This is a genomic window from Brevibacterium sp. (genome assembly GCF_031179145.1).
GTDB lineage: Bacteria > Actinomycetota > Actinomycetes > Actinomycetales > Brevibacteriaceae > Brevibacterium.
This window is the reverse complement of record NZ_JAPSIB010000010.1, coordinates 33,585-89,866: the sequence shown is the minus strand read 5'-3', so window position 1 is coordinate 89,866 and position 56,282 is coordinate 33,585. Positions and strand designations below refer to the sequence as shown.

The following is a 56,282-nucleotide window of genomic DNA, read 5'->3' as shown; positions in this document are numbered from 1 at the left end:
TGGTTCGCCGCGTTGTAGTAGCCGCCGAGCACACCGGACAGGGCGGTGCCGACTCCCGAGGAGAGGAAGAAGAAGGCGATCATCTGCGACTGGAACACCTTCGGGGCGACCTTCGTCGAAAAGGACAGGCCGACCGGCGAGATGAGGAGTTCGGCGAAGACGAACAGCATCATGATGAGCATGACCCACAGCAGCGGTGTCTGGTTGGCCCCGGCGGTGGCGAACGGCAGGAACAGCAGGTAGGCGATGCCGATGATGACGAGCGACAGGCCCGCCTTGACCGGTGTCGAGATCTGCCGCACTCCCAGCTTCATCCAGACCGTGGCGAAGACCGGGGCGAAGATGATGACGAACAGCGCCGGGATCAGCTGGATCCAGTTGATCGGGAACTCCCACCCGAGGATCGTGCGGTTGAGCTGAGTGTCTGAGTATGCCGTGAGCACACCGAAGACCTGCTGGTACAGCGACCAGAACACCACCGAGGTGACGAAGAACGGGATGAAGGCGAGCACCCGGGAGCGCTCCTCGGCGTTCGCCTGCGGGCTGGTCATCATGACGGCGAAATAGCAGGCGGCGGCACCGGCGGAGATTCCAGCTGTCCACCAGGCGAGGTTGTCGGGGTTGACCACGCCGGTCATCCACGCGATGACGACAATCACGACGACGAGGACGATGGCGGCGAAGAAGAGGACCAGCTTCGACTGCGGCAGCGGGTTGACCGGGTGGCGCGATTCCTCGGGCAGAGCCTTGCGCGCCGTGGCGTAGATGGCGAGGCCCAGGGCCATGCCGACGGCGGCGGCGCCGAAGCCGACGTGGAAGCCGATCTCCTTCTGCAGCAGTCCGGTGATCAGCGGCCCAAGCAGGGCACCGATGTTGACACCCATGTAGAAGATCGTGAAGCCGGAGTCCCGGCGCGGATCCTTCTCCTCGTAGAGCTCGCCGACGAGGGCCGAGGCGTTGGCCTTGAGACCTCCGGAACCCAGGGCCACGAGGATGAGGCCCCCGGCCACTCCCGCGTAACCGGGCACGAAGGCCAGGCAGATGTGGCCTGCCATGATGATGATCGCGGAGTAGAAGAGGACTCGCTCGGCGCCGGCCACCCGGTCGGCGATCCACGCTCCGAGGATGGTGGCGAGGAAGACAGCGCCGCCGTAGGCGCCGACGATGCCGATCGCGGTCGGCTGGGACATGCCCAGTCCGCCTTCCGAGACCTGGAAGTAGAGGTAGAGGGCAAGGATGCCGTTCATGCCGTAGTAGGAGAAGCGCTCCCACAATTCCAGGCTGAACAGTTGCATGAGCGGGAGGGGATGCCCGAAGAACCGGGTGTCGTTCCGCATTTCCTCGCTGGTTTTCGAGGTGCTTACAGACATATCGTGCTTTCCGTTGCGACGTGCGAACTCACCAACATTGACGCAGTTCACATTGACCAAGCGGTGATCCTACTCCCCAGTCAGCAGTGCAGTCACATGCGCACGAGGCTGGAACGCGCTGTCCCAATCGGTGGAATCTAGGTGTGAACCAGATCTCTTCTGCGAGCCCTGGCGCCGGCCAGGAGGTTGAGCAGACCGGCGACGACGACAAGGGCGGAAGCCGCCATCGGCACCATCATCGCCGCCTCCGTTCCCGCCTCCTCGGCGAGGATGCCGTTGACCGCCGAGGCCAGCGACTGGCCGACGATGATCGCGGAGCCGACCATCGACATCACGGTCGCCGATCGACCCCGCGGACTGCGATCGGCGGCCAGGCTGAACAGGGTGACCAGGGTCGGGCCGACCGCGCAGCCCATCAGCAGCAGCGCGATGACCGTGACGGGCATGCCACCTGCCACGGACATGAGGACCGCTCCGGCGAGCATCAGCGGCGCGAAGCACAGCCATCGTGCCCAGAGCGCGAAGCGCGGTGAGAAGAGAGCGACCGCGATCGCGAGCACGGCCGAGCCGATGCCCATGATCCCGTAGATCAGTCCCGCCTGCTCAGGATGGCCGAGGTCGTTCGTCAGGGAGGTCAGGGCGGTCAGCGTCGAACCGAATACCATGCCGATGCCGAGGACCCCGAGCACGATGACGAGGATCCCGAAGGTGAACAGGTCCGCAGCCGGCGCCTGGGCCGGACCGTCGGTGGTCGACGTCCGGCGCACCCGACCGGTGGGATGAAGGGCGAAGGAGGTGACGAAGATCAGGGTCATGACGACGGCGCCGAGGACCGGGGCAATGGGGTGGAAGGCTGTGGCGAGGAGGCCGACGAGGAATGGACCGAAGACGAACACGACTTCGTCTGCGGCTGACTCATAGGCCATGGTGCCGTTGAGGACCTTGGGCTGGCGGCGGCCGGGCAGTGCCGAGAGGATGATCTCGACGAGGCGTGAGCGCGACATGGGGGCAACCTGCGGTGCGGTGGCGCCGATTGCGAAGGCCGCTGCCAGAACCACCCAGTCGGCCAATGGCGAGTAGACGACCCACGCCATGAAGATGAGGGCGAGGCAGTTGAGAGCGCCGACGACGAGCAGGACCGGTCGCTGGCCCCAGCGGTCGGCGGCCGCTCCGATGAAGGACCCGAAGATCGCGGTGCCCAAACCGACCATGGCGGAGTTGATGCCGCCGAGGCTCAGTGAGCCTCGGCCGGCGACGACGAGGGTGAGCACTCCGATGACGACCATGGCATAGGGAAGCCTGGCCATGAACGCGATGGGGAAATAGCTGCGCCCGACGACGGAGAGCAGGGTTTCGGACTTGGTCACGGAGACCGGGAGGTTTGTGGTGCGGGTCATCTCAATCCAGTTTCTACCCGCGCTCATCCGCGGGATTCAGTGCCGCCGTGGTGACCTGGATCGAATCACTCGGAAGATGCACACTTCAAGCTTCTGCAGGTCCAACCCTACCGCCGACCAGCTCATTCCCAATTGCGACTCAGTGAGAACGCAGATCGATCTGAAACGATGCAGGCATGAATTTCCTCTCCCGAGTCGTCGTCAACGCCTGTGCGATCTGGGCCGCCTCATGGATCCTGCCCGGGGTCGCCATCGAAGGCAACCGCCTTGTCGAGGAGCAGACCGGGACCATCCCCGCGACCATCATCTCCTACCTGGTGGTCGGGCTGATCTTCGGTCTGGCGAACGCGTTCATCAAGCCGATCCTGTCCCTGATCTCGGCTCCCGTCACCTGCCTCACCCTGGGTCTGTTCTCGATCATCATCAACGCCGTCATGCTGGCGCTGACCAGCTGGCTGAGCGGCTTCACACCGTTTCGGTTCACGATCGATTCGTTCTTCTTCTCGGCGATCCTCGCAGCCGTGATCGTCTCCGTCGTCTCGGCGCTACTCGGATGGCTGGTGCCGGAGAAGGACACTGAACGCCTCTGACGGGGAATCTTCTCTACAGCATGTAGACTGTGGCCAACGTGTCCAACTGCACTCTCTCGATCGTCGGAGGAGAACATGTCCCATCCCGTCGCGAAGCGACCGAAGCCCTCATTGACGCCGGTTGACATCATCGTCTTCGTCGTCTCCCTCGCCCTGTTCGTGGTCGGCCTCTACCTGTTCGGATGGTCGTTCTCCGCTCCCGTGGGCACCGAGTTCTGGGTCTTCTGGGCCGGACTGCTCATCGCCAGCTTCGCGTTCCTCCTGCCGATGATCTACACCTGGACCAAGGACCCCCGTCCCTGATCCTCCCTGCACTGCAGAAGGGCCGATGCGAGTATTCGCATCGGCCCTTCTCTTTGTCTGCGCTCAGCGGTGCCGCGCCTCGCGCGGCAGACCGAGCCGCGTTCGCTCAGTCCCTGCCACGGCAGAACGCCATGATCGACGAGGCGCTCTCTTCGGGCCGCTCGTAGTGCACCAGGTGACCGACCCCGGCCAGTTCCACCAACGCGGGGTCGGGCAGCCGGGCGACGAAATCGCGGGTGGCTGCGATCGGTGCGATCGCGTCCCTGTCGCCGGCGATCACAAGGGTCGGCATCGACAGTGACCCGGCCACCTCGGTGACGGTGTGGCCGACCGAGACGTCGAAGGCCTGTGCCAGGGACGCGCGATCACTGAACGTGGAGAAGTAGCGGGCGTGCTGGTCGTGGATGTAACGGCGCAGACCGCGGTCCCGCGTCGTCGCCATCACTTCGCTCATCAGCCGCACGATCAGCGGGTTCGTCAGCAGCTGATGCCCCCAGGCTTCGGGCAGACGCGCGCCGAGAGCGTAGTAGAGACGTGTCAGCGCGGTCATCGCCTTCGCCGACCCCTCGAGCGCCGGGGAGGTGATCGGATTGATGAGGATGAGCTCCGGCACCTCCTCGCGTCGCCTGGCCACGGCGTGGGCGACGAGGATCGAGCCGAAGGAATGACCGGCGAGGATCGGCGGGACCTGCCAGCGGTCGGTCACCTCGGCGGCCAGCGCATCGAGGTGATCGCAGTAGCTCTCCAGGGTCAATCCCGCTGCCAGCGCCGCGCTGGCGCCGAACCCCGGCAGATCCGGCACGATGACGTCACGGCCGCGCACCGCCGCGGCGATGAGATCCATCCCGTGATGGTCGCCACGGAACCCGTGGATCATCAGGAGGGGACGGGGGTCCGGCGCCCCGGCATTGATCGGATCCGGCGAGTGGACCCAGATCGGACTGCGATGACCCGCCACCTCCAGATCCACTCGGCGAGCTCGTGACAGCGGCACCCTCAGAGCTGTCCGGTCGATCGCCGGGGCACGACCACGACGGGAACCGGCAGCACCCGCAGCAGCCGTCGGGCCCGGGCTCCGATGAAGACCTTGCCGCCGCGGCCGAGGCGGGAGGAGCCGATGAAGGCGAGTTCTCCCGGCTGCCAATCGACGCTCTCGGCCGCCTCCTCGATATCGGCACCGGCCTGGGACTTCACGGTGGCACGACCCGACTCGAACAGATCGGATGCACGCTTCGCGAGGACTGCTCCCCCGTACTCCTCGGCGAATTCGGTCACCTCGGCGACTTCGTCCTCGGCGAGGCCGTCATTCTCGATCAGAGACAGCAGTCGCAGATCCACACCGAGCGAATATGCCGACCTCACCGCCGAGCCGATGAGAGCAGCCGCGCCGGGACGTGCCCCGAAGAGGGTCGTGACCCGGGTGACCGGACCGATGTCCGACTTCCCGGCCGGCGCCAGCACGACGGGAACATGAGAGGACTGCAGCAGCGAGGACGCGACGGTGCCGATCCGGACCTGACGCATCAGGGACGCGGCACGGGCGCCGATGACGATCGCATCCGCCTCCTCCGCCTCGGCGACCTCGATCAGGCCCTTGGACTCGTTGGCACTGGCGTGGATGACGCCACGGGCACTGACGTCATCCGGAATCAGCGCCAGAGCTTCGTCGAGCCAGTCCTCGAGCTGCTGTCCCACGATGCCGCTGCCGTCGGCAGGGAACGCGTTCGCCGCATTGAACGTCGAGGTCTCCGGCCGCACGATCGTGACGATGAGCTCGACGTCGGCCGACCGCGCCAGCGAGATCGCCAAGGCGATGGCGTCGCGACCCCGATCGGTGGCGATGTATCCGACGATGAGTCGGCGACGGGTGGAGGCAGCAGCCTGTGACATTGTCTTCTCCCATTCGATCTGCGATTCTGATCGGAATTCTACGGGGTCAGCCGAACGCCCTCGAGTCACACACGGTCGGACCAAATGTGAGAATGCGGACGAATTGAGTTCACTTTCTTCTGAACAGAACTCCCGAAAACACCGTGGGCATGTTAGATTGTTCACGCAATCACGGATTCGCAGCCTGGAATTGCACTTGAGAAGTCCCCGAGCGCTGACGCCGCTCGACCACGATCCGCAATCACGAAGGGAGCCCGGCATGTTGTCAACACTGACGCCGAGAATCGACTGTTGCCCGATCGCTGCCCCTTCGATTGGCGGAAGAGGACTCGTCGGCTGACAATCAGCCGCACCATCAGTCTTTCTCCACCGATCGAGGCGCACGCCGATCGGTCGTCTGACACAGATCCCGCCGCACATCCCCACCGTTGTCACCGACTGCACATCCGGTGGTCGACTCCTCGCTGACTGCTCAGTCCGCATTCGGCATCGGGACGATTTCGGCGATTTCGCAGAACGACGACGTTCGCAGTATTCGCTTTCCGAACATCACCGCTCAACCCTGCGCGCTGATTTCCGTTGCGCCGCTTCGCGGTTAGAGCATTTCGACGGCCGGGGTTTCCCCCGCCCCGCATTAGCAGGTCTTCCCTGCCCGAAAACAATAAGGAAGAGCTTTGTCCACGACATTCCCATTCACCATCCCCCGCCGCCTCGCCCTGAGCACCGGCTTGAAGCTCATCGAGTGGGCCAGGCGGCCCGAAGCAACGGCCGACCCGATGACCGTCAGCGCGAACGTGAGGCGTCTGTCTGACCTCCGCCGTCTCGCGCATGCGGAAGCGACGGCGGAGCAGCGCGAACACGACGTCGATCGCTACCTCTCCGAGGTCCGACAGATCCTGTAGAGGTCTCGGCAGCGCAAGCATCGCACCGGCAGATCCTTCACGGTGGGAGGCCGATTCCGGACCCGTTCTCCTGGGTTCGGAACCGGCCTCAGCCCGCGTCTGCCGGCCCAGGTGGCTCAGCTGACCTCGCCGCCACGCTCAGCCGGCCTCGCCGGCAAGGCTCATGTCAACTCAGATGATGGACTTCCGCCATCCCATATACCGGAGTCTCCAGCCCCTCCCAACGCGCCTTGAGCTGGAGGGCCAGGTACAGAGAGTAGTGGCGGGACTGATGGAGGTTCCCGCCGTGGAACCACAGGTTCTCCTGCCGGGTCGGCTTCCACATATTGCGCTGCTCGCCTTCCCAGGGCCCGGGGTCCTTCGTGGTGTCCGAGCCCAGTCCCCAACACTTGCCGACTCTGTCGGCGACCTCCTGGCTGATGAGATCCGCGGCCCAGCCATTCATCGACCCATAGCCGGTGGCATAGACGATGAGATCCGCCTCCAGCTCGGTGCCGTCGGTCAGCACTACCGAATCCTCGGTCAGGTGGTCGACCTGTCCCTTGGCGAGCTTCACCTTGCCGTCGGCGACGAGTTCCGCGGCTCCGACGTCGATGTAGTAACCCGAGCCTCGGCGGAGGTACTTGAGGAAGAGGCCGGAGCCGTCGTCGCCGAAGTCCAGGTCGAATCCGGCGGCCTCGAGTCGGTCGTAGAAGTCCTTGTCGCGCTCTTTGATCTTCTCGTACAGCGGGATCTGGAATTCGTGCATGATCCGGTAGGGCAGGGAGGCGAAGATCAGATCAGCCTTCTCGGTGGTCACCCCCGCCTCCAGGGCGCGCTCCGAGTAGAGGTCGCCGAGTCCGATGTCCATGAGGGAGTCGCTCTTGACGATGTGGGTGCTGGAGCGCTGGACCATCGTCACGTCGGCTCCATGCTCGTAGAGGGCGCCGCAGATGTCGAAGGCGGAGTTGTTGCTGCCGATGACGACGACCTTCTTGCCTGCGTACGCATCAGGGCCGGGATGTTGGGAGGAGTGCTGCTGTTCGCCTCGGTACACGTCCTGGCCGGGGAACTTCGGCACGTTCGGCTTGCCCGACATCCCGGTCGCCAGAACCAACTGGGTCGGGTGGAGAGTGACTTCCTCACCGTCCCGGTCCAGCACGACCGTCCACTGACCGGTGGCGTCGTCGAACTGGGCGCTCCTCGCGGTCGTCGCCGACCAATACGGCACCTCCATGATCTTCGTGTAGGCCTCGAGCCAATCGGCGATCTTGTCCTTGGGGGCGAAGACGGGCCAGTTGTCGGGGAACTTCAGATAAGGCAGGTGGTCGTACCAGACGGGGTCGTGCAGGCACAGCGACTTGTACCGTGAGCGCCACTGGTCGCCGGGCCTGTTCCACCGGTCGATGACGAGTGCCGGCACGCCGAGCTGCCGCAGCCGGGCGCCGAGGGCGATTCCTCCCTGTCCCCCGCCGATGATGAGGGTGTAGGGCTGAACGTCGCGACCCCATGCCGCTTCTTCTTCGGCTCGCTTCTCCGACCAGGTCTTCCGGTTCGGGTCGACGCCGTGTTCGGCACCGGCGGGGCGCCGGTGGCCGCGGGGCTCTTCGTGACCGGTGAGTTCCTGCAGCGATGTCAGGAATGTCCACGCACGTGGGCCGTTCTCGTCGATGAGACGGACGAGCCCCTTGCCGGTGCCCAGAGCGGTGCGGAAGGTGAACCAGGCGGTCGTGGTGCCGTCGGTCGTCTCTGCCGGTTCGCTCAGCTCGAATCCTGCGGGGTCGGTTCCCTCCAGGGTGTTCTCGAGCAGGTCGCGGACTCCCTCCCGGTTCTCCACCGTGGTCAGGTTCCAGGAGAAGGAGACGAGATCGCGCCAGAAGCTGGTCGCTGCGAACAGCCCGGCGGCTGACTCGATGTCGCGTTCGCGCAGAGCGGTTTCGAATGCGCCCAGCCATCCCCTGGCGACCTCGTCGGGGCTCCCGCCCACGACGTCGACGTCCGTCCGGGTGTGTTCCTGTGTGGCAGTCATGTCACTCCTCTTCGTTGAGCTGTGTGATTCACACGTTACGAACACGCGAGGTGAGGCGACAGGGTTGCATCGGGTTGCATTGTGTCTGAGGTCACTTCTGACTGCCTATACTGATTGCCATGCCCGTCAGAGATCTGGCTGCGATGGCGAAGAGCCTCGCACGCATCCACGGTGCCGTGGTATCAGGACAGTCTCCGCCGACTGGTCCGCGGTCGGTAGTCGCTCGGTCCTGGAACAGAGCGATCGATCTCGGCATCGATCCGGACGGCAGAAACGCACGAGTGGTGTCCGGGCCCGCCGAGGTCGAGGCGAGGCGACGCTCGTGCAAGCTGCGACTCATCGTCGGCGAGCTCATCCAGACGCTGCTGCAGCTTCCCGACTCCTCGGATCTCATTCTCGTCATCACCGATGCCGAGGGCGTGATCCTGTGGCGCGACGGTGCCGTGACTGCCCGCAGGAAGGCCGATGGCCTCGGATTCGTCGAAGGCGCCCATTGGCGGGAGTCCGTCGTAGGGACGAACGCGATCGGCACCGCTCTGGCCGAAGAGGCTCCTGTTCAGCTGTTCTCCGCCGAGCACTTCGAGACCTCGCAGCACCCCTGGTTCTGCAGCGCCGTACCCGTCCACGATCCCGGTGACGGCTCACTGTTGGGCGTCGTCGACATCAGCGGCCCCGCCCTCGCGTTGCAGCCGACGGTGCAGGCCCTGGTCACGACAGCCGTTCGCCTCGCCGAGGCGCGCCTGCAGATTCATCACCAGGAGACTCTGATGAGACTGCGGTCCCGTTATGCGACGGTGCTCGCCGGCAGCTCGGGACCGGCGATGGTCGTCGACGACGACGGTTGGGTCGCTCTTGCCCACGGCGTGCTCGGCCGTGATCGGGTCGAGGCGCCGAGGTCCGACCGGGCGATCCATCTGCCTGGAGCGGGTCTGTGCCTGCCTGAGAGGATCGAGGGCGGATGGCTGCTTCGCCCTGACGGAGCAACCCAGATCACCGTGACGCTGATTCCCGGTTCCACTTCGGTCCAGGTCGACTCCGCAGACGGTGCTCTCATCGTTCCCCTCACACGTCGACATCGGCAGATCGTCGAGAAGATCACTCGGGCCGGGCAGCATGGGTTGACCGCGAAGGATCTGAGCCGGTTCCTCTACGGGGACGAGGACCACGTGACCACCGTACGGGCGGAGGTCTCACGACTCCGTCGCAGCCTCGGCGCGCTCCTGTCGACCCAACCGTACCGGTGGTCACCGGAGGTGACTGTCGTCGATGGAGATCATGCGGAGGCCGCTCGGGAGGGATGAGCCCGTGTGTCGAGCGTCACTGCATTCCGATTTGGTCCGAGCGTCGCTTCTGAGTAATATTGATCAGGCAAGCGGGGGTATGGCGCAGTTGGTAGCGCGTCTCCATGGCATGGAGAAGGTCAGGGGTTCGAATCCCCTTACCTCCACCGCGAGAAGGGCTCTGGTCGATGACCAGGGCCCTTCGCTCATTTGCGGTGGGGTCATTGTCATTGCGGTCACCGCGCTCACCTGCCCAGGGGGTCGATGATGCCACGCCTCCAGGCATCGATTCCGGCGTGAAAGATCTGCTCAATCTCTGCCACCCTGGGACGTTGGCTGCAGGAAAAGTGAAATCGGCAGGAAGAAATCCGATAGCCCCTCGCGCGAACAGGCGGAGATCATTCTGACAGCCACAAGTCATTGCAGTTTTCACATCTCGCGACGGGCTTGCTCGACCGCGAACCTCCGCGGTTTCCGCTGAGACGGAGCAGGACTGAGATCGTGCCGACCCACCGTCAGACGATGCGGTCGACGACCTGCCCATCCTCGACAAGCCAACGGCGCTCGAGGCACACGTTCTCGAGCATCCGCCGGTCGTGTGTGACGAGCAGGAGCGTCCCCTCGTAGGCGTCGAGTGCCTCTTCGAGCTGCTCGATGGCCTCGAGGTCCAGGTGGTTCGTCGGTTCATCGAGCACGAGCACGTTGACGCCGCGGGCCTGGAGCAGAGCGAGACCGGCACGGGTGCGCTCACCGGGCGAGAGCGCGTCGAGGGGCCGGAGCACGTGATCGGCTCTGAGACCGAATTTCGCCAGCAGGGTGCGCACCTCGGAGGCAGTGTATTCGGGCACGAGTCCTTCGAAGGCGACCGCCAGCACCGCCGACCCGCTCAGGAGGGTGCGTGCTTGATCGATCTGACCGACCGCCACCGAGCTGCCCAGGCTCGCCGATCCGGCATCCGGCTCGCGCTCGCCGAGGAGCAGCCGAAGCAGCGTCGACTTCCCTGCCCCGTTGGGCCCCGTGATCCCGATCCGCTCCCCCGCATCGACCTGCAGCGACACTGGGCCGAGCGTGAAATCCCCCTGTCTCGCCACCGCCTCGTTGAGGATTGCGACGACGCCACTCGACCGGGGTGCCCTGCCGATCGTGAACTCCAGATGCCATTCCTTGCGCGGCTCTTCGACCTCGTCGAGCCGGGCGATCCGGCTTTCCATGCGACGGACCTTCTGCGCCTGCTTCTCGGTCGAATCGGTCGAGGCCTTGCGGCGGATCTTGTCGTTGTCAGGGTTCTTGCGCATCGCATTGCGCACCCCTTTGCTCGACCATTCGCGCTGCGTCCGGGCACGCCCGACGAGGTCGGACTTCTTCGCGGCGAACTCCTCGTAGTCCTCACGGGCCTGCCGTCGCAGTGTCGCCCGCTCCTCGAGGTACGCCTCGTAGCCTCCGCCGTACACGCGGTTCGACCCCTGCGCGAGGTCGAGTTCGAGCACCCGTGTGACGGAGCGGGCGAGGAATTCGCGGTCATGGCTGACGAGGACGACACCTCCGCGCAGACCCTGCACGAACGCTTCGAGTCGCGCGAGCCCGTCGAGGTCGAGGTCGTTGGTGGGTTCGTCGAGGAGCACGATGTCGAACCGCGAGCAGAGCAGAGCGGCAAGCGCGACCCTCGCCCGCTGACCGCCGGAGAGCGAGGTCATGAGCGAGTCGGTGGAAAGAGTTGACAGACCCAGATCTGCGAGGACCGCGGGCAGGCGTTCGTCCAGGTCGGCAGCCCCGGAGGCCAGCCAGCGGTCGAGGGCCGCGGAGTACTCGTCTGCAGGATCAGCGGCTCCGGGTGCGGAGTCAGCGGCATTGGCCAAGGCAGCCGATGCCGCGTCGAGGCGCGAGGTCGCCTCGGCGACTCCGGTGCGGCGTTGAACGTACGCGCCGACGGTTTCGGCGTCGATCGGTGTGTGCTCCTGCGGCAGCCAGCCGACGAACGCATCGCTCGGCGCGAGGGCGACACTGCCGGCCAGCGGTGCGACGGTCCCGGCGAGGATGCGCAGGAGCGTGGACTTGCCCGCACCGTTGGCACCGACGACGCCGATCACATCACCCGGGGCGACCGTCAGGTCGAGTCCGTCGAAGAGTGTGCGGTGGGCGTACCCTCCCGCGAGGCCCTGGGCCACGAGCGTTGCAGTCACTCGACCACTCTAAGCGAGACATGGTCGCTGTGCGTCCTCCGCACCGGTGCATCCGCAGTCAGTGGCGGTGTCCGTCCTCGCAGGACCCGTCTCCGCAAGAGTCGGAGGCGCAGGGCCCGTCGTCACAGGAGTCGGAGGCGCGCTCCCCTGTCAGCAGGGACACCGGAGCCGCGCAGCAGGCGTCGCCTCGCCACGCCTCGATTCCCTCCCGCACGGCGAAGCCCGCGATGACGAGTGCGGCCAGGGAATCCGCCCACGCCCAACCGAGCAGGCTGTTGAGCAGCAGCCCGGCCAGCAGTGCCGCCGACAGATACGCGCAGATGAGGGTCTGCTTGGAGTCGGCGATCGCCGAGGCCGAGCCGAGTTCGCGCCCCGTCCGGCGCTCGAACCAGCTGAGCACGGGCATCACGACCAAGCTGAGTGCCGCAATCGCGATCCCCAGACCCGAATGCCCGGGTTCCCGCTGTCCTGTGAGTGAGAGAATCGCGTCGACGCTGACATAGGCGGCGAGGGCGAAGAACGACACGGCGATCACCCGCAACGCGGTCCTCTCCCGGCGATCCGGATCGCGGGCGGAGAACTGCCAGGCCACCGCCGCCGCAGAGAGCACCTCGACGATCGAATCCAGACCGAACCCGATCAGTGCCGCGGATGAGGCGATGCCGCCCGCGACGAGCGCGACCACGGCTTCGATGACGTTCCAGGTGATCGTGATCGCCACGACCGCTCTGATCCTCCGGCGCAGCACCGCGATGCGCGCCGAGTCCGTCGCCATGCCGGTCATCGCTCACCCTTCGGACCGGAGCAGCCGCAGATCACGCAGAACATGCGCTGACCATACAGCGATCGCCGACCCGCGGGCAATCGACGATCGTGCCGAGTGCGACGCCGACTCCCGGGCGTAGAATCACTCCCACGGCGACCGGGGCGCACCATCGTCGAGTCCGTCGCTCACTGCACGATTGAGGGGGGAAGTTCTCATGGGAAAAGTGCAAGCCCAGGCGATCATGTCTCTCGACGGATACGTCGCCAAACAGGACAACTCCATCGGCCACCTGTTCGACTGGCTGCAGAACGGCGAGGTCGCCAGTCCCACCCCGGCCGGTGACTTCACGGTCCACCTCACCCCTGCCAGTTCGGAGCATTGGCGGAACTGGGTGTCCTCGATCGGGGCCTTGGTCTGCGGCCGTACGCTGTTCGACGTCGCTCAGGGATGGCAGGGGCGACACACCCTGGATGTCCCCATCGTCGTCGTCACCCATCAGATCCCGAAGGACTGGGTGGCCGAACATCCCGATGCGCCATTCTCCTTCGTCACCGACGGAGTGGAGACCGCGATCGCGCAAGCTCGGCAGCTCGCGGGCGACCGCGACGTCGCCGTCGCCGGCGGGACCATTGCCAGGCAGTGCCTCGAGCTGGGACTGCTCGACGAAGTTGCCGTGGACCTCGTACCGGTGGTGATGGGCGAAGGCAACCGACCGTTCTTCGGTGGGCTCTCCTCAGAGGTCCTGCTCGACAATCCGACGGTCTGCGTCCCCGGGGACCGCGTGACCCACCTCGTGTTCCCGGTGATCCGCTGACGGACCCGCCGATGCTCCCTCAGAACGAACGGCGACCGGCTTCGAGCTCGAGGAGGTCATGTTTGCTGTTCTCGCCCCAGGCGTAGCCGGTCATCGTGCCGTTGGCCCCGATCACCCGGTGGCAGGGAACGATGATGCTGATCGGGTTCTTTCCGTTGGCTCCCCCCACCGCGCGTGCGGCCAGCGGCCGTCCCAGCCATCCGGCGAGCTCGCCGTAGCCCGCGGTCGATCCGTAGGGAATCGTCGTCAGCGCCTGCCACACCGCCTGCTGGAATTCCGTTCCGCTGGGTGCCAGCGGAAGGTCGAAGACTCTCCGCGAACCCGCGAAGTACTCCCCCAACTGAGCTGTGGTCCGGCGGAACACCTCGTGATCATCGGCTTCCTCCGCCTTCGCACCCGTCTTCAGCTGCGCATATTCGAGAACGCGTTCGAAGTCACCGAGGTGGAGCCCGGTCAGGCTCTGACCATCGGAGGTGAGCAGGAGCCGGCCGAGTGGTGAGTCGATCGTCGTGTGCACGAGAGTGCCCGGTCGCGGGTCGACGAATGTCATCGCCGGTTCCGCTGCTCGCTGCGCGAGTGCCGCAGTGGTGTCCTGGTCGGTGATCCGTGTGGTGGCCATAGTCGTTCCTCTCATGAGCTCGAATCGGTTCGAGTCTGCTGTGCCCACAGCAGGTGCGTGACGTAGGAACGCCACGGACTGCAGGCATCTGTCGTTTCGATGGTCGTTTCGCTGTCCAGGCGGGCAAGTGCCTTCTTGATCCCCAGGTCGGAGCTGAGGAACACGTCGGGGTCGCCGAGGGCGCGCATGCGGATGTAGCCGACACTCCACGGCCCGATGCCGGGCAGTGCCAGCAGCGACCGCGCAGCCTCTTCCCGATCACAGCCGGGTCCGATGTCGATCGTACCCGCGGCCAACGCATCGGCGACGCCCCGAACCGTTGCGATCCTTCGCTTCGGCAGAGCCCACTCCCCCTCGGGAACCGCGGCGACCACCTCGGCGGTGGGGAAGAGCCGATCCACCGTGCCGAGCGTGAGCGCCTCGGGCAGCTCTGCGCCGTGGCCGGCGACGAGTCGATCGAGGTGGGTGCGGGCGGCCGCGATCGAGATCTGCTGTCCGAGCACGGTCCGGATGACGAGTTCGACTGGGTCACTGTGGCCCGGTGACCGAACTCCCGGCGCGGAGTTCGCGAGACCTCCCAGACCCGCCCGGGACAGCGCCGAGGAGATGGCTGCGGGATCGGCGTCGAGATCGAGGATCCTCCGTGCCTTCGCCACCGCGCTTCCCAGGTCTCGGCTGTCGCTGAGCCGGAGCCCGCATTCGACGCAGTCCCTGTTCCCGGGCCGCAGGGAGATCACCGCGGGCCCGTGGGCCAACCGCAGCGACCGGGTGTAGTGGTGCGGTCCTGCATCCTCGATGCCGGTGACGGCGCGAGCGGCGAGGTAGCCGAAGACCGCCTCGAGGTCGATCGGGGGCCGGTAGGCCAGGCGGACCACGAGCTCCCCGGGCGGTCCTGTGGGCGCTGCACCCCGGCGGAGTGCGCTCGGTGTGGTTCCGTAGATCTCACGCATGGTGTCGTTGAACTGCCTGATGCTTCTGAACCCGGCGGCGAAGGCGATCTCGCTCATCGTCAGGGCCGAGGATTCGATGAGCGTCCTGGCCGTGCGCACTCGTTCGTTCCGGGCGATGGCGAGCGGTCCGGCGCCGAGTTCGGCCTGGAGCACCCGTCCCAGCTGGCGGCTGCTGTAGCCCAGCGCCGAGGCGAGCCCGGAGACTCCTTCCCTGTCGACGAATCCGTCACGGATGAGTCGCATGGCACGCCCGGTGACGTCGGCGCGCACATCCCATTCCGGAGAGCCGGGGCTGGAATCGGGGCGGCAGCGTTTGCACGCGCGGTAGCCGGCGTCCGCTGCGGCTGCCGCGGTCCGGTAGAAGTCGACGTTGGGCCGCAGCGGAGTTCGCGCGGGGCACGAGGGGCGGCAGAAGATGCCGGTGGAGCGCACGGCCGTGAAGAACATTCCGTCGAAGCGACGGTCGCGTCCCTGCACCGCCTGGTAGCACTGGTCAGCTGTGAGCATGTGTCCATTCTGCTCGTCTCGGCGGACCGGTGCCAGCGGTTTTCGGACATGACAGTCACAGGGTCTGGCCGATGAGGATCCCGCCCACCGCGGCGAGGACGATGACCGTGGCACCGCCGAGAGCATAGACCGCCGCCAGTGCCGGTCGGCGGCTCATGAGGAGCCTGACCACATCGTACGACGCGGTGCTCAGGGTCGTGTAGCCACCGAGGAAGCCCGTGCCGACGACCTTCCCCCAGAGCGGGTCGAAGCCGGCCGAGAGCAGGATGCCGAGGGCGAAGCTGCCGGTGAGGTTGATGAGAAATGTCGCCCACGGAAAGGCCGTGGACAGTCGTGACCTGATGAGTTCGTCGACGAGGTAACGGGTGGCAGCGCCCACGCCTCCGGCCAGACTCAGGGCGAGGAGAACGAGGATGCTCATGCTCGCCCGCTCCCGCCTCGGCGAATGTCACCTTGACGAATGTCGTCCCGACGGCTTCCGGGCACGATCATCGTGCCGATGAGCGCGGCCGCCACCCCGGAGACCACGGTGAGCAGGGCATAGAAGGTCCCGGCGATGGGCACGGCCGCGGTGGCGAAGGAACCGGAGACGAAGGCGAACGAGCTGTACGAGGTGAATCCGCCGATGATTCCGGTGCCGGCGAACAGGCGCAGTCGCTGCAGGCCCTCGGTCGCCGCTAGCGGTGAGAGCTCAAGCGCGCGCAGGAGGAAGCCGAGAGCCAGGGAACCGACGACGTTGCAGGCCAGCAGTGTGGTCGTCGACAGTTCTCCCCCGGTGAGCGCGACGTCGAGTCCTGCCCGCAGGAAGGTGCCGATGATTCCGCCGAGGAGGACGAAAGCGGCGTTGCGGAGTAGCCGGCGAGGGGGATGCACGCGAGCCAGTCTACGATTCCGGCCAGTAGTGGCTGTCCGGCAGGGCCCGCTCGCCGAAGATCGCCTGCCCCACGCGAACGCACGTCGAACCCTCCTCGATCGCGACTGCGTAGTCCCCGGACATCCCCATAGACAGCTTCCCGGGCCCGATGAGGTCCGGGTCTGCTTCTCGCGTCCGGTCACGCAGGCTTCGCAGCAGCTGGAAGCAGGTTCGCACCCGTTCGGCGTCGGTGGAGAACACGGCCAGCGTCATCAGCCCCTGCACATTGAGCGTCTCGAACTGGGGCAGCTGGGACAGGAAGCCCGGCAGATCCTCGGGCGGCATGCCGAACTTCGACTCCTCGGCTGACGTGTTGACCTGGACGTAGACGTCGAGGCTGCGACCCTCGGCCTGAAGCCTGCGGTCGAGTGCGGCGGCGACCTTGATCCGGTCGAGGGCTTGGAACTCGGCGGCGAACTTCGCCACGTCCTTCGCCTTGTTCGACTGCAGATGACCGATCACGGCCCAGTCGAGGTCGAGGTCGGCCATCTCCTCGGACTTGCGGTGGGCCTCCTGGACCTTGTTCTCCCCGAACCGTGTCAGCCCTGCCTCGACGGCCAGCCGGATCCGCTCCTGGGGAACGGTCTTGCTCACCGGCAGCAGCTCGATCTCCGCCGGATCCCGGCCGGCCCTCTCCGCGGCGACAGCGATCCGGCGCTTCACCTCGGCGATGGTGGAGCGGAAGTCCTCCACGGTCCGGGCCGTGAGGAACTGGGCGGCGTGGCTGAGTTCGTCGGGGCTGCTCATGAGATCATGGTACTCAAACGGCGTGTCGAGCCGTCCCCTCAAGCATGACTCTGCAGGAAGTCCCCCACCGATGCCCTCCACCCCGACTCCACCCGCTCACCCGCCCAGACGCGAGCTCGCGAACGTCAGCGCCGTCGCGCAGCTGCGCGGGGGCCGCCTGGCCCGCCGCCTCCCCCAGCTCCTCGCCGGTCTCTACCTGTTCGGGGCATCGATGGCGATGATCGTGAATTCGGGTCTGGGCATGATCCCCTGGGACGTCCTCCACGCGGGGATCATGCGTCACGTTCCGCTGACGTTCGGCACCATCATCACGATCCTCGCGCTCCTCGTGCTGCTCCTGTGGATCCCGCTCAAGCAGCAGCCGGGACTGGGCACGGTCCTCAACGCCCTCCTCGTCGGACCCTCCTTCGACCTCACACTCCTGTTCCTGCCGCAGCCGCGGGAGCTGGGTTGGAGCATCGTGCTCCTTCTCGGCGGCATCGTCCTCAACGGAGTCGCCTCGGCGATGTACATCGGCTCGCAGTTCGGCCCCGGTCCCCGCGACGGGCTGATGACCGGCCTGTCCCGCGTCACCGGGCGCTCGATCCGCCTCGTCCGCACGCTCATCGAGGTCGCAGTCGTGGCGGTCGGTTGGCTGCTCGGCGGCGTCGTCGGGATCGGCACCCTCCTCTACGCCCTGAGCATCGGACCCGTGACCGGAGCGCTGCTGCCGGCCTTCACCGTCTCACTCCGGCAGTCACAGCACGACTGACCCCTGACCGGGAACGATGTCGTTCCGCAGTTCGCTCTCGGTGTGCACCCACCGTCATCAGGAGTGCACGCAAACACAAAGCCCGCTTGGAGCCGGTGACCCTATGCTGGAGACACCGACGGATACAGCCACGCTCTCAAGGACGTGTTCAATGACGCACAGCCCCGATCGCAGCCATACCCACGGCAAGCGAGTGACCACTCCGGACCGGGCCACCCACCCCCTCGACCCGCTGACCGCCGACGAGATCGCCGCCGCCCGGCAGGTCCTCGTCGATGCCGGACGCTTCCGCGACGACACCCGGGTGCCCCGGATGCTCGCCGTCGACCCGCCGAAGGAGGCGCTCGCCTCCTGGCAGCCGGGAGATCCGCTCGATCGGAGGATCAAGGTCACCCTGCTCGATCGGACCACCGCACAGGCCGCCGAGGCGGTCGTGTCCCTCGACCGTGCAGAGGTCGAGTCCTACGAGGTGCTCGCCAATGCCGAAAGCCCGTATGGTCAGCCCCAGTACCTGTTCGAGGAGTACGCCGACGCCGAGGCGATCGTCAAGACCTCGTCAGAGTGGCAGACGGCGATGAAGCGCCGCGGGCTCGAAGAGCACATGGAACTCGCCTTCTGCTCACCGCTGGCACCGGGGTTCTTCGACCGCGACGACGAAGTGGGCCGCCGGATGGTCCGCTCCCACACCTACCTCCGCTTCCATCCCGATGACAACCCGTGGGCCCACCCCATCGAAGGTCTCGTCGTCCACGTCGACCTGACCACCCGCGAGGTCATCCGCATCGATGACGAGGGTGACGTGCCGGTCCCGCAGGAGTCCGGGGACTACACGCTGCGTGCCCACGGCCCGGCCCGCACCAGCCTCAAGCCGATCGAGATCACCCAGCCCGAGGGTCCCAGCTTCTCCGTCGACGGCAGCCAGGTGCAGTGGGAGAACTGGAAGTTCAGGGTCGGCTTCAACCAGCAGGAAGGGCTCGTCCTCAACCGGATCACATTCACAGACGGCGAGGCGGACCGATCCGTCGCTCACCGCGCCAGTGTGCCCGAGATGGTCGTGCCTTATGGGGACAACTCGACCAGCCGGTACTGGATCAGCTACTTCGACGCCGGTGAGTACCTGCTGGGCAAGAACGCGAACTCTCTGGCGCTCGGCTGCGACTGCCTCGGCGTCATCCACTACTTCGACGCCTTCGTCGCCGACGATCACGGCCACCCGGTGAAGATTCCGCAGGCGGTGTGCATGCACGAGGAGGACTACGGGATCCTCTACAAGCACACCGACATGGACACCGGCGCGGAGACCCGTCGCAGCCGCCGCCTTGTCATCAGCTACTTCTCCACCATCGGCAACTACGACTACGGCTTCTTCTGGTACTTCTACCTCGACGGTTCGATCCAGGTCGAGGCGAAGGCCACCGGGATCGTCTTCGCCGGCGCCGGCATCCCCGGGACCGACGAACCGCATCGAACGGAGATCGCCCCGGGCATCTTCACCCCTGTCCACCAGCATCTGTTCTGTGCTCGGATCGACGTCGACGTCGACGGACCCGACAACACACTGCACGAGATCAACACCGCAGGCGTGCCGATCGGTCCGGACAATCCCTACGGCAACGCGTTCACCTGGACCGACACGCAGCTGAGTTCGGAGCTCCAAGCCAGGCGGGAGGCCAGCGGCGCGACCAACAGGGTGTGGGAGGTCCGTTCGGCCCACCGGACGAACCACGTCGGGCGACCGACTGCCTATTGGCTGATCCCGGAGGGCCGCGGTCTGCTCGCGGCGCAGACCGAGGCCACCGTGCACGGCCGGGCGAACTTCGCCACTCACCATCTGTGGGGAACGCAGTACGCCCCGACCGAGCTCTACCCGGCCGGGGACTACCCCAATGCGCATGCCCCGGGTGCGGGACTGCCCGAGTGGACGAGCCGGGACCGCAGCCTCGACGGCGAGGACATCGTCCTCTGGCACGTCTTCGGCCCCACTCACATTCCCCGGACCGAGGACTGGCCAATCATGCCGGTCGACTACTCCGGCTTCTGGTTCAAACCGCACGGTTTCCTCGACCGCAATCCGACGATGGACCTTCCGGCCGAACCCGGCGCCGGTGGTCAGCACGAGGCAGGGACAGCGCCGAGCGGTGCCACCTGCTGCGGCGGCACCTCTGAGACGGGGACCGCCGCCGACAACACCTCATCCACGAACCCGACCGCTTAAGAGGAGAACCCGATGAATACCTACGACAGTCTGCTCGCCGCCGTCACCTCGGACGATCCGGATGCACGCGAAGTCCGCGATCCGGCGACCGGTAAGATCATCGGCCGCGCCCCGGTGAAGGGTCTCGAGGACCTCGAGGCCGCCCTCGACGCGGCGACCTCCGCGCAGCCGCGATGGGCGGGGCTCGAGGACGAGGAACGCACCATCTATCTGCACCGCGCGGCGGACGCCATCGAGGCCGCAGCCGAACCCTTGGCCCAGCTGCTCTCCCGCGAGCAGGGCAAGCCACTCAACGGACCCAATGCCCGGTTCGAAGTGGGTGCGTGCTCCGTGTGGACGCGGGCGGCTGCGGACACCGAGCTGCCCGGCGGCGTCATCCTCGACGACGAATCGGGCCGAGCGGAGATGCACTATCGTCCCCTCGGCGTCGTCGGAGCGATCTCGCCGTGGAACTGGCCGATGATGATCTCGATCTGGCAGATCGCCCCGTCCCTGCGGATGGGCAACACCGTGGTCATCAAGCCCGCCGAGACAACGACCCTGTCCGTCATGGCCCTCGTCGCGGTGCTCAACCAAGTGCTGCCCGAAGATGTCCTCACCGTCATTCCCGGCAAGGGCTCCGTCGTCGGTGCCGCTCTGACACAGAGCGACAAGGTCTCGAAGGTGATGTTCACCGGCTCGACCCCCGTGGGCAAGCAGATCATCGCCGCCAGCGCTGACAACGTCACCCGGCTGACCCTGGAGCTGGGCGGCAACGATGCGGGCATCGTCCTTCCCGACGTCGATCCCGTCGCGATCGCCGAAGGTCTGTTCTGGGGTGCCTTCATCAACACCGGCCAGACGTGTGCCGCGCTCAAGCGCCTCTACGTCCATGACTCGGTCCACGACCAGGTGGTCGAGGCCCTGACCGAATTCGCGAAGCACGTCCCGATGGGCGTCGGCCTCGACGAGAGCAACCTCCTCGGACCCCTGCAGAACCAGGCGCAGTACGACATCGTCGAACGGCTCGTCGATTCCGCTCGCGCCAGCGGAGCCACCGTGGCTCTCGGAGGGAACCCCGAGCCCGATGCTCCGGGCTACTTCTACCCGACGACCGTGGTCACGGACATCGATCCCCATGCCGAACTGGTCGTCGAAGAGCAGTTCGGCCCCGCCCTGCCGATCGTCCGGTACTCCGACATCGACGAGGCTCTCAGGCTCGCCAACGAGCTCGAGGTCGGGCTCGGCGCCTCGGTGTGGTCGAACGATCGTGAGGAGGCGAAGCGAGTCGCGGCGCGCCTGGAGGCGGGCACCGTGTGGATCAACTCCCACGGTGGGCTGCACCCGATGGTGCCCTTCGGCGGGATGAAGCAGTCCGGCTACGGTCGTGAGTTCGGCGTCGAGGGACTCAAGGCGGTGTCCGAACCGCAGGTGATCAGCGGCTGAGGCAGCCCGGAGCAAGACACCGGAATCGAGGCACCCGAATGCTGTCGCCCCGACGACCTTGCGATAGCACTGACGGTTGGTCAGCTACCCTTGCGATCTGCGCAATTTCCGCCTAGGCTCTCAGTCATGGCTCCGACCGTCGACGACGATTCCACCGCCACTCGCGCGAAGCAGGCGATCAGTGCCAGCGGGCTGTCCCAGCGGCAGCTTGCGGCGACCATCGGCATCGACGAGTCGAAGCTGTCGAAGTCCCTGGCCGGTCGCCGCAATTTCACAGCGGCCGAACTCGTCGCGGTCGCCACCACCACCGGCGTCACCGTGCAGTGGCTGCTCGGTCAGGAGTCCAGCGTCTCGGCCACTCCCCCGAAGCTCGCAGCCGGTCTCGTCAACGCCGATGGCCCCACGCCGCGCCGACTCATCGTCGAAACCGCCTGGGATCTGTTCGCCCGGCTCGGCTATGACTCCGTCCGCATCGCCGACGTCGCTGAGGCCGCCGGCGTCTCCAGCGCCAGCGTCCATTACTACTTCCCGAGCAAGTCGGGGCTCTTCGACGCCACTCTGGGCTACTCGGTCAAACTCGCCTTCGACCGGCAGATCGCCTGGTTGGGTGATATCCCCGATCCCAAGCGCAGGCTTGAGCGCCTGCTCGAGCTGCAGTCGCCGGTCGGCCGGACGGCGCGCAGCGAATGGTCGATCTGGCTCCAGATGTGGAGCCGGCTGGCCCTCGAGAACGAATCCGTCCCCGACTACCACGCCAGCTACGACCGCTGGTCCCGCACCGTCCGGGCCACGCTGGAGGATGGGCAGGCCAGCGGTGTCGTCCGCGCCCGCGACAGCGCGGAGATGACAGACGAACTCACCTCAGTGCTTGACGGCTTCGGTGTCAAGGTCCTCACCGGCGTCCTCGACGTGGCCACATTCCGCAGACGCCTGTCTGCCTATCTCAACCGATCCGTCTTCACCAATTCTGATGAGGAGCCATCATGAATCGCAAGGTCATTCTCACCTGCGCCGTCACCGGAGCCGGCGACACCGCTGATAAGAGCGAGCACGTCCCGGTCACCCCGGAGGAGATCGCCTCCGATGCGATCGCCGCGGCCCGCGCCGGCGCCTCGGTCGTCCACATCCATGTCCGCGACCTCGAGACGAAGCAGGGCTCACGGGAGGTCGCATACTATCGGGAGGTCGTCCGCCTGATCCGCGAATCAGATGTCGACCCGGTCATCAACCTCACCGCTGGGATGGGTGGCGACCTGGTCATCGATCCCCAGGAGCCCACTTCCCAGATGCCCGGGACCGATCTCGTCAACGCTCTCGAGCGCCTGCCTCATGTCGAAGAGCTCCTGCCTGAGATCTGCACCCTTGACTGCGGATCGCTCAACTTCGGTGAGGGCTCGAACATCTATGTGTCGACCCCCGACATGCTCAGGGAAGGGTCGAAGAAGATCCAGACCCTCGGGGTTCGTCCGGAGCTCGAGATCTTCGACACCGGCAACCTGTGGTTCGCCAATGTCCTCGTCGAGGAGGGGCTCATCGATCCGCCGCCGCTCTATCAGCTGTGCATGGGCATTCCCTACGGCGCCCCGGTCGACGCCCGACTGCTTCACGCAATGGTCGGCATGCTGCCGAAGGGAGCGGAGTTCACCTCCTTCGCGATCGGACGCGACCAGCTGCCCTGGGTCGCCCAGTCCGTGCTCGCCGGAGGGCATGCCCGCGTCGGACTCGAGGACAATCTGTACCTGGCCAAGGGCGTCAAGGCCACCAACGAGTCGCTGACCGATCGTGCCGTATCCATCATCGAGAGCCTCGGCGCCCAGGTCGCCACCCCGGCCGAAGCTCGCGAGATCCTCGACCTCAAGGTGCAGGTGCCGACGGCGATCGGAGCAGAACTGTGAGCACGTACCCCACCATGGAGGACATCACGACGGTCGCCTGCGTCGGAGCCGGCACCATCGGGGGCGGCTGGACCGCCTACTTCCTCGCTCGCGGCTACTCGGTGCGGGTCTGGGATCCCTCTCCCGTCGCCGGCGAGAAGCTCTCCCGCCTCATCGATGCCGCCTGGCCGGCCCTGTCCGAACTCGACAAGGTCGACGGCGCCGACAAGTCGGCCTGGTCGATCCACACCGACCTCGCCGAGGCGGTCGCCGGGGCCGGCTTCGTCCAGGAGTCGGCGCCCGAGGATCTCCACCTCAAACGCCGGCTCTTCGCCGACCTCGACGCCGTCTGCGAACCCGACGTCGTCATCGGGTCCTCGACTTCGGGATACTCGACGACCGAGATGGCCACCGAGGTCACTCACGCCGAACGCTTCGTCGTCGGTCACCCCTTCAACCCGCCCTACCTCATCCCCCTCGTTGAGGTCGTCGGCGGAGAGAAGTCCTCGCCCGAGGCCGTCGGCTGGGCGGCCGACTTCTACTCCCGGATCGGCAAGTCCGTCATCCGGATGGACCGCGAGGTCCCCGGCTTCATCGCGAACCGGTTGCAGGAGGCACTGTGGCGCGAAGCGCTGCACATGATCGACAACGGCGAAGCCACCGTCGACCAGATCGACCGCTCGATCACGGACGGTCCCGGCCTGCGCTGGCCTTTCCACGGGCCGATGCTCACCTTCCACCTCGCCGGCGGCGAAGGCGGAATGGCGCATATGCTCGACCACTTCGGACCCTCCCTCAAGTCCCCGTGGACGCGGCTCACCGCTCCGGAGCTGACGCAGAAGCTGCGCGACGACGTCGTGGCCGGATGCCTCGAGGCCAGCGACGAACGAACGATCGTCGACCTCGTCGCCGAACGTGACGCCGGCATCATCGCATTGCGGAGGCTGACCGGCTCGGGACTCAGCTCCGCCGGCGCCGACGCGGCCTCCGCGGGCACAGCCTCCGCCTCCGGCACGGTCTCCGCAGCAGAGCTCGACGGGGCCGCGGGATGACCGGAACCGGGGGCACCACCTCGGCGGCCGACTCCCTCGCGACACCACCGTCGGCGACAACCCTGCCGGGCTACGTCACCGACGTCGCTCCTGAGTGGATCGATTACAACGGGCACATGTCGGAGGCCTACTACGTCCTCGTGTTCGGATTCGCCACGGACCGACTGATGGACCGCCTCGGCCTTGACGCCGCCTACCGGGAAGCCACCGGCTGCTCGTTGTACACCGTCGAATCCCATATCCGGTTCCTCGATGAGGTGTCACTCGACAGCCGCCTCCAGGTCAAGGCGCATCTGGTCTCCGCCGGGGCGAAGAAGCTGCACCTCGCATATGAGATGGTCGTCGGCTCCACCGTCGTCGCAACCGAAGAGATCCTTGCCCTGCACGTCAACCAAGCCGAGGGCGGAACCGTTCCCTTCCCGGAGGAGGTCAGAGCCCGCATCGCGACCCTCGACACCCACCTGCCCGAGTGGAGCGGTCGCCGAATCGGGTGACACGGCTATCCTGTCAGCACATCGCCTCATCCCCGAAGGAGCCAGCCGATGCCCACCACGAAACAGACCTCTCAGCCGATCGCGTTCACCGGCAACCCGGAGCAGCTCGGCGACCGGACGATCATCAGACTGCCCGACGACGCCAGCGCGCAACTTCCCTCCCGGGGGCAGGTGGCGGCTCACGCCATGATCGGTGAACACCAGCAGCGCATCGTCGTCGAACCCGACGGCATGCGCGGTCACTGGATCGGCATCGACGACGAACTGGGCGAGCGCCTCGGCGGCGGTGAAGTCGCGGTGTCGCTGACCCCGACCAAGGACTGGCCGGAGCCGGAGCTGCCCTCCGACTTCTCGGCCGCCCTCGGCGGCGCCCCTCACCTCGCCGAGGTGTGGGCCGGTCTGACCCCGATGGCCCGCTGGGAATGGGTGCGGTGGATCGGGGCGACGAAGAATCCGGAGACGCGGGCCAAGCGCGTGCGGGTGTCGATCTCGAAGCTCGAGGACGGCAAGCGTCGGCCCTGCTGCTTCGACCTGTCCTCCTGCACGGACCCGGAGCTGTCGAAGAGCGGGAAGCTGATCTCCGCCGACTGAGCCACGTCGCCCCAGCCGATCATCGTGCTCTCAGTACCCGAGAGAGGCGATGCCGCGGACGAACTCGGCGCCCTCACCTGCGCCCAGTGCGTCCCGCAGGGCGGGGACGGCTTCCTCATCGAAACCGACCCTCACGGCCCCGGATTCCTCGCGGCGCGAGGTCGTCGGGACCGTGACGGTGATGATGTCGGTCTGTGCGACCTGGCGCAGCCGCCCGGAGAGTCCGGCGAGCTCCTTGGTCGTCACGCCGGCATCGGTCCGGGAGCCCGCAGCGACCTCGCCGAAGATGGCGACAAGCTCCTGGGGATTCTTCGCCAGCCACCCGAAGTTGAGTGCTCCGACGACCGCGCGCAGCAGCGCCCGCTGGTTGCGGGTGCGTGTCTGCCCGGCGTCGTCGACGGCAGAGGTGGTGGCGAACGGCCGGGCTGTCTCGCCGGTGAGATGGTTCGTACCGCTGACGAATTCTGCGGTGCCGGAGGTGAACGCAGTCGAACTGTAGACGGCGAGCGGGCCCAGCCGGTCGATGATCGCGGCGAGCGCGTCGAAGTCGAGCTCCATCACGTGATCGACCCGCTGGCCGAGGAACTCTTCGACGACGGCCACGTACACCGGCCATCCGGATTCGTCGACCAGCGTCCCGAGGCTGACACCGGATTCGACTTCGGTACTGGGATTGAATACGAGGATGAAGAGCCCACTGCCATCGGCGGGAAGGTGGACGAGGGCGAAGATGTCGCCGTCCGCGGTCCTCTCGCTGTCCGCGGTCCCCTCGGCGTCGGTGAGCACGCGCAGGAGCAGATTGATCGCGTCGGCGGGTTCGGGCCGGGTCGATGCCGGTGGGAAGACCGACTCGGCGTCGAACTTCCGATCGGGGTCGTCGAACTGGGCGCGGGCGCGGGTCGCCGCCTTCAGCGACGAGAGAGAGGCGAAGACGTTCTTTACGTGGGGCACTGGTTCAGGCTTTCTCTCACTGCTCGGTCATGGGCATCACCGCCCGGGCGTCCCCTGAAACTCTACTCGACCATTCGCTCCTGCTCGCCCCCGTGTCCTGATGCTAATGTTTCAAACACAAGCCCTGCTGTCCGGCAAGGATGCGGATCACGCTGCGCATCACACTGAGGAGCGACCTGTGGGAATCGAATTCGAAGCGGTGTCGAAGGTCTACCCGGGCTCCAGTCCTGCAGTCACCGAGTTCTCGCTCACCGTGCCGTCCCACCGGACCGTGGTCCTCGTCGGCTCCTCCGGGTCGGGCAAGACGACGCTCCTGCGCATGGTCAACAGAATGGTCGAGCCCACCTTGGGGCGGGTCCTCATCGACGGAACGGATGTGGCGACCCACGTCGTGCCCGTGGCCAGCGATGCGGTCGATGACGCCGCCTCCGAGGTGGTCGACGAGGTGAGTGCGAAGCTGACGACCGAGGAACTGATGAAGCTCAACTCCCGCAGCACCGAGGAGAAGCTTCCCGCCGCCGACATCGCCGGTGACTGGCTGAGCGAGGCGGGGCTGAAATGAGCGTCGCCGTCGGAAGCAGATTCGCCCGGGAGCTGCCCGAGATGGCGATCCCCTGGCGCGCCGAGGAGTTCCCCGCCCCGATGGTGCTGGTGCTCAATGAGCAATTGGCGCGCGACCTCGGCTTCGATCCCGCGCAGCTCCGCACGGACGAGGGGGCGCGTCTGCTGACTGGGAACCTGGTTCCCGAGGGTGCCGCCCCGGTGGCACAGGCGTACTCCGGTCACCAGTTCGGATGGTATTCGCCCCGCCTCGGCGACGGTCGGGCCCTTCTCATCGGCGAGCTGACGCGACCGGGCGGCGGGCTCGTCGACCTCCACCTCAAGGGCTCGGGACCGACGCCGTTCGCCCGCGGGGGCGACGGCTTCGCGGCTCTGGCCCCGATGCTGCGCGAACATCTCATCAGCGAGGCGATGCACGCGCTGAACATCCCCACCACCCGCTCCCTGGCGGTGACGACCACGGGAGGGAACATCCACCGGTCGGGTCTGCAGTCCGCCGCGGTGCTCGCCCGCATCGCCAGCAGCCATCTGCGAGTGGGAAGCTTCCAGTACGCTGCCGCCACCGGCGACAGCGACCTCCTCCGACGACTCACCGATCATGCGATCGACCGCCATCATCCGGCCGCCGCCTCTGCCGAGAACACCTACCTGGCTCTTCTCGACTCAGTGATCCGGAGGCAGGCGGAGCTCATCGCCGCATGGATGCATGTCGGCTTCATCCACGGGGTGATGAACACCGACAACATGACGATCTCGGGAGAGACCATCGACTTCGGCCCGTGTGCATTCATGGACGCCTTCGACCCTCAGACGGTGTTCTCCTCGATCGATGAGACGGGACGCTACGCCTACCGCAATCAGCCGCTGGTGGCCGAATGGAACCTCGCCCGTTTCGCCGAATCACTCCTCCCGCTCCTCGCCCAGGACCAGGAGGAAGCGGTGAAGCTCGCCGAGGCGTCACTGGGCCGATTCCGAGAGCACTACAGCGCCACGTGGACACAGGGGATGCGAGCCAAACTCGGCCTGCCCGGCAGAACCCCGGCCGACGCCGCGACCGTCGCCGACGCTCCTCAGCCTGCCCCCGACGAAGCATCGACCCTGATCGCCGACCTGTTCCCGATTCTCCAGGCGCATGCGGTCGACTACACCTCGTTCTTCCGCGCCCTGAGCGCCGCGGCTCGCGGCGACGAGGAACCAGTCCGTTCCCTCGTGGCCGGGGCCGGGGCGGACGACACCGATATCGACGGCTGGCTGCGTCGGTGGCGCACCGCGGGCCCCGACCCGGCTCTCATGGATCGGACCAACCCGGTCTACGTCCCCCGCAACCACCTCGTCGAGGAAGCGCTCGAAGCGGCGACCACGGGCGACCTCGACCCGTTCACCCGCCTCCTCGACCTCGTCACCTCCCCGTACACCGAGCGCCCCGGCGCTCAGCGCTATGCCGCACCCGCGCCGGAGGGGTTCGGGCCGTATCGGACCTTCTGCGGCACCTGAGTCAGCCGGCCAGGGCTCGGCGCATCGTGAACGCCCGGGCCAATGCTCCTCGGGCCGGGGTCGACAGAGCGGCACGCAGCAGCACGTCGCGGGCACGGGCCCGGGTGATGGACATCGGCCGGCCGAGGCGCATGTTGAACTCGGCCTGCCTCGCTGCCGCCCGCGCCGCGGAGATCCGTCGCCGTTCGAAGTGCTCGGTCGCAGGCAGCTTCTGCAGAGGAATGCGGGAGGCCAGAGACTGCAGGATCAGCGGAGCCAACGCCTGGGCGTCGAGCCATCCCAGAGTCATTCCCTGCCCACCGATGGGGCTGATCTCATGGGCGGCATCGCCGATGATCGCCGCAGATCCCACCACCAGGCCCGCAGCCAGTCGCCGCCGGACTCCGAAGGCACTGACCATCGTCGCTGTCGCGGGGTCTGGTGCGGTCCCGATCCGATTCCTGATGAGGGAGGCGAGGATCGCCGGATCCTCGGGCCTGGGCGCACGAGACGTGTGGACCACCCAGCGTCGCATCCCTTCCGGCAGAGGGAACGACTCGACGACACCCGCGGGTTCGAGGTGGACCGCGGCCACCGGATCCCGGTGCGGGTCAGCGAAGTCTCCCATCAGGTAGCAGTCGGGCGATCGAGTCAGCGACTCCGCGAGCCCGGCGCTGCGACGCACTGTGCTGTGCGGGCCATCGGCGCCGACGACGACTCGTGCCGACCACTCGATGACGTCATCGGAGCTCACGGTCCGCGCCCGCACCTGCACGTGATCGTCTGCCGCCCTCACCGCGATGACCTCCGAGCCGAAGCGCAACGCGCCCGGCGCCAGCTGCGCCAACCGTTCGGTGAGCAGGGCTTCGGTGCGCCGCTGCGGCAGCGTGAGCACATAGGGTCGCTCGGGCCATGCCGTGGCGAAGCTGAGCTCGCCGAGGAGGCGGCCCCGACTCCAACCGGTGCCCGAACGCACCTGGACCCCTGCGGTCACCGCCGCCTCGGCGAGGCCGAGTTCGGTCAGGACGACGAGAGCGGGAGGGTGCAGGCCGATCGCTCGCGAGTGCTGCCTGGAGCATTCCCGTCGTTCCAGGACGACGACGTCGACGCCGCGCTGCGCCAGCAGCCCGGCCAGCACCAGCCCGGTGGGCCCGGCGCCGATGATGAGCACATCGCAGCGGGAGCCGGTCACCCGACCCCCGCTGCCTCGTCGATGACGAGGTTCCGCCAGGGTCGCTGACGCTGAATCTGCCACCCCGGAGCCGCGGCCCGCAGTTCGGTCGTGGTGAAGCTGCGCCTGATCGAGGTCAGCCCATCGGCGCGGATGAAGGAACCCGGGAAGAACGGCCAGGTGCCGGCGGAGAAGAGGAGGTAGGCGGCAGAACTGCGGCGGATGTCGCTGTGGACGACGCGGATCCGGGCCAGCTGCCGGGAGTCGTCGAGCACTGCCCGGAAGTCCTCGGGTTCGAGGTGGTGGAGCAGATGGTTGGAGATGACCAGGTCGAATGAGCGGCCGGCAGCGACGAGATCGGCGCTCAGCGCCCGTTCGTACTCCACCCCGGGAACAGCAGGAGCTCGGGTGGCCCAGGAATGGGCACGCTCATCGGGGTCGGCGGCGGTGACACGAAGGTCGTATCCGTCTGCGGCGGCCCACCGCGCCAGGGCGCGGGCCAGGTCGCCGCCTCCGGATCCGATGTCGAGCAGGGTCGTGGGAGCGCCTCGGCGCAGGACCGGGCGGAGCAGATTGCGATACGTCAGCCGCCAGCCGGACACAAGGCGATTGACGATGCGGAACTGGGCATAGGTGCGCTCGAGTCTGCGCAGGTCGCAGTCGGGGTCGTCCATCTGCTCGCGGGCGAGGAGATCGCGCCGGCGCAGGTCGGGCAGGATCACGCGGTGGTGCCGAGGGTCGTGAACAGACCGGTCTCGACGGTCAGTCCGGGACCGAATGCCATGGAGCAGATGCGTTCGCCATCACCGGATCCCGGCTGCTCGAGGATCTGTTTGAGGACGAAGAGCACCGTCGCGCTGCTCATGTTCCCGTAGTCGCGCAGCACCGTCCGCGAGGGTACGAGCTGGTCCTCGTCGAGGTCGAGCCGGCGTTCGACCTTGTCGAGGATGCTTCGTCCGCCCGGGTGGATGGCCCAATGGTCGATCTGCCTGTACTCGAGGGCGGCCAGGGACTCGTCATGGGCGAGCAGAGGGTCGAGCGCACCGACGATGTGATCGTCGATGATCTTGGGGACGTAGGTGCCGAGGACCATCTCGAAGCCATTGTCGCCGATGTTCCACGCCATCGCCTCCTCCCCGACCGGTGTGAGCACGGTTTCGAAGTGGTCAAGGCGCAATGCCCTGCCGGCGCCGAACTCCCGGCCGGTGATGAGGGCGGCCGCAGCGCCGTCGGAGAACAGGGAGGAGCCGAGGATGGTGTCGGGGTCGTCGGAGACCCGCACATGGATGCTGCACAGTTCGGCGCTGACGACGAGGACCACGGCGTCCGGGTCGGCATCGCAGATCGTCTTCGCCTGCCGCAGGGCGGGAAACGCGGCATAGCAGCCCATGAATCCGAGGTGATAGCGCTGCACGGACGGGGCGAGGCCCAGTTCCCGCACGATCCGGTAGTCGGGCCCGGGTGAGAAGAAGCCGGTGCAGGAGACGGTGATGACATGGGTGACGTCATGTGCGTCGAGGTCGGGACAGGAGTCGAGAGCGGCCCGGGCGGCGGCGACGAAAAGGGGACCGGCTTCGCTGACGTAGATGGCGTTGCGGGTGCCGGTCGAGGGGTTGAGGATCAGTGATCGGGAGGCGTCGAAGAATCTCGGCGATTCTGCGGTGGCGTCGAAGCTCATCTCGTCGACGACGCTGTGACGGCGTTCGATGCCGGAGGAGTTGAAGGCGGCGCCGATCAGCCGTTTGGCCAGGTCGCTGATCTCCGGTTGGGCGGCGAAGACGTCGCGGACCTCGGTCTGGTTGAGCACGGTGTCGGGGACGGCGACTTCGAGGGATCTCAGCGTGACGGTCATGACTCATTCTGATGCGAGTCTTCCGATATTGGCAAGGGTGTCTGTCGCGAGATGCCTGAACGGTCGGAGGCGACAGCGCTGTCCCCTCCGGGAGATCACGGGTCACGCCTGGTGGGGTCCGAGCTGACGCCTGCAGGCGGATGCCTGCGGCCCGGGCCGGACAGTAGCGTCGAGGACGTCCCATCGATCCCACTCAGGAGAACCCCTATGAGCACCCCGACCACGTCCCCCACCACCTCGAGGTCGATCATCGACCGGCTGCGCTTCCCCGTTGTCACGGCTTATCTCTGGATCATGATGACCTTGTTCGGGGCCATCGTCCTCGAGACGCTGATGATCTACCCGAACGTCTTCGCGAACCCGCCGGAATCCCTGGCGCTGGCGATGGAGTTCCTCTCGGTCACCGGACCCAGCGATGTGTTTCCGCCCTTCGGACTGGCGTGCTGGATCCTCGGTGGCGCGTCGCTGGTGCTGACGATCCGCATCCGCGGTGTGCGCGGGTGGATCGCACTCAGCCTGATCGCTCTGGTGGCGGAGGGCCTCGCCTCGATCCTGTTCTTCTGGCCGCGCAACGACATCATGTTCACGGAGGGCCTGGCCGTCCACTCCGCCGAATACCTCATCCAGGTCGCCCACGAGTTCGAGACGTGGCACTGGATCTCCCGGATGACGTCCAACTCGATCGGAGCGGTATCGGTCTTCGTCGGTCTCCTCGCCCTGCACCGGGCTCGGGTGCTGGCGGGCCGGACCCAGTGATGATGCACCGGGGCCGGGGCACGTGCCGGATTTTTGCTCGGTCATCGCGGTGATCTCCGGTTAGGATCGAGGCACCTTGTCCCAGAGCTGCCACTGCGAAGAGGAGCTGAGATGTCTTACATCGTCCGCAAGCGCAAGAACGACGACCCAGCAGACGCCCCTCATCCTGACGACGAGCGCAAGCCGGGCTCCCCCACCGACCTGACGAAACCGTCATGGAAGTACCTGCTCAAATCGACGATGCGCGGATTCTCCGAGGACGGTTGCACAGACCTGGCGGCCGGGCTGACCTATAGGACCGTGTTCTCGATGTTCCCAGCGCTGCTGGCCCTCGTCTCGATCCTCAGCCTGTTCGGCCAGAGCGGTCAGACCCTGACCACGGTCCTCGACGAGGCGGAGAAGGTCGTCCCGGGGTCAACCTGGAGTTCGGTGCGCCCGGCAGTCGAAGCGGTGCTCACGGCACCGGCCCCCGGCCTCGGTCTGCTCATCGGTCTGCTCACCGCCCTGTGGTCGACTTCGGGCTACATCAAGGCCTTCGGGCGGGCGATGAATGACATCCACGACGTTCCCGAGGGTCGGGGATTCGTCAAGCTCAGCCTCCAGATGTACCTGCTCACCGCGCTGGTCCTCGTCCTCGGGGCCATCGCGCTGATCATCTTCGTCCTCTCGGGCCCGGTGGCGGAGACCATCGGCGGCCTCATCGGCCTCGGCCCCGCGGCGCTGACCGTGTGGAGCATCGCCAAGTGGTTCGTCCTCGCTTTCGTCGTCGTGTTCCTCCTGGCCCTGCTCTACTACGCGACCCCGAACGTCAAGCAGCCGAAGTTCCGGTGGATCAGCATCGGCGCATTCGTCGCGATCATCGTCTCGGCTCTCGCCACCGCCGGGTTCTTCTTCTACGTCGCGAACTTCGGCAACTACAACGCCACCTACGGGGCTCTGGCCGGTGTCATCATCTTCCTGCTGTGGGTCTACATCATCAACGCGATCCTCCTCTTCGGCGCGGAGCTCGACAGCGAGATCGAACGCGCACGCGAACTGCAGGCGGGAATCCACGCCGAGGAGACGCTTCAGCTGCCTGCGCGTGATACGAAGGCCAGCGACAAGAAGGAGCAGAAGCGAGAAGAGGCCATCGCCGAGGCCCGCAATCTGCTCAGGTCCCGGGGCGACAGCACCGACGACCCGAACGCCAACCGCTGATCCGTTTCAACCCGTGAAGGAGAGAACTCATGACTCAGCCCTCCGCTCCACAGACGATTCCCGCACAACAGCAGACCCCTCCGGGTACCACCGCGAAGATGGACCCGAAGCCCGATCACGGTGAGGAGAGCTACCGCGGATCCAGCCGCCTCCAGGACAAGGCCGTGGTGCTCACCGGCGGCGACAGCGGCATCGGCCGTGCCGTCGCGATCGCCTATGCCCGCGAGGGAGCCGATCTGCTCATCTCGTACCTCGACGAGCATGAGGACGCCGAGGAGACGAAGAGGTGGGTCGAGGAGGCCGGGCGCCGCTGCGTCCTCGTCCCCGGCAACGTCGCGGAACCGGCGCATTGTCGGGCGATCATCGACCGTGCCGTCGATGAGTTCTCACGCATCGACGTGCTCGTCAGCAACGCCGCCTTTCAGATGACCCGTGATTCGGTCGAGGACATTCCCGATGAGGAATGGGACCACACGATGGCCACCAACCTCGACGCCTTCTTCCACTTGACGAAGGCGGCGATCCCGCACATGCGGCCCGGTTCGGTGATCATCGGCAGCACCTCGGTCAACTCCGATTCCCCGCCGCCGCAGCTGCTGCCCTACAACGTGACGAAGGCGGGAATCGCCAATATGGTCGGATCGCTGGCCCAACTTCTCGGGCCGAAGGGAATCCGAGCCAACAGCGTCGCACCGGGACCGATCTGGACTCCGCTCATCCCGTCGACCATGCCCGAGGATCAGGTGCAGGACTTCGGATCCCAGACTCCTCTCGGCCGTGCCGGCCAACCGGTGGAGCTGGCCCCCGTGTACGTGATGCTCGCCTCGGATGAGGCCAGTTACGTCTCCGGGGCGCGGGTCGCCGTCACCGGCGGTCAGCCGATCCTCTGAACGGCATGCCGATGAGTGAGCGAGTCCTGTACCCCCTGCGCCTGAGCGCATCACCGCGACCGCTCGTCTTCGGCGGTCACGCGATCGCCAAGCGCCTGGGCAAGGACGCTATCCCCGACTGGTCCATCGCCGAGACCTGGGAGGTCAGTGACGTCGACGGAAGCATCGGTGAAGTCATGAACGGCCACCTGGCCGGCACGCCCCTGCGCAGGATCGTCGCCGATCATCCCGAGGAACTGGTGGGCCCGGGATGGTCCGGTGACTGGTTCCCGGTGCTCACCAAGTTCATCGATGCGGCCGGTGCCCTACCCGTGCATCTCCACGCCGACGACGAGCGCGCTCAGCGTCTCGAGGGTCAGCCCAACGGCAAGACCGAGGCCTGGCACATCCTCGACGCGGCTCCGGGGGCCACCGTTCTGTGCGGGGTCAAGGCCGGTGTCAGCGCCGAGGAGGTGCGCACGGCCCTGGAGGCGCAGAACTTCGATGCTGTCCTGCGCCGGCTTACGGCGCGGCCCGGGGAGACGATCTACGTGCCCGGCGGCACCCCGCACAGCTTCGGTCCGGACACGCTGATCTACGAGATCGAGCAGACCTCGGACATCCAGCAGCACGCGATGCGGTGGCAGATGGAGGACGGTTCTCACGTCCCCGACGAGGAGTTCGATTCGAACCTCGACATGCTCATGGAGGAGATCGATCTCGACTCGCGACCGGATTTCGTCCCGGGGCTGCGCATCGCCGTGGGCGACGGCGTCGAGCGGGTCTTTCTCTGCGCGAGCCCGTATTACGCCCTCGAACGATGGCGCGCGGGAACTGCCGAACCACTGCGACATACGTTCGCCACCGCTCAGATCCTGACCAACGTCGGCGCGCCCGTGCGAGTGACGAGCGGTGATTGGAGCGAGGAGCTGGGTCGAGCGCAGACGCTGCTGCTGCCGGCCGAGTGCGGTGAGGTCGAGGTCACCGGTCCCGCAGATGTCCTCTTCGGCTGCCTTCCGGACCTGGAGCGGGACGTCATCGTCCCGCTGACCAGGGCCGGGTACTCGCGGGAGGTCATCGCGAGCCTCGGCGAGGTGTGAGCCCGACCATCAACGCAGCGGGGTCCAACCGAAGCCGACCGGTTCCCCGCTCCTGGCCCGCTCGCGGTCGCTGCGGTGCGACCACCCCTGCGCGGACTGGTTTCCGGGGTCGCCCACCGCGCCACGAGCAGGGCGGAAACCGACGTCGTCGAGCCGCGCTGAGGGCATGCTTCCCCGGCGCACAGAAGCACGGACGCTCCACGGTCTGTCGGCCCAACCACCTCCACGCAGCACCCGGTAGTCGACATAACGGGCGGGGTCGACGTAGTCCCAGCACCATTCCCACACATTGCCCAGCATGTCGTACAAACCGAAGGCATTGGGTTGTTTGAGCCCCACATCCACAGCGGACGTCATCTCGTCATCGCCGGTCCACGCGATGTCGTGGAGCGGTCCGTAGTGCGGTCCGGCCGTCCCGCCCCGGCAGGCCCATTCCCATTCGGCCTCCGTCGGAAGCCGGAACCCGTCCGCGCTCACATCCCATCCGACGTCCGCCTCGGCATCGGCACTCGCCTCACCGTTGCTCTCCGCCTCGACGTCGGCTTCGACCCCGGCGGAGGAATACGCCCGGCCCAGCCCGGCGGCGGCCGATGCACGGTCACACCAGTGCACTGCCTCGGTCCAAGTGATGGAGTGGACCGGCGCGTCCGGACTCTCACCGGCAGGGACATGGGTGCCCAGCACGCTCGTGTACTGCGCCCAGGTGACGGGAGTCTGCGCCAGACTGAAACGCTCGAGGTCGACCGGGCGCGAAGTCTTCCTCCGCGCATCGTGCAGAGTGAGTCCACCGCCCGGAATAGGCACCATCAGCGGCAGGTCGGTCATCGGGGCAGCCGGGAGTCGAGGTCATGCATACTTCCGACTATAGATGATGTGGCCGTTCAGGCGATTTCGGCCTTGCTCCGTTCGGGAATGCGGTCGCGACCGGGGACGATGAAGGTGATCCGGACGCGTCCGGTGGATTCGTCCGGCACCACCTCGGCGTCGACCTCGTAGACCTCTCTGATCAGCTCCCGGGTGAGGACCGTGGCCGGAGGACCCGCGGCGACAGCGCGCCCGGAGTCGAGGACGACGACGGAGTCACAGAACATTCCGGCCAAGTTGAGGTCGTGGAGGGCGATGATGCTCGTCACCTCGAGGCCGGAGACGAGATCGAGAAGGTCGAGCTGGTGTCGGATGTCGAGGTGGTTCGTCGGCTCGTCGAGCAGCAGCTCGCGTGGCTGCTGGGCCAGCGCGCGGGCGATATGAGCACGCTGCCGCTCCCCGCCCGACAGCGACGTCCACAGTCGATCGGCTTTGTCGCTTAGCCCGACGCGATCCAGGGATTCGGCGATCACGCGGTCGTCGTCAGCCGAGGCGAAGCCGAAGAGCGTGCGATGCGGCGTGCGGCCGAGCCGGACGACGTCGTGGACGGTGATGTCGGTGTCGGTCTCGGCGTGCTGGGTCACAGCGGCGATCCGCCGGGCAACGGAGCGCCTGCCCACAGTCGTGATGTCAGCTCCGTCGAGGGAGACCGTCCCCGCGTCGGGCCGCGAGACGGCCTGGAGCAGACGCAGCAGCGAGGACTTTCCTGATCCGTTGGGTCCGAGGAGCCCGATCATCTGCCCGTCCTCCGGAATCAGGCTCACCTCGTCGATGACGAGGACTCCCCCGCGCTTCCAGGACACTCGGTCGGCACGCAGCGTCATGGGCGGTTCCTCCGTCGAATGAGCAGGAGCACGAACACGGGCACCCCGATGAGCGCGGTTCCGACGCCCACCGGCAGCGGGGTCGGCGCGAAGGCGACCCTGGATCCGGCGTCGACCCAGACCATGAAGAGGGCGCCGAGGATCGCTGCGGCAGGGATGATGCGGGAATGGCGCTGTCCGAAAAGCAGGCGTGCCGCATGCGGCAGGACCAGGCCGACGAAGCCGATGGCTCCGGCCACGCTGACCAGTGCGGCGGTGACGAGAGCGGTGAGGGTGAGCAGAACGATCCGGGTGCGGGTGACGCTGATGCCCAATGAGGCGGCCACATCCTCGCCGAACGCGAAGGCGTCGAGGCTGCGCATGTGGAAGAGGGCGATGACGACGCCGAAGAGGGCGACCGTGACCGTGAGCACGACATCGTTCCAGCGCATGCCTTCGAGGGATCCGAGCAGCCAGAACATCACGCCGCGCGTCTCGTCGGAGTCGGCGAAGCCGAAGATCACCAGCGAGGTCAGGGCCGAGAACAGCTGGGTGCTGGCGACGCCCGCGAGGACGATGCTGCCGGTGCCCGCCGACGAGTAGCGGGCAAGGAGGAGCACGAGCCCGAACGCGATCAGCGCTCCGATGAACGCTCCGCCGGAGAGCCCGATCGCCGATCCGCCGAGTCCGAGCATACCGATGAGGACGGCGCCGGTCGACGCTCCGGAGGAGACGCCGAGGATGAAGGGGTCGGCCAGAGGGTTGCGCAGCAGCGACTGCAGAATCGCTCCGCACACGCCCAGGCCCGCTCCGCACGCGGCGGCGACCAGGGCCCTTGGCAAACGTTCCTCCCACACGATCGCGTCCTCGGAGACGCGCACCGGGATGGTCGTGAGACCGAAGTGATTGGTCACGACGTCTCGGACGTTGACCAGCGACACCTCGGCGGGTCCGAGTGTCACCGCCACGGCGACCGAGGCGAGGAAGGCCACGATTCCGGCGCCGCTGAGGACGAGAGCGACGACGGTCGAGGGCATCCGCAATGACCGGGTGCGGTCGGACCCAGTCGCGTGGACCGGGGCGGGAACCACCTCGGGACGAGTGCTGGGTTCAGCTCGCACCGGCGCCGCAGCCCCCGGATTCCTTCGTCCAGGACTGGATCTTCTCCAGTCCTGCCACCGACCGGATGGACGGGTTCATCTCCGCGCCGTGGAGGGCGATGAAGCATTCGTTCTGCACGGCGCCCATCGTCTTCGTCAGCGGATCCGACTTGAGGAACTCGATCTTGTCGTCGAGGCGGTCACCGGGGAAGCGGTCCCGCTGGAGGTCACCGAGAACGATGATCTCTGGGTCCTTCTCGACGAACGTCTCCCAGCCAGTGGCCGGCCAGTCGTCATCGACGTCGGAGAACACGTTCTCCATTCCCGTCATCGATGCGAGCATCGAGGCGGAACCGTACTTACCAGCGATGTAGGGAGTGCGAGTGTCGGCGAACCAGAACGCCACGGTCTTCCCCTGCAGGTCCACTCCCTTCAGTGCGGCATCGGTGCGCGACTGCAGTTCGCTGATGAGCTTCTCCCCGCGATCCTTGACGTCGAAGATCGCGGCCATGTCTCGGATCTCCTGGTAGAGGGAATCGAGGGTCAGCAGCTGTGTTCTGGTCCCACCGCCGTTGATGCTCGTGCCGCCTTCGCAGTCGGTGGGTGAGAGGTACGATTCGATTCCGGTCTCGGCCAGGCGGTCCCGTGAGACAACCCCGCCCTCTTCGTTGTAGTGCCGGCCGAACGAAGCCGTGACGAAGTCGGGGTCCGCGTCGAGGACGACCTCGTAGGTCGGGGCATCGTCGGACAGGCGGGGAACCTGCTTGTTCGCCTCAGCGAGGGAATCGAGGATGGGGTCCGTCCACGAGGCAGCGCCGGCAATATGCTCCTCAAGCCCGAGCGAGAGGAGGATCTCTGTCGAGTTCTGGTCGAGGGACACGACATTCTGCGGCGCGCTCTCGATGGTGATCTCACGACCGCAGTTCTCAATCGTCAGCGGATACTCCGTCTTTCCCTCTCCCTGGCCCGAGACCTTCTCCTCTTCGACGACTTCGGACGCCCCACACCCGGAGAGTGCAAGCACGACCGCGGCGGCCACTAGGCCCGAGCACCGCTTGAGAGAGCGTACAGCTGACATGTTTCCCCACTTCACGAAAATCAACGGAACGAACTGAGGTTAGGCTACCCTGCGATGCAAAGCAATTCCTGTCCGGATTCGAAGACTGAGGCCGAGGGACGCCAACCAGAAGAAAGTTCAGCCACCGGCTTCTGACCGCCGGGCAGCCCGCACCCCGGCCCCGGATCGCTCCGATCCGGAGCCGGCTCGCATTCAACCGACTGTCGGGGCAACGCTGATTGTCGGGGCGCCGTGCATTCAGCCGGTTCTCGGGGGCCCGTCCGGCAGCCGGATCCGGTCCCGCAGACTTCGGTTCAGGGCGAGATCGAGAACGAATGGCAGCCCCATGAGCTTCATCAGCGCATTGCGTCGGACCAGCTGGAACCGGCCGCGGGGCGCGAACACCATCGACAGCCGAAGAGCGGCATCCTGTTTGGACCGCACGAAGTCCGCCAGGCGCTTCTCGTAGCCTGCGAACGCGGCGAGATGGTCGCCCTCAGCACGGTCCAGCTCTGTGGCGAGCGTGTACGCCTCGATCATCGCCAGCGCCGACCCCTGCCCGGCGAGCAGCGAGGGCGCTGCCGCCGCATCGCCGATCAGCGCCACGCGGCCCCGGGACCAGGTCGGCATCCGGACTTGGCTGACGCGATCCATGTAGAAGGTCCGCGTCTCCTTCATCCGGCTGATCATCTCCGGCACCTCCCAGCCGACCCCGTGCATGCGTCGCCGCAGCATCTCCTGCTGTGCCCGGGCATCGTCGTGGGGCAGCTGCTCGTCGCTGCGGAACGTGAACAGGAACATCGTCGCGTCCTCCCGCGTCGCCAGACGGAGGGCCTGCATTCCCACCTCGGCGTGAGTGACGACGATGTTCTCTTCCCGCGGACGGTACCCGGTGACGTCGAAGGCAGCGACGGTGATCCCGAGGAACCTTTCGAACTGCTCGTCGGCGCCGAAGACGAGGCGGCGGGTCAGGGAGTGTGCTCCATCGGCGCCGATCACCAGGTCGAATTCTCGCGCCCCTCCATGAGCGAAGTCGACGTGGACGCGGCCCCCATCGTCTTCGAGAGAGCGCACGCTGTCGCCGAAGATCGTCTCCACCCCGTCGCCGAGGCTTTCGAAGATCGCTCTCGCGAGGTCGGAACGGGCAATGCTGATGTAGCGTCCCTCGACGCTGTCGACGGCCCGGCGCGGATCGAAGCGGGCGATCGTCCGCCCCGCCTTCGACACATCGCGCATCTCCTCCAAACGGCAGCCCAGCTCCTCCAGTCTAGGGACGATGCCCATCCGTTCGGCGACACGGTACCCGGCGCCCCAGAAATCGATGAGATAGCCGCCTCGCCGAGGTTGCGGCGCCCGTTCGACGAGAGTCGGCTCATGCCCGGAGCGTCGGAGCCAGTGAGCCAGAGTGTGACCGGCGACCCCGGCCCCGACGATGAGGATTCTCATCACATGTCTCCTCTCGATTCCTCGCCACCCAGCGGCTGCCCGAACCAGGTACGCAACCGGTCCTCGAGCCCCGCCTGGTCCCCTCCCGCCCACGCGATATGTCCGTCCGGGCGCAGCAGCAGCGCAGCAGCTGCGATCTCGGAACTCGCTGCCACGACCCGATCGACGCGATCACCCCAGCCGCTCGTCGAGAGCCGGCCGGTCCCGTCGAGCAGCAGACCGCGTCCGCGATGCACGAGTCCGTAGAGCCGCCCCTGAGTCAACCTGATGTCACGCATCCGCCGGCCGACGAGGCCGCGCCCGTCACCAAATCCCTGCCCGCCGGCGTGCCCGGGTCCGTCGGCGTCGTCACCGAGGTCGTAGCGGATCCCGATGCCGGAGACCAGCTCCATCAGGTACCGGCTCACGTCCTCGAACCGCATCAGTTCCGTGAGCAGGCGCCGCACTGCCTGCGGGCCCGGCTCCGGCGAGATCAGCTCCGATTGGGCGCGAGTCGCGGTGAGCACGTCGACGGCAACGGGACGGCGCTCGGACTCGTAGGTGTCGAGCAGCCCGGCCGGCGCCCAGTCATTCACCTCGGCAGCCAGCTTCCAGCCGAGGTTGAAAGCATCCTGGATGCCGAGGTTGAGACCCTGGCCGCCGAGAGGCGGGTGCACATGTGCCGCGTCCCCGGCCAGGAACACCCGAGGGCTGCGGTAATGCTCGACGAGACGGGTCGCATCCGTGAACCGGGACAGCCAGCGCGGAGAATGGACGCCGAAGTCGGTGCCCGCATAGGCCTGCAGCTGCGCCCGGAACTCATCCAGGCTCGGAGGGGTGGTGCGATCCTCGGAGACCGTCGCAGCAGGAACTACGCCCCGAAGCAGTCCGTCGCCGGCAGGGCCGATGCCGAAACCGCGATGTGTCTTGCGGACCTCGGTCACGATCGCTGCCATCTCGTCGGCCGGCATCGTCGCCTCGACCTCCCCGAGGATCCACTCCGTCTGCGCCGCCTCCCCGGGGAACTCGAACCCCAGCTGCCGGCGGACCAGACTGCGGCCGCCGTCGCAGCCGATCACCCAGGGTGCGCTCAGCCGTGTCCCGTCGGCGAACTCGACGGTGACCGATTCCTCGTGCTCGACAAGACCGACGACTTCCTGCCCGCAGCGCAGTTCTGCTCCCAACTCCGCCGCCCGCTCGGCCAGCAGCCGGTCGGTCACCGTCTGCGGGATCCCGAGCAGGAAGCCGTGAGCGGTGTCCAACGATGCCGAGGCCGCTGCTTGGATCCCAGCGAAACCGTGACCGCCCAGCGGATGCTTCTGGCCATGTTCGAGGAACCTCTCGAGCAGACCGCGCTGGTCGAAGATCTCGATGCTGCGTGGATGCAGACCCAGCGACCGGACCAGCGGACTCTGCTCGGCCTCCTTCTCCACGATCACCACATCCACCTGCTGGAGCCGCAATTCGCTCGCCAGCATCATTCCGGTGGGACCGCCCCCGATGATGATCACGTCCGCCATGAATCCTCCTCGACCCTGGCCCGAACAGTCCGTCCTGGTCGGGCAGTGTCGTCAATCATGCCCCCGCCCCTGGGTCTTGCGGCAAGCCCCCTGGCGAACGATATCCTGGAACTGGAGGAAGGCCCTCGATGCTCAAGAACGAGGAACTCGGGCCGGTCGCCTCAGAGACGCTCAGTGTGCCGTGGCGCAGACACCAGTCCGGCGGACCAATCGGCCAGAGGGCTCGACCAGATGATCGCGGCGAGGGTGCCGAACGCAAGGGTCACCAGCCCGATGACGGTGCCGAGCAACCCGACAGCGGAAAAGAGTCCGGCAGGGCTGGCGTGGTAGTCGTCGAGGGCAGCGGTCAGTGAACGCTCCGGGGATGGGGGCGAACTGCGCCAGAGTATAGGCGAACGCGGATGCCCATGCGCGGGCTCGGGCCTCATCGACTGCGGCACGGAGTTCCTCCGGAGGCCCGGAGAAGGTCACAAGGGTGCCCATCGCAATCACCATCAGAACGAGCTGGCCGCGAGATCAGCGGGAGCCACCGTGCGGCGTCCTCGACGAAATGGAGGCCACTCGGCAGATTCTCGCGGACTCCGCCGAACATCGCCCGCGGATCACGTGTCTCGAGCCCCTGCGGCGTTCCCCCGAGCGGACCAGCTCAAGGATCGTGAAATCCAGATCATGAGGCTCGTTGCGAAAGGGCTGTCCAATGCCGAGATCGGCTCTGAGCTCTGCCTCAGCGAATCAACGGTCAAGACTTACGTGTCGCGGCCGCTCACGACCCTGGAACTGCGAGACAGAGTGCAGATCGCCGTCATGGCCTACGAATCGGACTGGTGATTCCGGGAGGATGAACAGGAGACCGGGTCTGCGCAGAGAACTGCCATGGCAGCGATGAACACGCTCGGTCCGCGTCCCCTCGGCCACTTCGACGGTGGCCGAACACTCGTGTTCGGCGATGCCGACTCCGGTGCTTCGATTCCAGCGGAGCGGTGACGCCGAGCGGGTGCTTATAGCACGTTCGAGGAACCTCTCGAGAAGACCGCGCTGGTCGAGGATCTCGAAACAACGCGCATGCAGTCCCATCGTCAAGCCGCCCCAGGTCGGGTGCTCGGCGGATCACTTTTCGACGAGGAGCTGCTGGCTGAGCGTTTTCGCCAGCCACTGCTCGAAGGCATCAGGGGTCCACCCACGTTCGACAGTGAGCTCGTGCCACAGCCCTTCTGTGGAGAACGCCCACAGCAGATCGGTGGCGATTGTGACATCGAGGCCAGGGGCGAGGTGTTCGCGCAGGCCGTCGACGAATTCGCGGAACGCACGCGCACGATGGTCGAGGACACGCCGATGAGCCTCAGCTACAGCTGGGTCGGATCGCGCCGCCTCGCGATGGATTGCGATCACGTCGGAGCTGGTCTCCATCTGTCTCCGAATCAGCTTTGCCCACAGCTCGAGCCGCCGACGGGGTGACGGCTCGGCGGCGGCCTGATCCATCAGTCCGCCGATATCGGCGTCCCGAACCATCGTTTCGCGCATGGCTTTGAGGATCGTGCGCTTGTTGCCGAACACCGCGTAGACGGTCGGAGTTGCAACACCGGCATCCTCAGCTATCGCCTCAACTGTCGCACCTGACCAGCCGCGTTCGGTCATCAGCCGACGCGCGGCGGCGACGATGCGTTCGCGCGTCATCTGAGCCTGGCGCTGACGATAGTTCAAGCCGATATGCGTAGCCATTCACTCAACTATAGCCATTGATTATTCGGTAGATGAGGAGTATACCGAATATAGCAGAACTATATCCGATGGAGGAGCCATGCAAAGAACAGACACGTTCTACGCCGCAGCCCTGGGGCTCGCAGCAATCATTTGGATCAGCAATGGGCTGACTGGGCTCGGCGCGATCGGCGAAAGTCGCGAATTCTACGTCATGGCTTCCGTATTCATATTCGCGCATGTGCTGGTGCTCGTCGGACTCGCTGGTCTGCTGCGCCGGGGAGTTGTCGGCGAGACGCACTGGGGTCGTGCGGGCCTCTATCTCGCCATGGCCGCCCGAATCGTCTTCATCGTCGCCGAGGTCGCATTGCTCATGCGCGGGCACGAACAGGACCTGGTGTTGTTGCCGATCGCCGCACTGGGGACAGCAGTCGGCATGGCAGTCGCCGGCGTTGCAGCTGTGCGGGAAGCTCAGTGGAAGGGCTGGACGCGATTCACTCCGCTGGTGATGGGGGCTTACCCATTCCTCTTCATGTTCCCGTTCGTCATCACCACCGGCGAGCGACCTGATTTGGCCGTGTCACTGTGGGGCCTCACATACCTCGGCATAGCCGCAGGCTTCATTCGGCAGCCAGTCCCGTCGCCGACGGTGGGGATGTCCACTGCTTCGTGAACCAACCCGGTCCGAGCGAGGGGGACCGGCAGCCCGGAAATGAGAAATGTGTCGCGACATCGCAGGAACGATGTCGCGACACATCACAGGGTGGAGCTAAGGGGAATTGAACCCCTGACCTCTTCATTGCGAACGAAGCGCTCTACCAACTGAGCTATAGCCCCTGACGGGCATTACTCTACGCCCGCGTGCGGGAAAATTTCAAAATCTCCCCTGCTGCGCCCCCTCCCATGTCACGAAGCGACACCCGTTTGACTCGTCACCGGCCTCGGTCCAGGCTTGAACAAACCCCTAACGACACGGAGGCACGGGCAATGACGCAGCGATTCGGAACAGTGGTCATCGGAGCGGGAATCGGCGGAGGGCACGTCGTCAAGGAGCTTCGCGACCAGGGCTACGACAAGCCCATCGCCCTCATCGGCTCCGAATCGCTGCCGCCCTACCACCGCCCCGACCTGTCGAAGAAGGTCCTCGTCGAAGGCGTCGATCCGACCGAACTCGGACTCGAGGACGAGGGCTGGTATGCCGACAACGACATCACGACCTTCTTCGGCACCGACGCCACCGGACTCGACGCCGCGGCGCACACGGTCGAACTCGGCAGCGGAGAGGCCCTGAGCTACGAGAAGCTCGTGCTCGCCACCGGTTCGATCCCCAACGACCTCGATCTTCCCGGCTCGAGCCTCGACAACGTCGTGACGCTGCGCGATGCCGACGACGCCGAGGCGATCCGCGCCCGATTCTCCGAAGGTGCGAACGTCGTCATCATCGGCGGCGGATGGATCGGCCTCGAGGTCGCCGCTGCCGCCAAGTCCAACGGCGGCACCGTCACCGTCCTCCTCCGCTCCACTCCCCCGCTCAAGTCCGCCCTCGGCGAGAAGATCGGACAGTACTTCGCAGACCTCCACACCAAGAACGGCGTCGTCTTCCGCACGGATGCCACGACCACTGGGTTCTCCGGCGCCGGAACCGTCTCCGGAGTCGAGACGAACAACGGATCCATTCCCGCCGATCTCGTCGTCGTCGGCATCGGCGCCGCTCCTGCGACTCAGCTCGCCGAGGAGGCCGGCCTCGCCCTCGACAACGGTGTCCTCGTCGACGAGCACTTGGTCTCCAGCGACCCGGACATCCTCGCGATCGGCGACATCGCCAACGCCCCGAACACGCTGCTCGGTCAGCGGCTGCGGGTGGAGCACTGGGACAATGCCGTGCGACAGGCCTCCGTTGCGGCCGCCACGATCTGCGGTCGGCAGCGCTCTTACGACTGGCAGCCGTACTTCTACACCGACCAGTTCGATCTCGGCATGGAGTACGTCGGCCATTCCGCGCCCGACGATGAGGTCGTCATCCGCGGCGACAAGTCGAGCGGTGAGTTCATCGCATTCTGGACCCGCGACTCCACGGTGACCGCGGCCATGAATGTCAACGTCTGGGATTACGGCGACGAACTGCGCGCCCTCGTCGGCAAGGATGTCGATTCCGCCCGCCTGCGGGACGAATCGGTTCCTGTCGGCGAACTCTGAGACGTAAACGGTCGCGAGCTTCTGCACGCTGATGAATGCGCTGTTCGCCGATGAGGCTTTCGACCGTCGGCCCCGAGTGATCGCACCCGGGGCCGTCTGGCTGCCCGGGTTCCTCGACGAAACGGCTCAGACCTGGCTGCTGCGCCAGTTCGAGGTCTGGCGCTCCGGCCCCGTGCCGGCGCATTCGACGATCATCGCCGGCCACCCGATGAGCGTGAAGACGATCGGGCTCGGCTGGCATTGGCGGCCGGGCCGCTACGAACGCGAGGCAAGCGACGTCAACAGGGAGCATGTGCTGCCGTTTCCCAGCTGGATGACGCGGCTGGGCCAGAAGGCCATCGCCTCGGCGGCCGAGGTTCTCACTCAGGACGAACCTGCAGCGGATCCGGCGGCTTGGGGGTTCAACGCGGCCGACTACTCCCCTGACGTCGCCCTCGTCAACTTCTACGACGAGAACGCGAAGATGGGGATGCATCAGGACAAGGACGAATCCGATCCCGCCCCCGTCGTCTCACTGTCCCTGGGCGACACCTGTCTCTTCCGGTTCGGAAACACGACGAACCGCAACCGTCCCTACGAAGACATCCGGCTGGCCTCCGGTGATGCCTTCGTCTTCGGCGGTCCCGCCCGCTTCGCCTACCACGGGGTGAGGGGCATCGTGGCGGACACGGCGCCGGCGTACGCTCGACTCGCTCACCTCGGCGGTGGGAGGATCAACATCACGATGCGCACGACGGGTCAGTGACCCACGAATCCTCCTCAGTCGCCGGTCTCCGGCGCTGCGTCGGGATCCTCGTCGACGACGCCGGCAGGCGGTGTGGCGAGACGGTTGGGTGCGGTCTTGCGGTGGATCGGCTGCCCGGAGAGCACACTCGAACGCGACAGGGTGTTGCTCGCCACCGAGGACACGATGATCAGGCACAGGACGGCGAGGATCGCGATGAACAGTGAGGTCCAGTCGAACCCCCGGTCGTCGAGCGTCCACACATAGGCGGCGACCACGATCAGCGGCATGCCCAGCCCAGTCGCGGGCGAGAACACGTTGATGCGCGACAGTGCGTCCCTGACCTTGAACATCGCCAGTGCGGAGCACAGGACGATCAGGGAGCCGGTGATCCCGAAGACTCCGACGAGGGTCGTGGCGAGAACGTCGTTCATCAGCGGTACCCCCTGGTCAGGATCCGGGACAGAGCAATGGTGGCGAGGATGCCGACCATTGAGGACAGGAAGATCCCGTCGAGGACGATCGACGACGACACGTGCATGCCGATGAACGTGAGCATCCCGATGGCGGAGAAGTAGACCAGGTCTCCGACCACGGCCCGCGAACCCATGTCCTTGGCTGTGAGCACACGGACGAGACCGACGACGATGGCGACGGCGAGGATGACGATGCAGATGGCGATGACGATGCTCATGACTGGTCCTCCCTGGTCGTCGGGTGCTCCGTCACCGGGTACCCCGCCGAGGTGTTCTCCGCGGCATTCTCCTCCGCGTTCTCTGCCGCCGCAGCGTTCTCCTGCTGCACCGAGTTCTCGACGCTGGCGGCGGTCCTGGCAGACCCCGCCGGTCCACGTCCCCTGGTCATCGCGAGCAGTCGTGACTCCATGTCGTAGAGGCCTTCCAAGGCGGATTCCTCGGAGTCCTCGAACAGGGCGTGGACGAAGAGCACCGGAGGGGTCGTCGAGGTGCCCGCGGCGATCGCGGTCACCAGGGTTCCCGGCGTGATCGTGATCGACGAGGCGAACAGGGTGACCTCCAGGTCGGTGGCGCAGCGCAGCGGCACTTCGACGATCATCGGCTGGGCGTACGGTTTGCCGACGCGGAAGAGCCGGGTGATGACCGTGACCGAACCGGTGATGATCGCCCAGGTGATGTAGCAGACGTAGGAGATGCCGTGGAGGATGCGCATCATGGCAGCGTCACCGCCTCGATGTAGGCGCGGTGGTCGAGCAGGGCGGCCGCAGCACGTCCCGTGATCTCGAGCAGGACTTCGGGTTGGAGGAAGATCGCCACCGACAGTCCGATGAGGATCGTTCCTGGGATGAGCAGCTTCGCCGGAACCCGGACATCGTCCGTGAGCGGAACGGCTGGTGCCCTGCCGGTGTCAGCGGAGTCCGGTCGGTAGGTCTGCATCGGGTGGCCCCAGAATGTGTTCCGCCAGGTGCGCTGCAGTGCGAGCAGGCTGACGAGGGAACCGAGGACGATCGTGACCACCAGCCACCAGCCCGCGGCCGAACCGTCCGCGGTCGCGGCGGTGATCAGACCCACCTTCCCCCACAGGCCGGAGGTCGGCGGCAGACCGATGAGGGAGAACAGGCCGAGGATCATCAGCACCGTCGCCCACCTCTCGCGACCGGCCAGGCCCGACAGCTTCTTGAACGAACCCGTGCCGTAGGTCTGCTCCACCGCGCCGATGACGAGCAAGAGCCCGCACATCGTGATCATGTGATGGATGAGGTAGAACGCACCCGCACTCAGCGCCGCAGAGGTCACCAGGGCCACACCGACGAGGATGTGCCCGACCCCGGCGGTCATCTGGAAGGCGAAGACGTTTCGGACCCGGTTCTGCCCGAATCCTGACAGTGATCCGAGGAGGATACCGAGGACGGCGAGGATGACGATGACCGCGGCCCAAGGCGCCGGTTCCCCGTAGACGGTGGTGTAGACGCGGTAGAGAGCGTAGAGGGCGACCTTCGAATGCAGGCCGGTGAACAGGGCCATCATCCCCGCCGAGGTGTTCGGGTAGCTGCGTACGAGCCAGCCGTGGAACGGCGCGCCGCCGGCCTTGATGATGAGCGAGAACAGGACCACGCCGACAGCCAGCGCCCCCTGCCCCGTCGGTGTGCCCATCTGCGCGAGGAACGCCAGATTCACGGTACCCGTGGCACCGTAGACGAAGCCGACGCCGACGAGCAGGAACGTCGAGGTGAGCAGGTTGACGATGACGTACATCCGACCCACGCCGAGGCGGCGCCAGGTGCCCGTGACCGCGATCAGCGCGTAGGCCGGCAGCACCATGACCTCGATGAACACGAAGTAGTTGAACAGGTCGCCCGTGAGCAGGGCGCCGTAGACGCCGGTCAGCATCATCAGGATGAGGGCCGGGACGAACCGGTACTGGTCCTCGCCGGTGGTGATGAGGAAGATGCAGCTGACGAGCGCGGTCAGTGAGGTGAGCACCAGCATCAGCGCGGCGAAGGTGTCGGAGACGAACGGGATTGCGAGCCCGGGAACGAACCCGCCCACGGAATGGGCGATGACCGGCACATCCCGGTGGATGACGAGCAGCCAGGCGCCGCACGCGCCGACGAAGGCGGGAGACGCCAGGAGCAGGAAGCGGTCGAAGTTCCGGGACGTGATGAGCACACTCAGGGCCGCCGCCAGAAGCGGGACGCCGACGATGACGAGCAGGAAGGAGGAGTTCACGATTCGCGGACCTCCCCTGTCTCGGGGGCGCGCTTCTGATCGTCGTCGTGACCGATCACGGCCAGGGCGAGCATGAAGATCGTCACCGCGAGGGTGATGACGATGGCCGTGAGCACGAAGGCCTGCGGCAGCGGGTCGGCGGCCAGGCTCTGGTCCCCGCGGCCGGACAGCGGTTCGACGCGCCAGGCGCCCACTCCGGCGGAGAGCAGGATGAAGTTCGCGGCATGCGAGACCAGGGTGAGCCCGAACACGGCGCGGACCATCGATCGCTGGAGCATGAGATAGACCCCGCCCGCGGTCAGCACACCGATCGTGAGGGCGAGGATCATCGCAGTTCCTCCTGCTGGTCGGTCGGTTGGTTCGGCGGGGTGAATGGGTCCTCGGCTCCGGGTGCGGACCGGACGGGCTCCCGCGGCGGGTCGCCGTGGAGCATGTGGGTCGAGCGCCACGTCACCTTCTCGTCTTTGATCCGCTGACGCTGCCTCCATGTCTTCTCCGGCCGTTCGCCGCGGATCGCCTCCATCGGTCCGACCAACTCTCCGTAGATGAGCTCGTCCGCGCGTTCGCGGGTCCGTTCGACGTCCCGGTGGATGATCCCGTTGGTGAGCACGTCGTCCCCGGCCGGTGTGGCTGCGGAGTCGGAGACGCCGAGCAGGTTGAAGGAGAGCAGGATGAGTCCGAGTACGGCGAGGTAGACGCCGACGTCGAAGAGCATCGACGTGGTGAAGTGCTGGCCGAGGATGTAGCCGTGGAGCGGTTCGAGGAATGAACCGGCGAAGGCGAGACCGATGAAGCCGGTGGCAACGGCGATGCCGACGCCGCCGCCGATGAGGAACAGTGGGGCGCGGGGATGGCCGATCGCCCGGTCCTTGGCGGTGGACATGTAGAGCAGCCCGATGATGGCCGCACCGACGAGCGCGGCGATGAAGCCGCCTCCGGGTTCGTTGTGACCGCGCCAGAAGATCAGCGCCGAGGAGATGGCGAGCAGCGGACCGAGCACTTTGATCGTCAGCTGCTGAGGAATGACGTTGGGCCAGGATTCGTGGACCGCGCGGTAGGCGGTGGTGCCCTTCGGACGGATCGCCACCCACGCCCGGCGCGGCGGCTCCGGGATGTTCTCCGCCGGCGGGTCGAGGAACTTGTCCTTGACCGTCGACATCACCGCGACGATGGCGATGCCGGCCATCCCCAGCACCGTGAGCTCGCCGAGCGTGTCCAGGGCGCGGAACTCGACGAGGATCGTGTTGACGATGTTCTTTCCGCCACTGATGTCCGGTGCTTTGTCGATGTAGTACATGGCCAGGTCGGACCGTTCCCGCCGGCCGTTGAGCACGAAGGTGAGCAGCGTGACCGCGGCGCCGACGCAGATCGCGAAGATGATGCGGGTGCTCTGCACGCGTTTGGGGTAGCGCCAGAAGGAACGCGGCAGCTTCTGAAGCACGAGCATGATGACGATGATCGTCATCGCTTCGACGAGCAGCTGTGTCAGGGTCACGTCGGGGGCGCCGAGGGCGAGGATCTGCACAGTGGCGAGGATGCCGACGGCCGAGAGCGCCACGACCGTGGTCAGGCGGGAGTGGGAGACGCAGACGACGAGCACAGCGACGGTGATGAGCACGAGCAGCACGATGTCGATGGGGCGGGACAGGTTCGACTGCACCGGGGGCAGGCCGGCGAAGATCGCCGGAACCGAGGCGTAGGTGAGGAAGGCCAGTCCGCCGAGCGAGATCGCGACATAGGGCCCGGCGTTGACGGGTCGCGCGAACACGGCCAGTCCCCTGCCGATGCGGTGCAGACCGGCCTCGATGCCGGCGATGACGTCCGCGCCGTCGAACTTCGGGCAGGCACGGTGGAAGAATGCGAACACCTTCGACCGGTTGAGGATGATGACGACTCCGATGCCGATGATGAGCAGGGAGGCGATGAGTTCGACGGTGACGCCGTGCCACAGGGCCAGGTGGACGTGCTCAGTCGCACCAGGGATGGCCGCAGCGACCGCCAGGTCCAGCGGATGGTCGAAGAGGAAGAGCAGGAAGCTCAGCGGCACCGAGGCGACGATCGGCAGTCCCGCGAAGATGAGCATCACCGGCGAATTGTGCCCGAGGTCGCTGCGGTCGACCCTCTTGCCGTCGATGAACGCTCCCCACACGCTCTTCGCGCAGTAGGTGAAGGTGAGCACCGAGGCGCCGACCGCCACGGCGAGGGCGAGCCAGCCGACCCAGACGGGCCCCGGGGCTTCGGTGAGCGCGGTGAAGATCGACTCCTTGGACACGAAGCCGAACAGCGGTGGAACTCCGGCCATGGTGGCGGCGCCGAGGATCATCACCGTGAATGCACCGGGTGCCGCGCCTGCCAATCTCGGGATCCGGGTCAGCTCCCTGGTCCCGGCGAGATGGTCGACGACGCCGACCATCATGAACAGTCCCGACTTGAACATGGCGTGGGCGATGACGTGGAGGGTGGCGGCGGCGATCGCGGCTTCCGTGCCCACTCCGATCGCTGCGGTGATGAGACCGAGCTGCGAGACCGTCGAGTAGGCCATCAGCTTCTTGAGATCGTGCTGATTGAGGGCGAACCAACCGCCGATGCAGGCGGTCACGAGACCGGAGAGGATGAGGATCGTGTTCCAGATCGCGACGTCGTGGAAGGCAGGTGAGAACCGGAGCATGAGGAAGATGCCGGCTTTGACGACCGCGGCGGCGTGGAGATACGCGGAGACCGGCGTGGCGGCGGCCATCGCGTCGGGCAGCCAGGAGTGGAAGGGGAACTGGGCCGACTTGGTCATCCCGGAGACCGCGACGAGGATCGCCACCAGAGTGGTCACCGCCGGCGACTGTCCCCACACTTCGGAGGTCAGCGCCTGGTGCAGGTTCGTCGTCCCGGTGGCCGCGATCGTCACGCCGGTGGCGACGAGCAGGGTGAGACCGCCGATGAATGTCATCAACATCGTCCGCAGCGCCGGTGCCTGTCCCGGGGAGCCGGAGCGGGCGATGAGGAAGAAGGACGCCATCGACGTCAGCTCCCAGCACACGAACAGCACGAGGAGGTCGTTGGTGAGGACGAGCCCGACCATGGAGAACGTGAAGATCACCATCAGCCAATAGAAGCTCGTGCTTCTCTCCTTCGGCAGGTAGGCCGTGGAGTAGAAGAAGACGACGGCCCCGATCACGAGGGTGATGTAGGTGAAGACGACACCGAGGCCATCGGCGCGCAGGGCGAGTTCGACCCCCAGGGACGGAGCCCAGTCGACAGTCTGCTCGGGAGCGTTGCCGGCCATCACCTCGGCGGCGGTGGGGGTGAAGATCCCGGCCACGGCCAAGTATCCGATCCCCAGCGGCCAACCGCTGCTCCGGCCCATGAACCGGGTGACGAAAGGGGTGATGGCGACGAGTGCAGCAAGTGCGATAATCGTTACGATCACAGCCGAAGCCCCCAGGCTTCGGACGCAGGTGCTGGTACTTTCACTCACTGGCCCTTCGTCGCGGCGTTCGCCTATCGAGTGTTCAGACTATCGACTCGGAGTTCCATGAGCAAAACCTCAGACGCCCCTCAGGACCCTAAGACCATCAAGGTCTTCTTCGACGCCCGGTTCACCCGCACCACCCACCATGACGGGATCTCGCGCTACGGCGCCTGCCTGCTCGAGGCCCTGCTCGCGGCGACGAACGGGCCCGACTCGGACATCGAGGTCACTGCGATCATCCACGACGAGGCCCAGTTGGCGTTGCTGCCCGAGTGCCGGTCGGTCAGGCTGACCGACCCGACCTCCCCGGCGGAGCTGTTCGTCGCCGGCAGGCTCAACGCCCTGGGCGCCGATGTCGTGTTCTCGACGATGCAGGTGATGGGCTCGGCAGGACGCCGGTACGGACTCATCCTCACCGTCCACGACCTCATCTACTACTCGCATCCTCAGCCCCCGGGCGATCTGCCGGCAGCGCTCCGCCTGCTCTGGCGCCTCTACCACCTCAGCTATGCCCCGCAGCGTCTCCTCCTCGACCGTGCCGACGCCATCGCCGCGGTGAGTGCGACGACGCAAGATCTCATCGCCGACCATGCGCTGACGAAGCGGCCGGTGACCGTGGTGTCCAATGCCGCCGAGGTGACGGCTTCCGAGCCGCGTACCGTGACCAGGCATGATGCGAAGACCCTCGTGTACATGGGAGCGTTCCTGCCGTACAAGAACGTCGAGACCCTGATCCGGGCTCTCGAGCACCTGCCGGGATGGACGCTGCATCTGGCCAGCCGGATCGGGGGACGGCGAGAGGCGCAGCTGCGCGCGCTCGTGCCCGATCGGGCCCGGGTGGTCTTCCACCGTGGCGTCTCCGAGGACGAGTACGCACAGCTGCTCGCCGAGGCGACGGCGCTGGTCACCGCATCGAAGGAGGAGGGCTTCGGCCTGCCGGTGATCGAGGCGATGGCTCAGGGCGTGCCGGTGGCAGTCTCGGACATCCCGATCTTCCATGAGATCGCCGCGGAGGCGGCCCTCTACTTCGATCCGGACGACCCGGCCTCGGTCGCCGAGACGATCGTTGAGCTCACCGAAGCCGAACGCTGGGCTGCTCAGTCGCGGGCGGGGCTCGAGCAGTCGCAGCGATTCGATTGGGCGAGTTCCGCGCAGGCACTCATCGAGATGATCCGGTCGGTCCACGCCGGGCGGAAATGACGAGCAGCCTCACAGTCGGCGACTGTGAGGCCGGCTCGCAAGGGGCGTTGAGGCCGAAGGTCAGAGAACGGGACCGGCGCCCCAGCTGCGCAGGACCCAGTTGCTTCCGGTGTAGCCGAACTCGCCGTGGCCGCAGTTGCCCAGCACCGCCAGACGGCCGGATCCACTCATGTCGAGGAGGATCTCGGCTGCGGCTCGCAGAACCGCCCCGTGGGCGACGATGGCGATCGTCTCGGCGTCGGAGTCCCTGACGATCTCGGTGATGGCCGTGGCCACACGTTGACCGGACTCGCTGCGCGACTCTCCCCCGGGCGGTTTCGTGTCCGCCCCGGCGACCCAGCCGTGGAGTTCATCAGCCCACTTCTCGACGATCTCGTCGCGAGTCAGCCCTTCCCAGTCCCCGAAAGAGCTCTCACGCAGCCGCGAGTCCCGGGTGGCGGTGAGTCCGAGCAGGTCGGCAAGGTGGTCCGCCGTGACGGCCGCACGGGCCAGGTCCGAGGAGACGATGACCTCGGGTGCGAGCTCGCTGAGGCAGGCCGCGGCCGCCGTGGCCTGGCGGTGGCCCAGTTCGTTGAGCGGGATGTCCGTCTGACCCTGGAACCGGCGTTCGACGTTGTAGTCGGTCTGACCGTGCCGCCAGAAGATGACGGTCTTGGTCATTGAGCGTCGTCGCTGCGGGCGGGCAGCTGCAGGTCGATGACCGGGCAGTCCTTCCACAGTCGTTCCAGCGCGTAGTACTCGCGCTGCTCGGCGGAGAAGACATGGACGACGATGTCACCGAAGTCGAGCAGCACCCAGTCGCCTCCGCCGCGGCCTTCGCGTCGCAGCGGCTTGCGTCCGTGCGTCTTCTGCAGCGCCTCTTCGACCGCATCGACGATCGAGGAGATCTGACGCTCGTTCTCCGCGGAGATGATGAGGAACGCATCCGTGATGTAGAGGGTGGCACTGACGTCGAGTGCGACCAGGTCGGAGCCGAGTTTCTCATCCGCGGCCAGCGCCGCGGTCCTCAGCAGTCGGGTTGATTCTTCGATCTCGCTCACAAGATCCTTTCGTGGGTTCTAAAGCAGCATCACGAGTGCTACGACGATGAGGGCGATCGCCACCAGGGCGGCGACGCCGAGCACGATGTAGGGCAGTTTGGACGGTTCTTCGCCGACGAGGATGCGTCCGTCGTTGCCGGTCACCGCAGCGGCGCGGACGCGGGTTCCCGGTGGGTTCTCCGTCTCCTCGTCCTCGTAGTCGGAGTTGGGCAGCGACCAGGCTTCCGGTACGGCGTCCATCGGTCGGGTCTCGGGGTTGGCCGCCAATGCGCGAGCCGCGTCATCGGCGCTGACAGCGGTTGCGCCGGTTCCGGCTGAATCGGAACTGGCCGACTCCTGGCCGGCCGACTCAGCGCGGGCCGACTCCGGGCCGGACGCCGCAGTGTCGGCACCTGGGGTGCCGGCGCCTGCGGTGGCGGTCTCGGAGACTGCGGGCTGGGAGGCGGGTGCCTGGGAGCCGGCTGCCTTGGAGCCGGATCGTTTCTTCCCCGCGGTGCGGGATTCGCTCGACTCCGGTTCGGCGACCTTCGCCGAGGCGGCCGTGACGACGCGCACTCCGGCAGTCGTCGGCGGCTGCACGATCGGCATCCGCCTCGCCCGTGCGCGCGGCTGCGCCGCAGCGCCGTCACCCGATGTGCCCTCGTCCGCCGGAGCGTCGCTCGCCGCAGAGGCTGCGCCGGATGCAGCATTGTCGCCGGCAGACGGCGAACTCGCCGTCGACGGCGTGTCACCGGACTCCGCTCGCCGCACTCGCGGTGCCTCCGGTGCGGATTCCGCCCCAGTGGCCTTCGGCGAGTCGACAGGAGTGGGCCTGGGTGCCGAGTCCGGAGTCACCGGAGCCTCGAAATCCCGGGCGGCGACTTCGTCGGACGCTCCCCCGAAACCGGCGGTGTCATACGATTCGTGCTCAGCAGGCTCG

At 66.6% G+C, this 56,282-nt stretch carries 55 protein-coding genes, 2 tRNA genes and 1 pseudogene (1 of these 58 only partly in view); 25 read left to right on the top strand and 33 right to left on the bottom strand.

From position 1 onward, the window contains the following. Together RIT73_RS09260 and RIT73_RS09255 are read right to left on the bottom strand one after the other, a co-directional pair. On the bottom strand, positions 1-1,370 hold the 5' portion of the coding sequence (locus tag RIT73_RS09260; protein WP_309131784.1) for an oligopeptide:H+ symporter. It extends 103 nt beyond the left edge of the window; only the first 1,370 of its 1,473 coding nucleotides appear in the window; it begins with the start codon at positions 1,368-1,370; its stop codon lies off the left edge, out of view. Positions 1,371-1,507: 137 nt separating this feature from the next. Then, positions 1,508-2,767, bottom strand: a complete 1,260-nt coding sequence (locus tag RIT73_RS09255) for an MFS transporter (protein WP_309131783.1) — start codon at positions 2,765-2,767, stop codon at positions 1,508-1,510. A gap of 176 nt (positions 2,768-2,943) precedes the next feature. Here RIT73_RS09255 and RIT73_RS09250 point away from each other — a divergent pair, with 176 nt between their 5' ends. After that, positions 2,944-3,357: a phage holin family protein gene (locus RIT73_RS09250; RefSeq protein ID WP_309131782.1), complete on the top strand. Its 414-nt coding sequence runs from the start codon at positions 2,944-2,946 to the stop codon at positions 3,355-3,357. A 75-nt stretch (positions 3,358-3,432) separates the two neighbouring features. Continuing rightward, a complete protein-coding gene (locus RIT73_RS09245) occupies positions 3,433-3,660 on the top strand; it encodes a hypothetical protein (protein WP_309131781.1) in 228 nt (75 codons plus the stop codon). Positions 3,661-3,766: 106 nt separating this feature from the next. On the opposite strand, the gene RIT73_RS09240 is transcribed toward RIT73_RS09245, so the two are convergent. After that, positions 3,767-4,618, bottom strand: a complete 852-nt coding sequence (locus RIT73_RS09240; RefSeq protein ID WP_309131780.1) for an alpha/beta hydrolase — start codon at positions 4,616-4,618, stop codon at positions 3,767-3,769. Between the two features lie 38 nt (positions 4,619-4,656). Beyond that, a complete protein-coding gene (locus RIT73_RS09235; RefSeq protein ID WP_309131779.1) occupies positions 4,657-5,550 on the bottom strand; it encodes a universal stress protein in 894 nt (297 codons plus the stop codon). A 674-nt stretch (positions 5,551-6,224) separates the two neighbouring features. Here RIT73_RS09235 and RIT73_RS09230 point away from each other — a divergent pair. Beyond that, a complete protein-coding gene (locus RIT73_RS09230) occupies positions 6,225-6,452 on the top strand; it encodes a hypothetical protein (RefSeq protein ID WP_309131778.1) in 228 nt (75 codons plus the stop codon). Between the two features lie 166 nt (positions 6,453-6,618). Here RIT73_RS09230 and RIT73_RS09225 read toward each other — a convergent pair whose 3' ends face one another. Then, the gene (locus RIT73_RS09225) at positions 6,619-8,460 is read right to left on the bottom strand and encodes an NAD(P)/FAD-dependent oxidoreductase (RefSeq protein WP_309131777.1); all 1,842 of its coding nucleotides are present in this window, start codon (positions 8,458-8,460) and stop codon (positions 6,619-6,621) included. A gap of 119 nt (positions 8,461-8,579) precedes the next feature. On the opposite strand from RIT73_RS09225, the gene RIT73_RS09220 reads away from it, so the two are divergent. Both RIT73_RS09220 and RIT73_RS09215 read left to right on the top strand, forming a co-directional pair. After that, positions 8,580-9,761, top strand: a complete 1,182-nt coding sequence (locus tag RIT73_RS09220) for a GAF domain-containing protein (protein ID WP_309131776.1) — start codon at positions 8,580-8,582, stop codon at positions 9,759-9,761. Between the two features lie 73 nt (positions 9,762-9,834). Continuing rightward, a tRNA-Ala gene (locus tag RIT73_RS09215) sits at positions 9,835-9,907 on the top strand. 348 nt (positions 9,908-10,255) lie between these two features. Here the strand turns inward: RIT73_RS09215 and RIT73_RS09210 are convergent. Together RIT73_RS09210 and RIT73_RS09205 are read right to left on the bottom strand one after the other, a co-directional pair. Beyond that, a complete protein-coding gene (locus RIT73_RS09210; protein WP_309131775.1) occupies positions 10,256-11,920 on the bottom strand; it encodes an ABC-F family ATP-binding cassette domain-containing protein in 1,665 nt (554 codons plus the stop codon). A gap of 58 nt (positions 11,921-11,978) precedes the next feature. Then, entirely contained in the window at positions 11,979-12,704 is a 726-nt protein-coding gene (locus RIT73_RS09205) for a cation transporter (RefSeq protein WP_309131774.1), read from the bottom strand. Between the two features lie 196 nt (positions 12,705-12,900). On the opposite strand from RIT73_RS09205, the gene RIT73_RS09200 reads away from it, so the two are divergent. Continuing rightward, on the top strand, positions 12,901-13,500 hold the full coding sequence (locus RIT73_RS09200) for a dihydrofolate reductase family protein (protein ID WP_309131773.1): 600 nt from the start codon (positions 12,901-12,903) through the stop codon (positions 13,498-13,500). A gap of 19 nt (positions 13,501-13,519) precedes the next feature. Here the strand turns inward: RIT73_RS09200 and RIT73_RS09195 are convergent, their stop codons facing one another. The 5 genes from RIT73_RS09195 to RIT73_RS09175 are packed head-to-tail and all read right to left on the bottom strand — an operon-like array spanning position 13,520 to position 17,236. Then, positions 13,520-14,119, bottom strand: coding sequence for a methylated-DNA--[protein]-cysteine S-methyltransferase (locus RIT73_RS09195; RefSeq protein ID WP_309131772.1), 600 nt, complete (start codon positions 14,117-14,119; stop codon positions 13,520-13,522). Between the two features lie 11 nt (positions 14,120-14,130). Beyond that, positions 14,131-15,576: an Ada metal-binding domain-containing protein gene (locus RIT73_RS09190; RefSeq protein ID WP_309131771.1), complete on the bottom strand. Its 1,446-nt coding sequence runs from the start codon at positions 15,574-15,576 to the stop codon at positions 14,131-14,133. A 55-nt stretch (positions 15,577-15,631) separates the two neighbouring features. Next, positions 15,632-15,997, bottom strand: coding sequence for a CrcB family protein (locus RIT73_RS09185; protein WP_309131770.1), 366 nt, complete (start codon positions 15,995-15,997; stop codon positions 15,632-15,634). After that, complete coding sequence (locus RIT73_RS09180) at positions 15,994-16,449, bottom strand: CrcB family protein (RefSeq protein WP_309131769.1); 456 nt, start codon at positions 16,447-16,449, stop codon at positions 15,994-15,996. Before RIT73_RS09180 ends, RIT73_RS09185 begins: the two co-directional genes overlap by 4 nt. Before the next feature lie 10 nt (positions 16,450-16,459). Continuing rightward, a complete protein-coding gene (locus RIT73_RS09175; RefSeq protein ID WP_309131768.1) occupies positions 16,460-17,236 on the bottom strand; it encodes a YggS family pyridoxal phosphate-dependent enzyme in 777 nt (258 codons plus the stop codon). A 70-nt stretch (positions 17,237-17,306) separates the two neighbouring features. Between RIT73_RS09175 and RIT73_RS09170 the strand changes: the two genes are divergently transcribed. From RIT73_RS09170 to RIT73_RS09135, 8 genes are all read left to right on the top strand, one after another. Then, positions 17,307-17,987, top strand: a complete 681-nt coding sequence (locus RIT73_RS09170; RefSeq protein ID WP_309131767.1) for a hypothetical protein — start codon at positions 17,307-17,309, stop codon at positions 17,985-17,987. 151 nt (positions 17,988-18,138) lie between these two features. Beyond that, positions 18,139-20,202: a primary-amine oxidase gene (locus tag RIT73_RS09165; RefSeq protein WP_309131766.1), complete on the top strand. Its 2,064-nt coding sequence runs from the start codon at positions 18,139-18,141 to the stop codon at positions 20,200-20,202. 12 nt (positions 20,203-20,214) lie between these two features. Beyond that, a complete protein-coding gene (locus RIT73_RS09160) occupies positions 20,215-21,627 on the top strand; it encodes an aldehyde dehydrogenase family protein (RefSeq protein ID WP_309131765.1) in 1,413 nt (470 codons plus the stop codon). A 126-nt stretch (positions 21,628-21,753) separates the two neighbouring features. Further along, the gene (locus tag RIT73_RS09155; protein ID WP_309131764.1) at positions 21,754-22,614 is read left to right on the top strand and encodes a TetR family transcriptional regulator C-terminal domain-containing protein; all 861 of its coding nucleotides are present in this window, start codon (positions 21,754-21,756) and stop codon (positions 22,612-22,614) included. Beyond that, positions 22,611-23,522, top strand: a complete 912-nt coding sequence (locus tag RIT73_RS09150; protein WP_309131763.1) for a 3-keto-5-aminohexanoate cleavage protein — start codon at positions 22,611-22,613, stop codon at positions 23,520-23,522. The genes RIT73_RS09155 and RIT73_RS09150 overlap by 4 nt, the downstream gene beginning before the upstream one ends. Further along, positions 23,519-24,553 carry a 3-hydroxyacyl-CoA dehydrogenase NAD-binding domain-containing protein gene (locus tag RIT73_RS09145; RefSeq protein ID WP_309131762.1) on the top strand — a complete coding sequence of 345 codons (1,035 nt, stop codon included), beginning with the start codon at positions 23,519-23,521 and terminating at the stop codon, positions 24,551-24,553. Before RIT73_RS09150 ends, RIT73_RS09145 begins: the two co-directional genes overlap by 4 nt. Next, positions 24,550-25,047 (top strand): thioesterase family protein, encoded by a 498-nt coding sequence (locus RIT73_RS09140; protein WP_309131761.1) that lies wholly within the window; start codon positions 24,550-24,552, stop codon positions 25,045-25,047. The genes RIT73_RS09145 and RIT73_RS09140 overlap by 4 nt, the downstream gene beginning before the upstream one ends. Positions 25,048-25,095: 48 nt before the next feature. Continuing rightward, positions 25,096-25,638: a YdeI/OmpD-associated family protein gene (locus tag RIT73_RS09135; RefSeq protein ID WP_309131760.1), complete on the top strand. Its 543-nt coding sequence runs from the start codon at positions 25,096-25,098 to the stop codon at positions 25,636-25,638. 30 nt (positions 25,639-25,668) lie between these two features. On the opposite strand, the gene RIT73_RS09130 is transcribed toward RIT73_RS09135, so the two are convergent. Then, entirely contained in the window at positions 25,669-26,589 is a 921-nt protein-coding gene (locus RIT73_RS09130) for an LCP family protein (protein ID WP_309131759.1), read from the bottom strand. A 184-nt stretch (positions 26,590-26,773) separates the two neighbouring features. Here RIT73_RS09130 and RIT73_RS09125 point away from each other — a divergent pair, with 184 nt between their 5' ends. Then, the gene (locus RIT73_RS09125; RefSeq protein ID WP_309131828.1) at positions 26,774-27,151 is read left to right on the top strand and encodes an ATP-binding cassette domain-containing protein; all 378 of its coding nucleotides are present in this window, start codon (positions 26,774-26,776) and stop codon (positions 27,149-27,151) included. After that, positions 27,148-28,644 carry a protein adenylyltransferase SelO family protein gene (locus RIT73_RS09120; protein WP_309131758.1) on the top strand — a complete coding sequence of 499 codons (1,497 nt, stop codon included), beginning with the start codon at positions 27,148-27,150 and terminating at the stop codon, positions 28,642-28,644. The genes RIT73_RS09125 and RIT73_RS09120 overlap by 4 nt, the downstream gene beginning before the upstream one ends. Position 28,645: 1 nt before the next feature. Here RIT73_RS09120 and RIT73_RS09115 read toward each other — a convergent pair whose 3' ends face one another. The 3 genes from RIT73_RS09115 to RIT73_RS09105 are packed head-to-tail and all read right to left on the bottom strand — an operon-like array spanning position 28,646 to position 31,646. Further along, positions 28,646-29,815, bottom strand: a complete 1,170-nt coding sequence (locus RIT73_RS09115; protein WP_309131757.1) for an NAD(P)/FAD-dependent oxidoreductase — start codon at positions 29,813-29,815, stop codon at positions 28,646-28,648. Continuing rightward, positions 29,812-30,516: a class I SAM-dependent methyltransferase gene (locus tag RIT73_RS09110; protein ID WP_309131756.1), complete on the bottom strand. Its 705-nt coding sequence runs from the start codon at positions 30,514-30,516 to the stop codon at positions 29,812-29,814. The genes RIT73_RS09115 and RIT73_RS09110 overlap by 4 nt, the downstream gene beginning before the upstream one ends. Continuing rightward, positions 30,513-31,646 (bottom strand): type III polyketide synthase, encoded by a 1,134-nt coding sequence (locus tag RIT73_RS09105; RefSeq protein ID WP_309131755.1) that lies wholly within the window; start codon positions 31,644-31,646, stop codon positions 30,513-30,515. Before RIT73_RS09105 ends, RIT73_RS09110 begins: the two co-directional genes overlap by 4 nt. A gap of 207 nt (positions 31,647-31,853) precedes the next feature. Between RIT73_RS09105 and RIT73_RS09100 the strand changes: the two genes are divergently transcribed. The 4 genes from RIT73_RS09100 (at position 31,854) to RIT73_RS09085 (ending at position 35,568) form a co-directional block, all read left to right on the top strand. Then, entirely contained in the window at positions 31,854-32,402 is a 549-nt protein-coding gene (locus RIT73_RS09100) for a hypothetical protein (protein WP_309131754.1), read from the top strand. 111 nt (positions 32,403-32,513) lie between these two features. Then, positions 32,514-33,599: a YihY/virulence factor BrkB family protein gene (locus tag RIT73_RS09095; RefSeq protein ID WP_309131753.1), complete on the top strand. Its 1,086-nt coding sequence runs from the start codon at positions 32,514-32,516 to the stop codon at positions 33,597-33,599. Positions 33,600-33,628: 29 nt separating this feature from the next. Further along, positions 33,629-34,489: an SDR family oxidoreductase gene (locus RIT73_RS09090; protein ID WP_309131752.1), complete on the top strand. Its 861-nt coding sequence runs from the start codon at positions 33,629-33,631 to the stop codon at positions 34,487-34,489. 11 nt (positions 34,490-34,500) lie between these two features. Beyond that, entirely contained in the window at positions 34,501-35,568 is a 1,068-nt protein-coding gene (locus tag RIT73_RS09085; RefSeq protein WP_309131751.1) for a hypothetical protein, read from the top strand. Between the two features lie 9 nt (positions 35,569-35,577). On the opposite strand, the gene RIT73_RS09080 is transcribed toward RIT73_RS09085, so the two are convergent. From RIT73_RS09080 to RIT73_RS09055, 6 genes are all read right to left on the bottom strand, one after another. Beyond that, positions 35,578-36,393 (bottom strand): SUMF1/EgtB/PvdO family nonheme iron enzyme, encoded by an 816-nt coding sequence (locus RIT73_RS09080; protein ID WP_309131750.1) that lies wholly within the window; start codon positions 36,391-36,393, stop codon positions 35,578-35,580. Positions 36,394-36,449: 56 nt separating this feature from the next. Next, the gene (locus RIT73_RS09075; protein ID WP_309131749.1) at positions 36,450-37,256 is read right to left on the bottom strand and encodes an ATP-binding cassette domain-containing protein; all 807 of its coding nucleotides are present in this window, start codon (positions 37,254-37,256) and stop codon (positions 36,450-36,452) included. Beyond that, positions 37,253-38,272, bottom strand: a complete 1,020-nt coding sequence (locus RIT73_RS09070; protein ID WP_309131827.1) for an iron chelate uptake ABC transporter family permease subunit — start codon at positions 38,270-38,272, stop codon at positions 37,253-37,255. The genes RIT73_RS09075 and RIT73_RS09070 overlap by 4 nt, the downstream gene beginning before the upstream one ends. A gap of 73 nt (positions 38,273-38,345) precedes the next feature. Next, positions 38,346-39,413 (bottom strand): ABC transporter substrate-binding protein, encoded by a 1,068-nt coding sequence (locus RIT73_RS09065; protein WP_309131748.1) that lies wholly within the window; start codon positions 39,411-39,413, stop codon positions 38,346-38,348. Positions 39,414-39,650: 237 nt separating this feature from the next. Continuing rightward, positions 39,651-40,838, bottom strand: a complete 1,188-nt coding sequence (locus RIT73_RS09060) for an FAD-binding domain (RefSeq protein ID WP_309131747.1) — start codon at positions 40,836-40,838, stop codon at positions 39,651-39,653. After that, positions 40,838-42,337 (bottom strand): FAD-dependent monooxygenase, encoded by a 1,500-nt coding sequence (locus tag RIT73_RS09055; RefSeq protein WP_309131746.1) that lies wholly within the window; start codon positions 42,335-42,337, stop codon positions 40,838-40,840. The genes RIT73_RS09060 and RIT73_RS09055 overlap by 1 nt, the downstream gene beginning before the upstream one ends. A 531-nt stretch (positions 42,338-42,868) precedes the next feature. Here RIT73_RS09055 and RIT73_RS09050 point away from each other — a divergent pair. Beyond that, the gene (locus RIT73_RS09050) at positions 42,869-43,165 is read left to right on the top strand and encodes a LuxR C-terminal-related transcriptional regulator (protein WP_309131745.1); all 297 of its coding nucleotides are present in this window, start codon (positions 42,869-42,871) and stop codon (positions 43,163-43,165) included. Positions 43,166-43,444: 279 nt separating this feature from the next. On the opposite strand, the gene RIT73_RS09045 is transcribed toward RIT73_RS09050, so the two are convergent. Next, the gene (locus RIT73_RS09045) at positions 43,445-44,056 is read right to left on the bottom strand and encodes a helix-turn-helix domain-containing protein (RefSeq protein ID WP_309131744.1); all 612 of its coding nucleotides are present in this window, start codon (positions 44,054-44,056) and stop codon (positions 43,445-43,447) included. A 79-nt stretch (positions 44,057-44,135) separates the two neighbouring features. Here RIT73_RS09045 and RIT73_RS09040 point away from each other — a divergent pair, with 79 nt between their 5' ends. After that, entirely contained in the window at positions 44,136-44,708 is a 573-nt protein-coding gene (locus RIT73_RS09040; RefSeq protein WP_309131743.1) for a hypothetical protein, read from the top strand. 91 nt (positions 44,709-44,799) lie between these two features. Here RIT73_RS09040 and RIT73_RS09035 read toward each other — a convergent pair. Beyond that, positions 44,800-44,872, bottom strand: a tRNA-Ala gene (locus tag RIT73_RS09035). Positions 44,873-45,022: 150 nt separating this feature from the next. Here RIT73_RS09035 and RIT73_RS09030 point away from each other — a divergent pair. Both RIT73_RS09030 and RIT73_RS09025 read left to right on the top strand, forming a co-directional pair. Next, on the top strand, positions 45,023-46,231 hold the full coding sequence (locus RIT73_RS09030; RefSeq protein WP_309131742.1) for an FAD-dependent oxidoreductase: 1,209 nt from the start codon (positions 45,023-45,025) through the stop codon (positions 46,229-46,231). A 31-nt stretch (positions 46,232-46,262) separates the two neighbouring features. Continuing rightward, positions 46,263-46,976 carry an alpha-ketoglutarate-dependent dioxygenase AlkB gene (locus RIT73_RS09025; protein WP_309131741.1) on the top strand — a complete coding sequence of 238 codons (714 nt, stop codon included), beginning with the start codon at positions 46,263-46,265 and terminating at the stop codon, positions 46,974-46,976. Between the two features lie 14 nt (positions 46,977-46,990). Here RIT73_RS09025 and RIT73_RS09020 read toward each other — a convergent pair whose 3' ends face one another. The 6 genes from RIT73_RS09020 to RIT73_RS08995 are packed head-to-tail and all read right to left on the bottom strand — an operon-like array spanning position 46,991 to position 53,081. Next, positions 46,991-47,389 (bottom strand): monovalent cation/H(+) antiporter subunit G, encoded by a 399-nt coding sequence (locus RIT73_RS09020; RefSeq protein WP_309131740.1) that lies wholly within the window; start codon positions 47,387-47,389, stop codon positions 46,991-46,993. Next, complete coding sequence (locus RIT73_RS09015) at positions 47,389-47,649, bottom strand: transporter (RefSeq protein WP_309131739.1); 261 nt, start codon at positions 47,647-47,649, stop codon at positions 47,389-47,391. Before RIT73_RS09015 ends, RIT73_RS09020 begins: the two co-directional genes overlap by 1 nt. Beyond that, entirely contained in the window at positions 47,646-48,146 is a 501-nt protein-coding gene (locus tag RIT73_RS09010) for a Na+/H+ antiporter subunit E (RefSeq protein ID WP_309131738.1), read from the bottom strand. The genes RIT73_RS09015 and RIT73_RS09010 overlap by 4 nt, the downstream gene beginning before the upstream one ends. Beyond that, entirely contained in the window at positions 48,143-49,660 is a 1,518-nt protein-coding gene (locus RIT73_RS09005) for a monovalent cation/H+ antiporter subunit D family protein (protein WP_309131737.1), read from the bottom strand. The genes RIT73_RS09010 and RIT73_RS09005 overlap by 4 nt, the downstream gene beginning before the upstream one ends. Then, positions 49,657-49,989: a cation:proton antiporter subunit C gene (locus tag RIT73_RS09000; RefSeq protein ID WP_309131736.1), complete on the bottom strand. Its 333-nt coding sequence runs from the start codon at positions 49,987-49,989 to the stop codon at positions 49,657-49,659. The genes RIT73_RS09005 and RIT73_RS09000 overlap by 4 nt, the downstream gene beginning before the upstream one ends. Next, positions 49,986-53,081, bottom strand: a complete 3,096-nt coding sequence (locus tag RIT73_RS08995; RefSeq protein WP_309131735.1) for a DUF4040 family protein — start codon at positions 53,079-53,081, stop codon at positions 49,986-49,988. The genes RIT73_RS09000 and RIT73_RS08995 overlap by 4 nt, the downstream gene beginning before the upstream one ends. Positions 53,082-53,186: 105 nt before the next feature. Here RIT73_RS08995 and RIT73_RS08990 point away from each other — a divergent pair, with 105 nt between their 5' ends. Next, a complete protein-coding gene (locus RIT73_RS08990; RefSeq protein WP_309131734.1) occupies positions 53,187-54,323 on the top strand; it encodes a glycosyltransferase family 1 protein in 1,137 nt (378 codons plus the stop codon). Positions 54,324-54,383: 60 nt separating this feature from the next. On the opposite strand, the gene RIT73_RS08985 is transcribed toward RIT73_RS08990, so the two are convergent. The 3 genes and pseudogenes from RIT73_RS08985 to RIT73_RS08975 form a co-directional block, all read right to left on the bottom strand. After that, positions 54,384-54,983, bottom strand: coding sequence for a histidine phosphatase family protein (locus tag RIT73_RS08985; protein ID WP_309131733.1), 600 nt, complete (start codon positions 54,981-54,983; stop codon positions 54,384-54,386). Further along, a complete protein-coding gene (rsfS, locus tag RIT73_RS08980) occupies positions 54,980-55,363 on the bottom strand; it encodes a ribosome silencing factor (protein WP_309131732.1) in 384 nt (127 codons plus the stop codon). The genes RIT73_RS08985 and rsfS overlap by 4 nt, the downstream gene beginning before the upstream one ends. 18 nt (positions 55,364-55,381) lie before the next feature. Continuing rightward, positions 55,382-56,282 (bottom strand): annotated as a pseudogene (locus RIT73_RS08975) (hypothetical protein); the annotation flags it as partial.

Bases quoted from the DNA above. Each gene is read 5' to 3' on its own strand.
- RIT73_RS09235 (WP_309131779.1), bottom strand. From the start codon at position 5,550: ATGTCACAGGCTGCTGCCTCCACCCGTCGCCGACTCATCGTCGGATAC.
- RIT73_RS09200 (WP_309131773.1), top strand. From the start codon at position 12,901: ATGGGAAAAGTGCAAGCCCAGGCGATCATGTCTCTCGACGGATACGTC.
- RIT73_RS09025 (WP_309131741.1), top strand. From the start codon at position 46,263: ATGAATGCGCTGTTCGCCGATGAGGCTTTCGACCGTCGGCCCCGAGTG.
- RIT73_RS09175 (WP_309131768.1), bottom strand. From the start codon at position 17,236: ATGAGCAGCCCCGACGAACTCAGCCACGCCGCCCAGTTCCTCACGGCC.
- RIT73_RS09205 (WP_309131774.1), bottom strand. From the start codon at position 12,704: ATGACCGGCATGGCGACGGACTCGGCGCGCATCGCGGTGCTGCGCCGG.
- RIT73_RS09150 (WP_309131763.1), top strand. From the start codon at position 22,611: ATGAATCGCAAGGTCATTCTCACCTGCGCCGTCACCGGAGCCGGCGAC.
- RIT73_RS09185 (WP_309131770.1), bottom strand. From the start codon at position 15,997: ATGAGCATCCTCGTTCTCCTCGCCCTGAGTCTGGCCGGAGGCGTGGGC.
- RIT73_RS09095 (WP_309131753.1), top strand. From the start codon at position 32,514: ATGTCTTACATCGTCCGCAAGCGCAAGAACGACGACCCAGCAGACGCC.
- RIT73_RS09105 (WP_309131755.1), bottom strand. From the start codon at position 31,646: ATGACCGTCACGCTGAGATCCCTCGAAGTCGCCGTCCCCGACACCGTG.
- RIT73_RS09160 (WP_309131765.1), top strand. From the start codon at position 20,215: ATGAATACCTACGACAGTCTGCTCGCCGCCGTCACCTCGGACGATCCG.
- RIT73_RS09100 (WP_309131754.1), top strand. From the start codon at position 31,854: ATGAGCACCCCGACCACGTCCCCCACCACCTCGAGGTCGATCATCGAC.
- RIT73_RS09065 (WP_309131748.1), bottom strand. From the start codon at position 39,413: ATGTCAGCTGTACGCTCTCTCAAGCGGTGCTCGGGCCTAGTGGCCGCC.
- RIT73_RS09155 (WP_309131764.1), top strand. From the start codon at position 21,754: ATGGCTCCGACCGTCGACGACGATTCCACCGCCACTCGCGCGAAGCAG.
- RIT73_RS09040 (WP_309131743.1), top strand. From the start codon at position 44,136: ATGCAAAGAACAGACACGTTCTACGCCGCAGCCCTGGGGCTCGCAGCA.
- RIT73_RS09120 (WP_309131758.1), top strand. From the start codon at position 27,148: ATGAGCGTCGCCGTCGGAAGCAGATTCGCCCGGGAGCTGCCCGAGATG.
- RIT73_RS09060 (WP_309131747.1), bottom strand. From the start codon at position 40,838: ATGAGAATCCTCATCGTCGGGGCCGGGGTCGCCGGTCACACTCTGGCT.
- RIT73_RS08985 (WP_309131733.1), bottom strand. From the start codon at position 54,983: ATGACCAAGACCGTCATCTTCTGGCGGCACGGTCAGACCGACTACAAC.
- RIT73_RS09020 (WP_309131740.1), bottom strand. From the start codon at position 47,389: ATGAACGACGTTCTCGCCACGACCCTCGTCGGAGTCTTCGGGATCACC.
- RIT73_RS09195 (WP_309131772.1), bottom strand. From the start codon at position 14,119: ATGGCCACCACACGGATCACCGACCAGGACACCACTGCGGCACTCGCG.
- RIT73_RS09170 (WP_309131767.1), top strand. From the start codon at position 17,307: ATGCCCTCCACCCCGACTCCACCCGCTCACCCGCCCAGACGCGAGCTC.
- RIT73_RS09045 (WP_309131744.1), bottom strand. From the start codon at position 44,056: ATGGCTACGCATATCGGCTTGAACTATCGTCAGCGCCAGGCTCAGATG.
- RIT73_RS09030 (WP_309131742.1), top strand. From the start codon at position 45,023: ATGACGCAGCGATTCGGAACAGTGGTCATCGGAGCGGGAATCGGCGGA.
- RIT73_RS09255 (WP_309131783.1), bottom strand. From the start codon at position 2,767: ATGACCCGCACCACAAACCTCCCGGTCTCCGTGACCAAGTCCGAAACC.
- RIT73_RS09190 (WP_309131771.1), bottom strand. From the start codon at position 15,576: ATGCTCACAGCTGACCAGTGCTACCAGGCGGTGCAGGGACGCGACCGT.
- RIT73_RS09135 (WP_309131760.1), top strand. From the start codon at position 25,096: ATGCCCACCACGAAACAGACCTCTCAGCCGATCGCGTTCACCGGCAAC.
- RIT73_RS09090 (WP_309131752.1), top strand. From the start codon at position 33,629: ATGACTCAGCCCTCCGCTCCACAGACGATTCCCGCACAACAGCAGACC.
- RIT73_RS09165 (WP_309131766.1), top strand. From the start codon at position 18,139: ATGACGCACAGCCCCGATCGCAGCCATACCCACGGCAAGCGAGTGACC.
- RIT73_RS09225 (WP_309131777.1), bottom strand. From the start codon at position 8,460: ATGACTGCCACACAGGAACACACCCGGACGGACGTCGACGTCGTGGGC.
- RIT73_RS09000 (WP_309131736.1), bottom strand. From the start codon at position 49,989: ATGATCCTCGCCCTCACGATCGGTGTGCTGACCGCGGGCGGGGTCTAT.
- RIT73_RS09075 (WP_309131749.1), bottom strand. From the start codon at position 37,256: ATGACGCTGCGTGCCGACCGAGTGTCCTGGAAGCGCGGGGGAGTCCTC.
- RIT73_RS09015 (WP_309131739.1), bottom strand. From the start codon at position 47,649: ATGAGCATCGTCATCGCCATCTGCATCGTCATCCTCGCCGTCGCCATC.
- RIT73_RS09140 (WP_309131761.1), top strand. From the start codon at position 24,550: ATGACCGGAACCGGGGGCACCACCTCGGCGGCCGACTCCCTCGCGACA.
- RIT73_RS09070 (WP_309131827.1), bottom strand. From the start codon at position 38,272: ATGCCCTCGACCGTCGTCGCTCTCGTCCTCAGCGGCGCCGGAATCGTG.
- RIT73_RS09250 (WP_309131782.1), top strand. From the start codon at position 2,944: ATGAATTTCCTCTCCCGAGTCGTCGTCAACGCCTGTGCGATCTGGGCC.
- RIT73_RS09085 (WP_309131751.1), top strand. From the start codon at position 34,501: ATGAGTGAGCGAGTCCTGTACCCCCTGCGCCTGAGCGCATCACCGCGA.
- RIT73_RS09055 (WP_309131746.1), bottom strand. From the start codon at position 42,337: ATGGCGGACGTGATCATCATCGGGGGCGGTCCCACCGGAATGATGCTG.
- RIT73_RS09010 (WP_309131738.1), bottom strand. From the start codon at position 48,146: ATGATGCGCATCCTCCACGGCATCTCCTACGTCTGCTACATCACCTGG.
- RIT73_RS09245 (WP_309131781.1), top strand. From the start codon at position 3,433: ATGTCCCATCCCGTCGCGAAGCGACCGAAGCCCTCATTGACGCCGGTT.
- RIT73_RS09220 (WP_309131776.1), top strand. From the start codon at position 8,580: ATGCCCGTCAGAGATCTGGCTGCGATGGCGAAGAGCCTCGCACGCATC.
- RIT73_RS08990 (WP_309131734.1), top strand. From the start codon at position 53,187: ATGAGCAAAACCTCAGACGCCCCTCAGGACCCTAAGACCATCAAGGTC.
- RIT73_RS09080 (WP_309131750.1), bottom strand. From the start codon at position 36,393: ATGACCGACCTGCCGCTGATGGTGCCTATTCCGGGCGGTGGACTCACT.